The 57,671-nt window shown below is 58.6% G+C and carries 51 protein-coding genes, 1 tRNA gene and 1 pseudogene (2 of these 53 only partly in view); 25 read left to right on the top strand and 28 right to left on the bottom strand.

Annotation, left to right across the window (positions count from 1 at the left end):
- The 11 genes from atpA to rho all read right to left on the bottom strand — a co-directional run.
- Positions 1-446 carry the beginning of a F0F1 ATP synthase subunit alpha gene (gene atpA, locus KBP54_RS04950; protein ID WP_256006507.1) on the bottom strand. 1,225 nt of this gene lie to the left of the window's left edge, so 446 of the gene's 1,671 nt are visible here — the first part of the coding sequence; the start codon lies at positions 444-446; its stop codon lies off the left edge, out of view.
- Positions 447-455: 9 nt separating this feature from the next.
- Complete coding sequence (locus KBP54_RS04945) at positions 456-1,289, bottom strand: F0F1 ATP synthase subunit delta (protein ID WP_070362614.1); 834 nt, start codon at positions 1,287-1,289, stop codon at positions 456-458.
- A 5-nt stretch (positions 1,290-1,294) separates the two neighbouring features.
- Positions 1,295-1,864 carry a F0F1 ATP synthase subunit B gene (locus KBP54_RS04940; protein WP_256006505.1) on the bottom strand — a complete coding sequence of 190 codons (570 nt, stop codon included), beginning with the start codon at positions 1,862-1,864 and terminating at the stop codon, positions 1,295-1,297.
- A gap of 47 nt (positions 1,865-1,911) precedes the next feature.
- Positions 1,912-2,154 carry an ATP synthase F0 subunit C gene (locus KBP54_RS04935; RefSeq protein ID WP_070362616.1) on the bottom strand — a complete coding sequence of 81 codons (243 nt, stop codon included), beginning with the start codon at positions 2,152-2,154 and terminating at the stop codon, positions 1,912-1,914.
- 106 nt (positions 2,155-2,260) lie between these two features.
- A complete protein-coding gene (gene atpB, locus KBP54_RS04930; protein ID WP_070362617.1) occupies positions 2,261-3,055 on the bottom strand; it encodes a F0F1 ATP synthase subunit A in 795 nt (264 codons plus the stop codon).
- Between the two features lie 442 nt (positions 3,056-3,497).
- On the bottom strand, positions 3,498-3,959 hold the full coding sequence (locus KBP54_RS04925) for a Cg1360 family ATP-synthase-associated protein (protein WP_256006503.1): 462 nt from the start codon (positions 3,957-3,959) through the stop codon (positions 3,498-3,500).
- An 11-nt stretch (positions 3,960-3,970) separates the two neighbouring features.
- Entirely contained in the window at positions 3,971-5,113 is a 1,143-nt protein-coding gene (locus KBP54_RS04920) for an MraY family glycosyltransferase (protein ID WP_256006501.1), read from the bottom strand.
- On the bottom strand, positions 5,114-5,773 hold the full coding sequence (locus KBP54_RS04915; protein ID WP_256006499.1) for an L-threonylcarbamoyladenylate synthase: 660 nt from the start codon (positions 5,771-5,773) through the stop codon (positions 5,114-5,116).
- Between the two features lie 37 nt (positions 5,774-5,810).
- Positions 5,811-6,677 (bottom strand): peptide chain release factor N(5)-glutamine methyltransferase, encoded by an 867-nt coding sequence (prmC, locus tag KBP54_RS04910; RefSeq protein WP_418904462.1) that lies wholly within the window; start codon positions 6,675-6,677, stop codon positions 5,811-5,813.
- Entirely contained in the window at positions 6,664-7,737 is a 1,074-nt protein-coding gene (prfA, locus tag KBP54_RS04905) for a peptide chain release factor 1 (protein WP_256006497.1), read from the bottom strand. The genes prmC and prfA overlap by 14 nt, the downstream gene beginning before the upstream one ends.
- The gene (rho, locus tag KBP54_RS04900) at positions 7,737-9,563 is read right to left on the bottom strand and encodes a transcription termination factor Rho (RefSeq protein ID WP_256006495.1); all 1,827 of its coding nucleotides are present in this window, start codon (positions 9,561-9,563) and stop codon (positions 7,737-7,739) included. The genes prfA and rho overlap by 1 nt, the downstream gene beginning before the upstream one ends.
- A 304-nt stretch (positions 9,564-9,867) precedes the next feature.
- On the opposite strand from rho, the gene KBP54_RS04895 reads away from it, so the two are divergent.
- The 5 genes from KBP54_RS04895 (at position 9,868) to mobA (ending at position 15,101) form a co-directional block, all read left to right on the top strand.
- Entirely contained in the window at positions 9,868-11,610 is a 1,743-nt protein-coding gene (locus tag KBP54_RS04895) for a long-chain fatty-acid--CoA ligase (RefSeq protein WP_256006493.1), read from the top strand.
- Positions 11,611-11,672: 62 nt separating this feature from the next.
- On the top strand, positions 11,673-12,791 hold the full coding sequence (gene moaA / locus KBP54_RS04890) for a GTP 3',8-cyclase MoaA (RefSeq protein ID WP_256006491.1): 1,119 nt from the start codon (positions 11,673-11,675) through the stop codon (positions 12,789-12,791).
- Positions 12,792-12,797: 6 nt separating this feature from the next.
- The gene (locus KBP54_RS04885; protein WP_256006489.1) at positions 12,798-14,030 is read left to right on the top strand and encodes a molybdopterin molybdotransferase MoeA; all 1,233 of its coding nucleotides are present in this window, start codon (positions 12,798-12,800) and stop codon (positions 14,028-14,030) included.
- 17 nt (positions 14,031-14,047) lie between these two features.
- Positions 14,048-14,527: a cyclic pyranopterin monophosphate synthase MoaC gene (moaC, locus tag KBP54_RS04880; RefSeq protein ID WP_256006488.1), complete on the top strand. Its 480-nt coding sequence runs from the start codon at positions 14,048-14,050 to the stop codon at positions 14,525-14,527.
- 1 nt (position 14,528) lies between these two features.
- Positions 14,529-15,101 (top strand): molybdenum cofactor guanylyltransferase, encoded by a 573-nt coding sequence (gene mobA, locus KBP54_RS04875; protein ID WP_256006486.1) that lies wholly within the window; start codon positions 14,529-14,531, stop codon positions 15,099-15,101.
- A 7-nt stretch (positions 15,102-15,108) separates the two neighbouring features.
- Here mobA and KBP54_RS04870 read toward each other — a convergent pair whose 3' ends face one another.
- Positions 15,109-15,597, bottom strand: a complete 489-nt coding sequence (locus KBP54_RS04870; protein WP_256006485.1) for a molybdopterin-binding protein — start codon at positions 15,595-15,597, stop codon at positions 15,109-15,111.
- Positions 15,598-15,812: 215 nt separating this feature from the next.
- Here KBP54_RS04870 and KBP54_RS04865 point away from each other — a divergent pair, with 215 nt between their 5' ends.
- From KBP54_RS04865 to KBP54_RS04835, 7 genes and pseudogenes are all read left to right on the top strand, one after another.
- Complete coding sequence (locus KBP54_RS04865; RefSeq protein ID WP_256006483.1) at positions 15,813-17,102, top strand: MFS transporter; 1,290 nt, start codon at positions 15,813-15,815, stop codon at positions 17,100-17,102.
- A 56-nt stretch (positions 17,103-17,158) separates the two neighbouring features.
- On the top strand, positions 17,159-20,893 hold the full coding sequence (locus KBP54_RS04860) for a nitrate reductase subunit alpha (RefSeq protein ID WP_256006481.1): 3,735 nt from the start codon (positions 17,159-17,161) through the stop codon (positions 20,891-20,893).
- Positions 20,893-22,473 (top strand): annotated as a pseudogene (gene narH, locus KBP54_RS04855) (nitrate reductase subunit beta); the annotation flags it as partial. The gene KBP54_RS04860 and the pseudogene narH, both read left to right, overlap by 1 nt.
- A gap of 143 nt (positions 22,474-22,616) precedes the next feature.
- On the top strand, positions 22,617-23,312 hold the full coding sequence (gene narJ / locus KBP54_RS04850) for a nitrate reductase molybdenum cofactor assembly chaperone (protein ID WP_252931778.1): 696 nt from the start codon (positions 22,617-22,619) through the stop codon (positions 23,310-23,312).
- A 15-nt stretch (positions 23,313-23,327) separates the two neighbouring features.
- The gene (gene narI, locus KBP54_RS04845; RefSeq protein WP_071568634.1) at positions 23,328-24,086 is read left to right on the top strand and encodes a respiratory nitrate reductase subunit gamma; all 759 of its coding nucleotides are present in this window, start codon (positions 23,328-23,330) and stop codon (positions 24,084-24,086) included.
- Between the two features lie 120 nt (positions 24,087-24,206).
- Positions 24,207-24,989: a molybdate ABC transporter substrate-binding protein gene (gene modA / locus KBP54_RS04840; protein ID WP_256006478.1), complete on the top strand. Its 783-nt coding sequence runs from the start codon at positions 24,207-24,209 to the stop codon at positions 24,987-24,989.
- Positions 24,990-25,014: 25 nt separating this feature from the next.
- On the top strand, positions 25,015-26,952 hold the full coding sequence (locus tag KBP54_RS04835) for an ATP-binding cassette domain-containing protein (protein ID WP_256006477.1): 1,938 nt from the start codon (positions 25,015-25,017) through the stop codon (positions 26,950-26,952).
- Here KBP54_RS04835 and KBP54_RS04830 read toward each other — a convergent pair.
- A complete protein-coding gene (locus KBP54_RS04830) occupies positions 26,949-27,203 on the bottom strand; it encodes a MoaD/ThiS family protein (protein ID WP_256006475.1) in 255 nt (84 codons plus the stop codon). The two genes, KBP54_RS04835 and KBP54_RS04830, sit on opposite strands and share 4 nt — an antisense overlap.
- Positions 27,204-27,248: 45 nt before the next feature.
- Between KBP54_RS04830 and KBP54_RS04825 the strand changes: the two genes are divergently transcribed.
- Genes KBP54_RS04825 through KBP54_RS04810 form a run of 4 tightly spaced genes read left to right on the top strand, consistent with a single transcriptional unit; the run spans position 27,249 to position 30,406 of the window.
- A complete protein-coding gene (locus tag KBP54_RS04825; RefSeq protein WP_256000458.1) occupies positions 27,249-28,418 on the top strand; it encodes a molybdopterin molybdotransferase MoeA in 1,170 nt (389 codons plus the stop codon).
- A 9-nt stretch (positions 28,419-28,427) separates the two neighbouring features.
- Positions 28,428-28,910, top strand: coding sequence for a MogA/MoaB family molybdenum cofactor biosynthesis protein (locus tag KBP54_RS04820; protein ID WP_256006473.1), 483 nt, complete (start codon positions 28,428-28,430; stop codon positions 28,908-28,910).
- Positions 28,900-29,391 carry a molybdenum cofactor biosynthesis protein MoaE gene (locus KBP54_RS04815; protein WP_256000456.1) on the top strand — a complete coding sequence of 164 codons (492 nt, stop codon included), beginning with the start codon at positions 28,900-28,902 and terminating at the stop codon, positions 29,389-29,391. The genes KBP54_RS04820 and KBP54_RS04815 overlap by 11 nt, the downstream gene beginning before the upstream one ends.
- Entirely contained in the window at positions 29,378-30,406 is a 1,029-nt protein-coding gene (locus KBP54_RS04810) for a ThiF family adenylyltransferase (RefSeq protein ID WP_256006472.1), read from the top strand. The genes KBP54_RS04815 and KBP54_RS04810 overlap by 14 nt, the downstream gene beginning before the upstream one ends.
- Before the next feature lie 13 nt (positions 30,407-30,419).
- Here KBP54_RS04810 and thrB read toward each other — a convergent pair whose 3' ends face one another.
- The 4 genes from thrB to argS all read right to left on the bottom strand — a co-directional run bounded on the left by thrB (position 30,420) and on the right by argS (position 35,814).
- Positions 30,420-31,349, bottom strand: a complete 930-nt coding sequence (thrB, locus tag KBP54_RS04805) for a homoserine kinase (RefSeq protein WP_256006470.1) — start codon at positions 31,347-31,349, stop codon at positions 30,420-30,422.
- Positions 31,350-31,379: 30 nt separating this feature from the next.
- Positions 31,380-32,732 carry a homoserine dehydrogenase gene (locus tag KBP54_RS04800; RefSeq protein WP_070362639.1) on the bottom strand — a complete coding sequence of 451 codons (1,353 nt, stop codon included), beginning with the start codon at positions 32,730-32,732 and terminating at the stop codon, positions 31,380-31,382.
- 84 nt (positions 32,733-32,816) lie between these two features.
- Positions 32,817-34,151 (bottom strand): diaminopimelate decarboxylase, encoded by a 1,335-nt coding sequence (gene lysA / locus KBP54_RS04795; RefSeq protein ID WP_256006469.1) that lies wholly within the window; start codon positions 34,149-34,151, stop codon positions 32,817-32,819.
- Positions 34,152-34,161: 10 nt separating this feature from the next.
- Positions 34,162-35,814, bottom strand: coding sequence for an arginine--tRNA ligase (argS, locus tag KBP54_RS04790; RefSeq protein ID WP_256006467.1), 1,653 nt, complete (start codon positions 35,812-35,814; stop codon positions 34,162-34,164).
- 233 nt (positions 35,815-36,047) lie between these two features.
- Here argS and KBP54_RS04785 point away from each other — a divergent pair, with 233 nt between their 5' ends.
- From KBP54_RS04785 to KBP54_RS04760, 6 genes are all read left to right on the top strand, one after another.
- Positions 36,048-37,724 carry an L-lactate permease gene (locus KBP54_RS04785; protein ID WP_256006465.1) on the top strand — a complete coding sequence of 559 codons (1,677 nt, stop codon included), beginning with the start codon at positions 36,048-36,050 and terminating at the stop codon, positions 37,722-37,724.
- 48 nt (positions 37,725-37,772) lie between these two features.
- Positions 37,773-38,558, top strand: coding sequence for a (Fe-S)-binding protein (locus KBP54_RS04780; RefSeq protein WP_071568621.1), 786 nt, complete (start codon positions 37,773-37,775; stop codon positions 38,556-38,558).
- A complete protein-coding gene (locus tag KBP54_RS04775) occupies positions 38,555-40,084 on the top strand; it encodes a LutB/LldF family L-lactate oxidation iron-sulfur protein (RefSeq protein ID WP_256006463.1) in 1,530 nt (509 codons plus the stop codon). Before KBP54_RS04780 ends, KBP54_RS04775 begins: the two co-directional genes overlap by 4 nt.
- Positions 40,085-40,086: 2 nt before the next feature.
- Positions 40,087-40,731 (top strand): LutC/YkgG family protein, encoded by a 645-nt coding sequence (locus KBP54_RS04770; RefSeq protein WP_070479493.1) that lies wholly within the window; start codon positions 40,087-40,089, stop codon positions 40,729-40,731.
- Between the two features lie 78 nt (positions 40,732-40,809).
- Positions 40,810-42,387 carry an alpha/beta fold hydrolase gene (locus KBP54_RS04765; RefSeq protein ID WP_070479492.1) on the top strand — a complete coding sequence of 526 codons (1,578 nt, stop codon included), beginning with the start codon at positions 40,810-40,812 and terminating at the stop codon, positions 42,385-42,387.
- Positions 42,388-42,472: 85 nt separating this feature from the next.
- Positions 42,473-42,546 (top strand) — tRNA-Arg (locus KBP54_RS04760).
- A gap of 223 nt (positions 42,547-42,769) precedes the next feature.
- Here the strand turns inward: KBP54_RS04760 and KBP54_RS04755 are convergent.
- From KBP54_RS04755 to KBP54_RS04745, 3 genes are all read right to left on the bottom strand, one after another.
- Positions 42,770-43,228 (bottom strand): hypothetical protein, encoded by a 459-nt coding sequence (locus KBP54_RS04755; protein WP_256006461.1) that lies wholly within the window; start codon positions 43,226-43,228, stop codon positions 42,770-42,772.
- Complete coding sequence (locus KBP54_RS04750) at positions 43,218-43,901, bottom strand: hypothetical protein (RefSeq protein ID WP_256006458.1); 684 nt, start codon at positions 43,899-43,901, stop codon at positions 43,218-43,220. The genes KBP54_RS04755 and KBP54_RS04750 overlap by 11 nt, the downstream gene beginning before the upstream one ends.
- A 296-nt stretch (positions 43,902-44,197) precedes the next feature.
- Positions 44,198-44,377: a hypothetical protein gene (locus KBP54_RS04745; RefSeq protein WP_256006456.1), complete on the bottom strand. Its 180-nt coding sequence runs from the start codon at positions 44,375-44,377 to the stop codon at positions 44,198-44,200.
- 176 nt (positions 44,378-44,553) lie between these two features.
- Between KBP54_RS04745 and KBP54_RS04740 the strand changes: the two genes are divergently transcribed.
- From KBP54_RS04740 to KBP54_RS04730, 3 genes are read left to right on the top strand one after another with little or no spacing between them, the layout of a single operon-like run.
- Entirely contained in the window at positions 44,554-46,530 is a 1,977-nt protein-coding gene (locus KBP54_RS04740) for a site-specific DNA-methyltransferase (protein ID WP_256006455.1), read from the top strand.
- 4 nt (positions 46,531-46,534) lie between these two features.
- Positions 46,535-49,600, top strand: a complete 3,066-nt coding sequence (locus tag KBP54_RS04735; protein WP_256006453.1) for a type III restriction-modification system endonuclease — start codon at positions 46,535-46,537, stop codon at positions 49,598-49,600.
- Entirely contained in the window at positions 49,601-50,659 is a 1,059-nt protein-coding gene (locus KBP54_RS04730; protein WP_256006451.1) for a hypothetical protein, read from the top strand. It abuts the gene before it with no gap.
- Positions 50,660-50,794: 135 nt separating this feature from the next.
- Here the strand turns inward: KBP54_RS04730 and KBP54_RS04725 are convergent, their stop codons facing one another.
- From KBP54_RS04725 to KBP54_RS04690, 8 genes are all read right to left on the bottom strand, one after another.
- A complete protein-coding gene (locus tag KBP54_RS04725; RefSeq protein WP_256006449.1) occupies positions 50,795-51,436 on the bottom strand; it encodes a CAP domain-containing protein in 642 nt (213 codons plus the stop codon).
- A gap of 494 nt (positions 51,437-51,930) precedes the next feature.
- Positions 51,931-52,068: a hypothetical protein gene (locus KBP54_RS04720; RefSeq protein ID WP_256006447.1), complete on the bottom strand. Its 138-nt coding sequence runs from the start codon at positions 52,066-52,068 to the stop codon at positions 51,931-51,933.
- A 109-nt stretch (positions 52,069-52,177) separates the two neighbouring features.
- Positions 52,178-52,399 carry a PspC domain-containing protein gene (locus KBP54_RS04715; protein ID WP_256006445.1) on the bottom strand — a complete coding sequence of 74 codons (222 nt, stop codon included), beginning with the start codon at positions 52,397-52,399 and terminating at the stop codon, positions 52,178-52,180.
- Between the two features lie 33 nt (positions 52,400-52,432).
- Entirely contained in the window at positions 52,433-52,906 is a 474-nt protein-coding gene (locus KBP54_RS04710) for a MarR family winged helix-turn-helix transcriptional regulator (RefSeq protein WP_071569079.1), read from the bottom strand.
- Positions 52,907-52,949: 43 nt separating this feature from the next.
- Entirely contained in the window at positions 52,950-55,586 is a 2,637-nt protein-coding gene (locus tag KBP54_RS04705) for an AAA family ATPase (RefSeq protein WP_256006443.1), read from the bottom strand.
- Positions 55,587-56,792, bottom strand: a complete 1,206-nt coding sequence (locus KBP54_RS04700) for a metallophosphoesterase family protein (RefSeq protein ID WP_070362649.1) — start codon at positions 56,790-56,792, stop codon at positions 55,587-55,589.
- Entirely contained in the window at positions 56,792-57,655 is an 864-nt protein-coding gene (locus KBP54_RS04695) for a hypothetical protein (protein WP_256006441.1), read from the bottom strand. The genes KBP54_RS04700 and KBP54_RS04695 overlap by 1 nt, the downstream gene beginning before the upstream one ends.
- Positions 57,652-57,671, bottom strand: the 3' portion of a protein-coding gene (locus KBP54_RS04690; protein ID WP_256006439.1) for a DEAD/DEAH box helicase. It continues 3,106 nt past the right edge of the window; only the last 20 of its 3,126 coding nucleotides appear in the window; its start codon lies off the right edge, out of view; its stop codon occupies positions 57,652-57,654. Before KBP54_RS04690 ends, KBP54_RS04695 begins: the two co-directional genes overlap by 4 nt.

Raw genomic sequence — 57,671 nt, 5'->3', positions numbered from 1 at the left:
CCTGCAGCCTGCAGCTCAAGCGCGCGCTCTTCGTTGGATTCAATTGGACCAAGGCCGTCAATTGGCTGGCCCAGTGGGTTAATAACGCGGCCGAGGAATTCCTCCCCAACCGGGATGGACAGAACTTCGCCTGTCCGCTTTACTTGGTCGCCCTCGGTGAGGATCTCGAAATTACCCAGAACCACGACACCGATCGAATCGGTCTCAAGGTTCTGTGCGACGCCAATGACGCCGTTCGGAAACTCGAGCAGCTCATTCGTCATGCATCCTGGCAGCCCGGAAACCTGGGCAATACCATCTGCAGCCGAAGTCACCACGCCGACCTCCTCACGGGAGGCCTCCGCGGAGTAGCTCGAGGTGTAGTTCGCTATCGCGCTACGGATCTCATCGGAGGAGATCGTCAGCTCCGCCATGTTCTTCCTGCTCTCGGTAGTTTGTTCCAGCATTATCTCTTACTAAAGGGTCGCGTTGGCGAGAAGGTCGGTGCGCATGCGGTTCAACTTACCGCGCGTCGACCCGTCAATCAGTTCATCGCCGACTCGGATGGTCAGTCCACCGAGGAGGCTGGGGTCAACCTCAGAATGGATCGCCATCTCACGACCGTAAATGTTCTCAAGTTTCTGTGCCAGTGCATCGCGCTGCGCATCAGAGAGCGCCTGTGCGGTGACCACACGTGCCACGGCCTTCCCACGCAACGCGGCGACGTCAGCTGCCAGAGCTGCGAGATCGTCTACCGGGTGGTGTTCTGGACGGCCAATGACCTGCAAAGCTAGCGCTTCAGTAACCGTGGTGACCTTGCCGTAAATGACATTCGCAAGCAGACCGCGCTTCTGTGCGGCTGTAGCGGTTCGGTCGGAGAGAAGCTGAGTAAGCTTCCGCTCCTTCTCAAGCAAGGTGGAGAGTTGGTACAGCTCGTTTTCGACCTGCTCCAACTGCCCTTGAGCCTCCGCGCCCTTCATCAGCGCGCGTCGACCTAGGTTGATCAGGCCTGCGCGGAACTCGCGCGGGTTTGACCACTCCTCGGAAGCTGCTGCAGCAAGGATCTGTGCCGTAGGCTCTGCCACCTTGGCACCGAAAACATCGTTGATGATCCCGCGACGCTGCGCGGCATCAAGCGAGTTATCAGCGACAGCGATGCGCAGTGCACGCTCGGCGTCCAGCTGATCCACGGTCAGGAACAGTTCCGTACCAAGCTGCAATGCAACAGCAACGGTGTCCCCTGCCCCTTGAATCAGCTGATCAAGCTGCTCAGAAACTTTTGTTTGTGCTTCGCGACTAGCTGCCTTCATTTCGCCTACTTCCTCGTAGAAACGTTGTCGAGTTCGGCGAGGAAAGCATCAATCGTGTTCGAGCGGCGGGTATCATCCGAAAGCTCGGTACCCAGCAGACGCTCTGCCAGACTGATGGAGTTCTGACCCATCTCGTTGCGCAGTTCAGCGACGACCTGCTCGCGGGAAGCCAGAAGCTGCTTTTCGCCTGCTTCAACAATTCGACGAGACTCTTCCTCAGCGCGCTCACGAAGTTCTGCCTGAATCTCCTTGCCCTTTGCCCGGGCAGCTTCACGGATCTCAGCAGCTTCGGCGCGTGCCTCAGCGAGTTCAGCGTTGTTCTTTTCTAGAGCAGCCTTAGCCTCGGCCTGGGCAACCTGAGCACGCTCAATGCCGCCCTTGATTCGGTCTTCGCGCTCCGCCAGCACTTCCTGGTACTTCGGAAGGACATACTTCCTGAAGAGCAAGAACACGATGACGAAGACAACGGTCGACCAAACCACGTCGTACATGGCAGGCAGGAGAATGGACGGCTCCGTCTCGAGCGGAAGCTTCTCTCCCTCTGCCAACACGAAAATATCGTTGACGTTAGTCATTGGTTGCTCCTGATCTAAAAAGTGTACGTGGAATTCGTGAGTTCTTTTTAGAACAGGAAGCCTGCAACGAGGCCAATCAGGGCAAGTGCCTCAACGAAGGCGATACCCAGGAACATGGTGGTACGCAGCTGGCCAGCCATCTCTGGCTGACGTGCCATACCCTCAACGGTCTTACCGACCAGCATGCCGATGCCGATGCCAGGGCCGATGGTTGCGAGGCCGTAGCCGATGGTGCCGAGACCGGTGTATTCGGTAGCGGCTGCTGCCTGAGCAAGAATGATGTCGTTCATGTGAAAGTCGTTCCCTTTCTTGGTGTCTGCTTGCAACGGTTCCCGCAAGCAAACGAGTGACAATTTGTATGGGGTTTATTCAGTTTGACCAGTAGGTTGCGCTTTGTTAGTGCGCGTCTGCATGCAGCGACAGTTCGATGTACACCGCAGTCAACAGAGCGAAGATGTACGCCTGCAGGAAGATAATGATTAACTCATACAGGGTGAACAGCAACGCCGCGATCAGGGTCAGCCCTGACACACTCGTCCAGGCCGAGATCTGCCAGAAGAAGAAGTTCGTAGCAGAGTACAGCAGAACGAGAATGATGTGGCCAGCCAGGAAGTTCGCCATAAGACGAAGTGCCAGCGTGACCGGACGCAGAATGAACGTCGAGAAGAACTCGATCGGCACAACAAGGAAGTGCAGAGCGAACGGCAACCCAGGAATCACGGTCGAGTGCTTGAAGAAGGCAACGCCGTAGCGCTGCACGCCCGCGTAGATCATCGCAATGTAGGCAACAACAGCCAGCACAATCGGCATACCGATACGTGCGTTTGGCGAGATGTTGAGGCCAGGGATGATCGTGGCGACATTCATGAACAGGATCGTGAAGAAGATTGTCGCGATTACCGGCAAGAAACGCCGGCCCTCTTTCTTCCCCAGCGTGTCTTCGGCGATGTGGATGCGGACGAAATCCACGCCCAACTCACCGATATTCTGCAGACCCTTAGGAACCAGTTTTGGCTTCCTAAAAGCAATAACAAAGAGGACCACCAGTACTGCCGCCATGAACAGGCGAACCAGCATGATACGGTCCAGCGCGAACCAGCCATTGGCGAAATCTTCACCAATAAACTGGTCGAACGTGTGCCCCGGGAAAAATTCTGGACCCAATTGGGGTGCGTGGAATGTACCCTTCATGGCCAAAGTTGTAACGCTCAGCGTTCTCTCCCGTTCTCGGGCCGCACTTAACGTGCGGTGCGATGGACGTCTCCAACAAGCTGTCTCCGTGGCGGACTCCGTCGCACATCTTCTACCACGGGACAGGGGATGTATTTTCGTGCTTCTTCCAGCGAAAAATAAGGAAGCAGCAGACCTTAACTAACCCGCCCGATACTTTAACAGGTCACAGCGTATTTTCACGCTTTAGGGGGTCTTCCAAAGCTTCTTCTGAGCATTTTTCGGTTACACGCCACTAAAATATGGCTGGTACTGGCGTTTTCACCTAAAATGTTACTTCCCCCACACCCGTTCCAAAAAGGGGTAGACACCCACAAATTCGGTAGGAATTCCCCTACATTCCGACATAGAAAAGCGTTGCCACCCCAAGGCGAGGGGGTAGCAACGCAAATGTCTGTATGTCTTAAGGCTTCTGAATATATGCCGTTCGTACGCTCAGTACCCCCATAGCTTCGGCGCCTAACGCAACAACAAGTGCCGCGATCGTAGTTACACCGAATGCTGTCGAGTCGTAAAACGTTGCGTTCCGAAGCCCGAGCAAGATAAGCACGATGACGACCATCTTGATGAGCCAACCGCCGAGGACGACAGCCATCGTGGTTGTAGGGGTGGAATTAGACGTCGCAAGAACACTGATAGCGGTCAACAGCACAAAGCCACCACCAATACCGACCCCCATCAATACAGCCCAAAGACCTGGCGCGCCGCTCACGGCTCCCCATGCCATCAGCGAGATGATAAGCAGCGCCAGCAATGCCAACGTTCCAAAGCGCAGTGCACGCAGCAGCGGCCGCCGTTGGTTCTCATACTGCTCAGTGTCTGACACTTCCAGGTTCGGCGTCACAGGGTTCTTTGGAGTATCCACGATTGGACATCCTACACAGATACAGGGCCAATCTTGCCTTTCAGCCATGGAATGAGCGTCGCAACAAAGGCCACCACCAACGAAAGGACGGTAAAAGCTACAGCAAATCGGGTGGGGACGATCGAAAAGCTCACCGCACCGAGGGCTACTGCAGAAATCCACATGTAGAGCACCAATACCGTGCGTCGGTGCGTATGCCCGAGGCGAAGCAGTCGGTGGTGAATATGTCCGGCGTCTGCCTCCCACGGTCGCTGGCCACGGATCACACGTCGGATGACCGCCCAAATCAGGTCAAGCAACGGCAAGGCAATTGCAGCAAACACAACGATGATTGGGCTCACTAATGCCACCATGTCTGCAGCCCCATAGAGTGACATGTTGATCTTGCCCGACGCTGACGTCGACGCGGCTGCCAGCAGCAATCCAATAAGCATCGCGCCTGAGTCCCCCATGAAAATTCGGGCGGGCTCGAAATTATGCGGCAAGAACCCGGCACAAATTCCGACGAGAATCGAGCAAATGATCGCTGGCGGGTAGGCCGAAACAGCACCCCCCTGGTCGTGGAGCACGGTGAGGGAGAAGAGGAGAATCGCTCCCCCAGCGATCATCCCTAACCCGGCTGCTAGGCCGTCGATGCCATCGACAAAATTCACCGCATTAATGATGAGCACCGTGAAGAACGCGGACAGCAACATACCCTGCACTTGATCGAGGATTAGCGTGGTCCCCTCCCCAAACGGGACGTAAAAGACGGTAAAGACCAGTCCAAGAAAGCTCATGAGGCCAGCTACCAAGAGTTGTCCGCACAGCTTTACGACGGCCCCAAGCTCGTAGAGGTCGTCGATAATTCCAAGAATCACGATGCCGCTCGCACCAGCGAAGACTGCCGTCATTTCGGGCGTCACCGGTGCGAACCCACGTGTGAGCGCTGGGAGCTGCTGCGCAAGAAAAAGGGCGCATACGAGCCCTGTAAACATGGCAAGGCCACCGACAGAAGGCGTCGGCTGGGTATGCACATCGCGTTTGCGGATCTCTGCCACCCTGCCCGTCCGAACGAGCGCTGTGCGCACCACGCCTGTAAGCAGGTAGGTGATCGCTGCGGCAACAAGCAGAACCAAGCCCAATTCACGCAGCGGGACTCCGGCGCCGCCCATCTACTTCCTCCGCAACTGGTCTGGGTCAAGTTTTAGGACTTGAGAAATGCGTTCCGTGCTGATAGCTCCCTCTCGCAGGATGACTGGGCTAGGGCCAGAAATATCGATAATCGTTGACGGGGTGCCAACTTCGGCGGGCCCACCCTCGAGATACACGCCGACTGCCTCCCCGAACTGCTGGCGTGCAGCAGCCGCGTTGAGCGCTGGTGGATTGCCCGTCAGGTTCGCCGACGAGACCGCCATCGGGCCAGTTCGCTGCAGAAGTTCAAGCGCCAGGGGTTGATTCGGCATCCGCAACAACACGGTGCCACGAGTGTCGCCGAGATTCCAGGGAAGGCTCGGGGCTTCCGGAACGACGATCGAAAGCCCTCCCGGCCAAAATGCTTCAACAAGAGTTTTAGCGGTGTCCGTGAACTCCCGCACGAGCCCCTGGATAGTAGTCCAAGACCCTACCAACACTGGTACTGGCATATCGGGGCCCCGCCGCTTCGTTTCCAGCAGTGTCGCCACCGCCTGGTTATTAAATGCGTCGGCGCCGATGCCGTAGACGGTGTCAGTAGGAAGGACGATGCAACGCCCCTCTTTCACTGCGGCTTCTGCTGCCTGCAGTCCTTGTTCGCGTTCTTCTGGTTCGAGGCACTGGAAAACCCTACTCGCCATAATGCTCCTCGTTTTCTTTGTTCAGTACCGGACTAGCTTACTCGCTCTGTTTCCGGGCACAGACAAAGCGGTGTTTTCCGGTGAGGTCCGCTAACCGCTCCACTCTATCGAACATGTCGGATGCCGTAACGGCGTCAACAGTCAGGTCAGAAGTTGCGTCATCATGTTCAACCGCAAATACTCCGCCCGGTTTCAATAGCGTCGCAGCCACCGGCACCAGGCCACGTATCGCGTCCATACCGTCGTCTCCGGAAAAGACTGCTTCCGGTGGGTCTACGTAGACCTCTGGGTCCAGACCGTCGGTATTGGGAACGTACGGCGGGTTGCTTACCACCATGTCTACGGTGCCGTGCAGCGTAGACAACAAGTTGTGATCAGTCATGTCCCCTTCGACGATCCGGACGTTCAAGCCGAGTTCATCGCGATTTCGTTGGGCATACTCGCGAGCAGCTTCGGACCGCTCCACCGCGATCACTTCGGCGCACGGTACCGCATTCGCGATGTAGAGCGCGAGCGCGCCCGAACCAGTGCCCAGATCCACGACAGTGGGCGCCTGCGAAGTGGCGGACTGCTGCAATGTTTTCACTGCCCAATCGGCTAGTACCTCGGTCTCCGGCCGCGGGATAAACACACCCGGTCCGACACGCAGCGTCAGAGGCCCAAACGGCGCGGCCCCAACGATGTGCTGGAGTGGTTCGCGCGATGCCCGGCGTTGAATCGCTGCTTCAAACGCTGTTTCAAACTCCTGGTCAACGTCGAGGAACAGTACGTTCATCGGGGTGTCGTCGAGAAGCCAGGCAGCGATCAACCTCGCGTCGACTGCTGGCGTGGCAACGCCCGCGGCCGCAAGCTGCTGCGCGCCACGGGCGATGACCTGTTGAGCGGGGAGTTTACTCGGCTTCAAGTCGTTCCTGCCGCTCGTGCGCCTGAAGCGCTGTAATCAGATCGTCCATGTTGCCATCGAGCACAGTGTCAAGGTTGTTCGCCTTGTAGTTGATGCGGTGATCCGAGATACGATTCTCGGGCCAGTTATAGGTCCGAATGCGCTCGGAGCGGTCCATGGTCCGCACCTGCGACGCGCGTCCCTCGGCGGCTTCTGCTTCGGCCTTCTCGCGCTCGAGCTGGTCAAGGCGAGCTTGCAACACCTGCATTGCGCGGGCGCGGTTCTGAATCTGCGAGCGCTCGTTCTGACAGGTCACCACAATGTTCGTCGGCAGGTGTGTAATGCGCACTGCTGAGTCAGTAGTGTTCACGCCCTGGCCGCCTTTACCGGAGGATCGGTAGACATCAACGCGGATGTCCTTCTCATCAATATTTACCGACGCCACTTCGTCCGGCTCCGGGAACACATATACACCCGCGGCCGACGTCTGAATGCGGCCCTGCGACTCGGTGACTGGCACGCGCTGCACACGGTGTACGCCACCCTCAAATTTCAGCTTGGACCATGCACCGTCACGTGACGGCGTCTTCGCCTTCACCGCGACGGTCATATCCTTTACGCCGCCAAGGTCCGACTCAGACAAGTCGAGTACTTCCCAGGTCAAGCCATGCTTCTCGCAGTACTTTTGATACATGCGGGCGAGATCACCAGCGAAGAGGGCCGCCTCTTCACCGCCAGCACCGGCCTTGAGCTCCATGATGATGTCATCACCATCGTGCTCGTCGCGAGGTGCGAGCAGGTCTGCGAGCTCCTCCTCAAGCGCGACGATCTCTTTCGCAAGACGTTCAGCTTCTTCGGCGAACTCTTTGTCTTCGTACGCCATCTCAGCCGCAGCTTCGTGGTCTTCCCTCGCCTGGTTCAGCGCGTCGTTGACCTTGATGATCGGCTGCAGTTCGGCGTAGCGCTTTGAAAGCTTCCGGAATTTATCCTGGTCGCCCGCAATTTCTGGGTCGCCCATTTGGGCCTGAATGCCCTCGTATTCGGCGACGTAGTCGTCGACAAGCGAAACTTCGCCAGCCATTAGATGTACTCCTCTGCGTCTTGGTCAGCCACCATTGGTGCTGAGTTGGCGACGCCCATCAGGAACTCGCCGTTACTCTTCGTCTTCTTCAGCTGCTTGATCAGCATGTCAATGGATTGCTGCGGGTCAAGCGCCGACAGGATGCGGCGAAGCTTGTGCATGACACGTGCCTCATCCGGCCCCATTAGCAGTTCATCCTTGCGGGTGCCGGATGGGTTGACGTCGACAGCTGGGAAGACCCTACGCTCCGCGATCTTGCGGTCAAGTTTCAGCTCGGCGTTACCAGTGCCCTTGAATTCCTCGAAGATCACGGTGTCACCAGCGGAACCGGTCTCCACCATCGCCGTGGCGATGATTGTGAGCGAGCCGCCCTCTTCGATATTGCGGGCGGCGCCTAGGAAGCGCTTCGGCGGGTACAGCGCGTTGGAGTCAACACCACCGGACAGGATGCGACCAGACGCTGGTGAGGAGTTGTTATACGCACGGCCCAGGCGTGTAATGGAGTCGAGAAGAACGACGACGTCCTGCCCCATCTCCACGAGACGCTTTGCCCGTTCAATGGCGAGCTCGGCAACAGCGGTGTGCTCTGATGGCGGGCGGTCGAAGGTGGAGGCGATAACCTCACCCTTGACGCTGCGCTGCATGTCCGTGACTTCCTCGGGACGCTCGTCAACGAGGACGACCATCAGGTAGCACTCTGGGTTGTTCTTCGCGATGGCGTTCGCAATGTTCTGCAAGATCGTCGTCTTACCAGCCTTTGGAGGCGAGACGATCAACGCGCGCTGTCCCTTACCGATCGGCATGACCAGGTCGATGACACGAGTGGTCAGGATATTTGGCTCCGTCTCCAGGCGCAGGCGCTTGTTCGGGTACAGCGGCGTCAACTTGTGGAACTGCTTGCGCTGCTTCGCGTCCTCTGGCGTCATACCGTTGACGGAATCAACGCGGACCAGCTGGTTGTAGCGCTGGCGGTTACGGCCAGAGCCGTGCTGGTGCCCCTGCCCATTCGCGCGAACCTGGCCGATCACCGCGTCACCAGAACGCAAGCCGTTCGCCCGAACGAGGCGATTGTTCACATACACGTCTGCGCTGCTCTGGCGATAACCAGTGGTGCGGATGAACGCAGCGTTGTTGTCGATGACATCGACAATACCTGCTACTTCCTGCAGCTCCTCTGGTGGAATGTTCTGGTTGTCCTGCTGGTCACGGTTGTTGTCCCTACCGCGGCGTCCACGACGGCCGCGGCGTCCACGACGCCCCCCTCCGTCTTCGTCGTGGTCACGGTTGTTGCGACCTCCACGGTCGTTGCGCTGGTTACGGCCACGGCCACCGTTGCCATTGCTGTCATTGTTGTTGTCAGACTTCTCAACGGACGAGTCGTTATCGTGCTTGTCGTTCTTCTCTTCATTCGAACGCTTCTGCTCCGCGTCAGACTCATGGGGCTCGTGGGCCTCGTGGTTGTGTTTTGCGCGGTTCCGACGAGCGCGGCGTGCTGCAGACCTGGACTCGTAGCGTCCCTCGTGCTGCCCGGACTGCTGCTCGTTCGCCTTTTCTTCGTCGCCCGACTTATCGCCCTTTGCCTCACTGTTTTCGGCGGGGTCAGCAGCCTTGCGAGTTGCGCGACGGCGGTTGTCGCTGTGCGTTTCCTCTTCTGCAGCCTTCGCAGGGGTCTTACCAGGGACCGTACCGGTCGTAATGGCCTGGATGAGCTCGCCCTTTCGTAGACCGGAGACACCTTTAAGTCCTTTTTCGGCGGCAAGTTTGCGCAGTTCAGGAATCTTCAGTGCCTGAAGGTCGGTTCCTGCTGCGTTTCCCGTATCTGTCACGGATGTCCTTTCGTCACTTCGCCAGCAAAGAGAGTGAACACTGATTCGAAGCTTTCGTGTGCATTGTGTCGTTACGTTCACTGTGCGCTGCAAGTTCATTAGCAGTAACTGAACTGCCTGCGCGCTCCCCCATGGTCAGTGAAAACCATGTAATAAAACTACGCCACTGCACGTAGATTGCAAAAAGGAGGAAGCGGATCGGTGAGACTGGGTGCGCGACCAACCTTGTGCGACGCGCGTGATCCGCCCAGTATTGTAACCCATGTTTGGGCTGTAGGTGTGCGATTCACGCTAAAGTGGTGCCATGCTTTCAACCATGCAGGAAGTGCCGTTTTCCGTCGGTCGCATTTTGGAGTATGGGCGTACCGCCCACGCTTCGACGAAGTGTACGACGTGGGGCCCCACGGGTGCTGAAGAATGCACGTTCGCGGACATTGGCGCGCGAGCCAGCGCTTTTGCCAACGCAGCCGAGATCCTGCTTGGTATTGACGCCGACCAGCGCGTGGCAACATTCATGTTCAACTGCTCCGAGCATATTGAGGTGATGTTCGGTACCGCCGCAAAAGGCGCCGTCTTTACCCCACTGAATATACAGCTGATGCCAGATCAAATCGCGTATGTGGTAAACCACTCGGAGGCGAAGGTGATCGTGGCGGATCCTCGTCTGGCAGAGAAGCTTTCTCGGGTCATGGAGCTCTGCCCGTTGGTAGAGCACGTAGTTTTTACGGGTGCGTTGCTCGGCGAGGACATACTAGGGCTGTCAATGGGCACAGCTCAAGTGCACAGCTACGAGCAACTTCTCGACGGCCAATCTACCCGCTACCTGTGGCCGGAGCAGCCTGAGAATACCGCCGCCGCGCTCGTGTATTCCACTGCGACAACAGGGGCCCCGAAGGGCGTGGCCTACTCGCATCGTTCCCTTTGGTTAGAGGCGATGACGCTTCGTTCTACCGACTCCCTGGCGATTACGCACGGCGAATCGTTTCTGTGTTGCATCCCCATTTATCACGTGTTGAGCTGGGGCGTGCCATTCGCAGCGTTTTTGACTGGTGCTCCGTTGGTGCTGCCCGGCGCTGATGTTTCCGCCCCGACGCTTGCAACAATCATTGCCTCAACGCATCCGCGCGTGGCGCATGGAGTGCCTACCCTGTGGATCCAGCTGATGGTGCATTACCTGCATACGCCGCCAGAGCGTATGAGTTTGCAGGAGATTTTTGTCGGCGGCTCCCCAGCTCCACCAGCGTTGATCAAGGTGTGGGAAGAGCGCTACGGCGTCGACGTCATCCACGTTTGGGGCATGACGGAAACGTCGACGGTGGGCACGGTGGCGCGCCCACCGTCCGGCGCATCGGGCGAAGCACGCCAGGCGTACCGGGTGTCGCAGGGACGTTTTGTGCCGTGGCTTGAGTACCGGGTGGTCAACGATGGCGAGGTGATGGCGTCGACAGATCTTTCACAAGGCGAGATTCAAGTGCGCGGCAACTTGGTTGCAAGCGGCTACTACCACTCGCCGACCCAGGAAAAGGGTGAGCTCGCCTCGACGTTCCGTGGCAAGGAGATTAACGATGCCCGCCACCACTTCACTACAGATGGTTGGCTGCGCACGGGAGATGTGGGCACCGTCACCGCCGATGGGTACATGACTTTGTACGACCGTGCCCGCGACGTCATCCGCTCTGGCGGCGAATGGATTTACTCCGCGCAGGTAGAAAACCTCATCATGGAAGCAGAGGATGTCATCGAGTGCGCGGTGATTGGATTCCCCGACCGGCAGTGGGGCGAGCGTCCGCTGGCGATTACCGTGCTGCTGGACGATATTCCCCGCACCGCTGAGACAGCTGCGCAGCTGCGCAAGAGTCTGGCCGATGTGTTGCCAACGTGGATGGCCCCTGAGTATTGGACGTTCGTCGATGTCATTGACAAAACATCGGTGGGCAAGTTCGACAAGAAGGACCTGCGGAAGCACCTGGCCAATGGCGACTACGAAATCATTGCCTTACCCGGCCCGGGCAACCGTGGAAGAAAGAGGCAAGAGCCCGAACAATAAATACGGGTTTTCCGCTACTAATTCTTGACCTTGCACGTTTCCTACTTATTATTGACAGCACTATGCCCATTCATCTTCCGCTTGCGTCGCCGTTAGCGCCCCGCGCTGACTCCGACGGACCTCTCGCGCCAAACGCCAGCCTGGACCCTGGCGAGCAGCCTGCGCCGCGCACGCTCGACGATCGTTTTGGGCGCACGGCGCGAGACCTCAGGGTCAGTCTCACCGACCGCTGCAACCTGCGCTGTACGTACTGCATGCCGGCGGAGGGCCTCGAGTGGATGCCGACGGAAGAGGCGCTGACGGATGAAGAGACGATCCGCCTGATCCGTCTCGCGGTAGAGCGGCTGGGCATTCGGCAGGTCCGTTTCACAGGGGGTGAGCCTCTCTTACGCCGCTCGCTTGAGCACATCATCAGCGAGACAAAGGCGATGCGGACCGATGAAGGAGTTGCTCCGTCAACGGCAGTAACCACGAATGCGCTAGGCCTTGCCCATCGCGCGCAATCGCTTGTCGACGCCGGCCTCGACCGCGTCAACGTTTCTCTTGATACGACGGATCGGGAGCTCTACGCGCAACTCACACGGCGTGATCGGATTGACGATGTCTTCGCTGGCATCGACGCCGCGGTGGAGGTTGGCCTCCACCCGGTAAAGGTAAACGCCGTGGTCATGCCTGGCGTGAACGAAGACGGTGTCACGGATCTTGTGCGCTTCGCGCTAGAGCGCGGACTGCAGTTGCGCTTCATTGAGCAGATGCCACTTGGCCCTCGCGAGCAGTGGAAGCGAGCCGACATGGTCACCGCCCATGATTTGGTTGAGCGGCTCCGCGAAGATTTCACCCTTTCGCCTGCTGTGGAGCCACGGGGTTCCGCCCCTGCTGCATTGTGGGATATCTCCGACGGCACCCACAAAGGCAAGCTTGGGATTATTGCATCGGTGACGCACCCCTTCTGCGGGGCGTGTGACCGAACCCGCCTGACAACCGACGGCTCCATCCGGTCGTGCCTGTTTTCAAAGGCGGCTGACGAGGTCTCACTTCGAGATGTCATGCGAGCTGGCGCTTCCGACGCGGAGTTGGCAGACCTCTGGTCCAAGGCCATGTGGCTGAAGAAACCCGGACACGGCATTGATGACGAGGGCTTCCTGCAACCGGAGCGCCTCATGAGCGAAATTGGTGGTTAGCAGCTAATGGGTACTCTTCCTTCTATCGATGATCATCTGACGCGCGTCTTAGCGATGGCGCGCCCCCGCATCCAACGCGACGTGCCATTAAGCGACTGCGCAGACCAGGTACTTGCAGCAGATGTAGTCGCGAGGTTTCCGGTTCCGCCTTTTTCAAACTCGGCGGTCGACGGCTTCGTAGCTCACGAGGAGGATCTTTCCAGCGAGGGGCCTTGGGTGCTGCCTGTAGCTGGTGAGATTCCCGCCGGACATGAGGCGATCAACTGCCCACCCGGCCACGCGGTCCGCATCATGACCGGCGCACCGGTGCCTCCGCAGGAAGGCCTCCATATCGTTCCGGTCGAGCAGACAAACATCCCCCGAGGTCCTCATCCGCTGCCCGACGAAGTGCAAATTCATACCGCAGACCTTGGACGATCCCACATTCGTCACGCGGGTGAGAATGTTGGTATCGGTGACGTGGTTGCTCGCAAAGGGACCCGGATTGATGCAGGTACGCTCGCCGCACTCGTCGCAACAGGAGTGCGCACAGTGGATGTGTTCGAGCGCCCGACTGTCGCTGTGGTCTCTACCGGCGACGAGCTCGTCGCTTGGCCGGGCGACATTCACGGCGCGCAGATTCCAGATTCAAACCTGCCAATGGTGGCAACACTGCTGCGCGAAAGCGGCTACGCCAATGTGATCACAATGCACGCTGACGACGACACGGACTCGACCGAAGCCCTGCTACAGCGGGCCGCGGAGCAAGCGGACATCGTGGTCACCACAGGCGGCGTCAGCGCGGGCGCGTACGACGTGGTCCGCGCCATCACGGAATCCGATCCAGACATGTGGTTCGGGCACGTGGCCCAGCGCCCCGGAAGCCCGCAAGGCGTGGGCCGTTGGTCTGGCGCTGCGTTCATCTGCCTACCAGGCAACCCTGTTGCCGCGTTTGTCTCGTGCGCGTTGTACGCGATCCCGCTGCTGCGCGCGAGCGCTGGAGACAACACACGCTGCACCGTGGACGAACGCGCTACGGTGATGGCGGACGTCGATACGCACTTCCCTGCCCCGCGTGCTGAGCGGTATGTCTTTGTGCCTGTGCGCCTTCGCGCCGAACGCGGAGCGGTCCGCGCTGAAGCGTTCGCCGGAGGGCATGGAGGCTCTGGATTCGTCGCTTCCTTGCCTGCAGTCGATGGAATCGCTGTCCTTGCTCCCGAAACCGACGCCCCTGCGCGTGTCCCAGTGATGCTGTTTTAGGAATAGAAAGACTCAACATGAAATTCACTCATCTCGACGCTGCTGGCCAGGCTTACATGGTCGACGTCACGGAAAAGAAGCCAACCGTCCGAAACGCGACTGCGCAAGGCGAGGTCGCTTGCTCGCCTGAGGTGATGCAGGCGTTGCGCGAAGGCACTGTGCCGAAGGGCGACGTGTTGGCGGTGGCCCGAGTCGCAGGTATTTCAGCTGCGAAGCGCGTGCCAGACCTCCTCCCACTTGCGCACACGATCGGGGTACACGGCTGCGTTGTCGACGTCGAGCTGCGCGATGACCACGTATTTATCGAGGCCACGGTGCGCACCGCGGACCGGACGGGCGTCGAAATGGAAGCACTCACTGCTGTCAGCGTCGCGGCGCTTGCCATCGTGGACATGGTCAAGGGTGTTGACCGTTCCGCATTTGTACGCCGGATGGGGATCGTCGCGAAGTCCGGTGGCCGCTCCGGAGACTGGTCGCGCGAACTCCCCGAGGCATAGCGTGCGAGACGAGTGGGAGGATGTCGGCGTCGTTGTGCTCGCTGGGGGGCGCTCGACACGAATGGGCGCCGATAAAGCCCAGGTGAAAGTGAACGGCACCCGCCTCGTTGATGCGGTGTGCTCGCTCATCCCCGATGAGGTACCGCGCATCGTGGTGAGTCCACAGTCGCTCGGAGTGGCCACCATAAGTGAGGATCCGCCGTTTGGGGGTCCCGTCGCGGGGATTGCTGCGGGGCTCTCGCGTATCGACGCCCCCTTCGTCGCCGTCGTCTCCGTCGACGCACCGCGCTCCCCTGAACTGGTCCCGGTCCTCGCGCAGCCCGTCCGTGACGGCGCGGACGTCGCGGTCATTGAAGCGGTTGACGGCTACCTGCAACCACTGTGCGCGGTGTGGAACCGAGCCGCTTTGGTAACGGCGCTCGATACCGTCGGTACGCGCGACATTCCTGCGAAGCGGCTCTTCGACGCGGTGGAATCCGTAGTGCGCGTCCAAGGCACAGGTGCGGAGCGCGATTACGATACGCGCGAGGAACTCGATGAGCTCGGGGACGTCGAACTCCCCACAGTTGAGTAAGTCGCTTTTAGCGAACCCACTCGGTCAGGCTCGGCCAGAGTGCGAGGATTACGCCGAGGGCGTCACTCACTCCACCCCGTGAACTCGGGGCGTTGACGATGAGGCTCGCGCCTGGTTCACGCGACGTAAGCCCTATCACGCCCCGGCACAGCCCGGCGCGTGGGGAGTGTTCCAGCCCCGCGATGAGTACTTGCATTTCGATGCCGTGGAGTCGTGTGCTGATGAACTCCTCGGTAACTTCGGGAGTGAGGTTGCGCGGTCCGAGCCCGGTGCCACCGCAGGTAAGGATGAGCGAGTTTCCATCCTTCACCGCCTGTGCCATTGCGTTCCGGAGCGCTTCGTCACCTTCCGGGACGATCACCGGCTGCGTGACCTGGAATCCGGCTTCAGTGAGCAGCCGGGTGGCTGCGGGGGATGCTTTGTCTTTTCGCTCGCCCCCGAAAACCCGGTCCGAAACGACGATAACTATCGCTGTGGGGTCCGTAGTTGTTTCCATGAAGTGTTCCTTCCCTGCGCAAATACCAGCATCTGTACAAATCGCCGAATTAAGACACATATATGTTGCGTAATTATACACGACTTTTTTCGTGGATAAGTTGATAGTAGCAGCTCACTGCTACTATTCTTAATATTAGTTGCGGGTTTTTCTGACATTTTTATTCACCCGGAGCATGTAGACCTTTATTGTATTTCTGAAGAGGATTTCACTCCATGTCCAAGCTTGACACTTCCCAACGGGTACTCACCGGTTGGGACGCTGAAGATCCAGAAAAGTGGGACGCTGGCATTGCATGGCGCACACTTTGGATCACGACGATTTCGATGTTCTTCGGGTTCGTCACCTGGTACATCGTGGCGGCGATTGCGCCGCGGCTCAATGAGATCGGGTTCGACCTCACTGCTGCACAGCTTTACTGGCTTACTGCAGTCCCAGGACTGGCAGCTGGTATCTTCCGCCTGATTTGGATGTTCTTGCCACCAGTTCTTGGTACCCGAAAGCTCATTACGCTTTCGACAGCACTCTTCCTCATCCCACTGGTCGGCTGGTATTTTGCGGTTCAAAGCCCCGAGACCTCATACGCAACCCTGCTGATCCTGTCCTTCATGACAGGTATCGGCGGCGGCATTTTCTCTGGCTTCATGCCGTCGACGGGGTACTTCTTCCCGAAGGCAAAGTCCGGTACAGCGCTCGGCCTCCAAGCCGGCCTGGGCAACCTCGGCATGTCGTTCGTGCTGTTGCTGGCACCTTGGCTCATCGGCATCACGATGATCGGCTCCATCGAGGCATCGGACGGCTCCGGAACTGCAATCAACGTGCACAATGTCCCAGCGTTCTTCGTCCCTTGGGTCATCATCATGGTGATCGTGTCCTGGCTGATGCTGAAGGACGTTCCGGTCAAAGCAAACTTCCGCCAGCAGATCGATATTTTCGGAAACAAGAACACCTGGATCCTCACCATCATTTACGTAATGACGTTCGGTGCGCTTGCCGGGTTCGGCGCTCAGTTGGCGCTGCTGATGAAGAACTCCTTCGGTGAGAATGCGACGAAGCTGCTCGGGTGGGCGTTCATGTACGCCCTGCTTGGTGCGCTGATCCGCGCGCTGTGGGGCCCACTGTGCGACAAGTACGGCGGTGCAATCTGGACGTTCGTCGCCGGTGTCGGCATGACGATCACCACCGCTATTGCAGCAGTATTCCTTGCCCGTGGTGGCGACGCCGCAGCACCGTTCTTCTACACGATGCTTGCCATGTCTGTCTTCGCTGGTATCGGCAACGCCGGCACGTTCAAGCAGATGCCGATGATCCTGCCGAAGCGACAGGCAGGCGGTGTCATCGGCTTCACCGGCGCAATCGCCGCGTTCGGCCCGTTCATCGTCGGCGTGCTGCTCACGCTGATGAGCGCACCAACGTTCTTCTGGGGCTGCGTTGTCTACTTTGTCTTCGCAACTGCTCTCGCATGGATTTACTACGCCCGCCCGAACGCTCCGTTCCCGGGCTAATGCCCATTTCATTCACGACCCCGTTTTCTCACTTTCATTCAAGGAGATTGTGAACCATGACTGATGCGACACAGTCCAACCCGCTGTTTAAACTTGGTGGGTTCGTTCGCAAAGGCGACGTCACGCCTTCCGGCCAGCAAATTTTCCTCGAAGGTGGCCGCCAAGCCGACGTGTTCTACCGCAACCGTTGGTCCTTCGACAAGATGGTGCGCTCCACGCACGGTGTGAACTGCACCGGTTCCTGTTCATGGAAAGTCTACGTCAAGGATGGCGTCATCACCTGGGAATCCCAGGCCGTTGACTACCCGACTACCGGCCCTGACTTCCCAGAGTACGAACCTCGAGGGTGCCCGCGTGGCGCATCCTTTTCCTGGTACACCTACTCGCCTACGCGCATCCGCTACCCGTACGTGCGTAGCGCGCTGCTGGAGATGTACCGCCACGAAAAGAAGCAACACGACGGCGACCCTGTCCTCGCCTGGCGTGCGATCCAGGAAGACCCAGTCAAGCGTCGCGCCTACGTGGGTGCCCGCGGCAAGGGCGGCCTGGTGCGCGTTGCCTACGAAGAGGCCGTCGAGATCGCTGCAGCAGCACACGTGTACACCATCAAGCAGTGGGGGCCGGACCGCATCGCTGGCTTCACAGTGCTTCCTGCGATGAGCCAGGTCTCCTACTCCGCCGGTACCCGTTTCTTGGGGCTGATCGGTGGCGCGATGCTGTCCTTCTACGACTGGTATGCAGACCTTCCCCCTGCCTCCCCGCAGACGTTCGGCGATCAGACGGATGTGCCTGAGTCGGGCGACTGGTTCAACTCTTCCTACCTGATGATGTGGGGCTCGAACATCCCGGTGACCCGTACGCCGGACTCCCACTTCATGACCGAGGTGCGTTACAAGGGCACCAAGATCGTCGTGGTTTCCCCGGACTACAACGATGCGGCGAAGTTCGCCGACGAGTGGATGCGCATGTCGCCGGGAACCGACGGCGCGCTCGCCTTCGCGATGGGCCACGTTATCTTGAGCAAGTTCCATGTAGCGCAGCAACCGCAGTACTTCATGGATTACATGCTCAAGTACACGGATGCGCCGTTCCTGGTAGAGCTTGATCAGCTCGAGGACGGCACCTTGACTCCAGGCAAGTTCCTCACCGCAGACAAGCTTGACGACGCCTCCCTGGCCAGCAGCGATAACGCACAGTACCGCCTGCTCAACATTGAAGCGGACGGCACCGTTGTCGACCCAGGTGGCACCATCGCGGACCACTACAAGACCGATCCGGGCAAATGGAATCTCCGCCACGATAACGCGAACCCGGTGATGTCCATGGCGGATACCAACTCCTACGGCACAGCCGAGGTGTGCTTCCCACGCTTCGACATGGATGCCTCGCGCGAGGCTTTGGACTCGGACGGTCCTATCGGCGCTGGCGTCTACCGCCGCGGTGTTCCGGTCCGCGAGGTCGCAGGCCGCACCGTCACCACCGTGTACGACCTCATGCTGGCGCACTACGGTGTGAACCGTCCGTCGCTGCAGCTGCCTGGCTCTTGGCCGGCTGACTTTAACGACGCCTCTGAGGTCGGCACGCCCGCATGGGCAGAAGAGCTGTCGAGTGTTCCGGTTGCGCAGATCGAGCGCATCGCTACAGAGTTCGCGCAGAACGCGCTGGACTCGAAGGGCCGCTCCCAGATCATCATGGGCGCGGGCGCGAACCACTACGTCCACGCGGACTCGATCTACCGCACTTTCCTTGCGCTGACTTCTATGTGTGGCACCCAAGGTGTCAACGGCGGCGGTTGGGCGCACTACGTGGGTCAGGAGAAGCTGCGCCCTCAGTCGGGCTGGAGCCAGTACGCGTTCGCGAATGACTGGAACCGTCCGCCGCGCCACATGATCACCACCGGTTTCTACTACCTGACCACGTCCCAGTGGCGGTACGATAACTCGAAGGCTTCCAGGATGGCCTCGCCGCTGGCTCGTAAGGGCGCGTCGGAAGATAAGTTCCTGTCGGAGACGCTGGTCGAGGCCATGAAGCGTGGCTGGATGCCGTCGTATCCGCAGTTCAACCGCAACCCACTGCTGCTTGCTGAGCAAGCGAAGGAAGCGGGCATGGATGTGAAGGACTACGTCGTCGACCAGTTGGAGTCTGGCCAGATGGAGTTCGCTGCTGAGGATCCGGATGCTCCGGAGAACTGGCCTCGCATCCTGCTGAACTGGCGCACGAACCTGATGGGTTCTTCGGCAAAGGGTACCGAGTACTTCCTGCGCCACATGTTGGGGGTTGATTCGGATGTCTCCGCGGAGGAGCTGGCCGAGGGTGAGCGCCCGAAGTCGATTCGCTGGCGCGAAGAGGCACCGATAGGCAAGCTCGACCTGATGATGACTACGGACTTCCGTAACACCTCGACCACCCTGGTGTCAGACATCGTTTTCCCTGCGGCCACCTGGTACGAGAAGAACGACTTGTCCACGACGGATATGCACCCGTTCATCCACACTTTTAACGCTGCGATCAACCCGCCGTGGGAGGCCCGCAGTGACTGGGAGATCTTCCGCGATATGTCCGACGCTGTTTCCCGCATGGCCGGCAAGTGGCTGGGAGTACAGACGGACATCGTCACCGCGCCTATCTCCCACGACGCACCGGACGAGATCAACCCGAACATGGCGAACGGCGTGGTGCCCGATGTCAAGGAAGTCGGCATGATTCCGGGCCAAACGATGGCAAAGCTGGTCCCGGTTGAACGCGACTACACCAAGGTGTTCGAGAAGTGGATGTCTTTCGGCCCACTGACCGAGAAGGCTGGCACGAACGTACACGGCACGCCGTTTAACGTTGAAAAGCAGGTTGGTGAGCTCTTCGGTATGAACGGCGTCGCTGAGACTGCTTCAGCAGGCGACCGCCCAGCATTGAACTCTGCGGTGAAGGCCGCACAAGCGATCCTGCACCTGTCCGGTGTGTCCAACGGCGAAGTCGCACGCAACGGTTTCGAAAACCTGGGCAAGATGCTCGGTTCGGACACTAGCGAGTTCTGGGAAGGCACCGAGGACGCCCAGATCGTGTGGGACAAGGTCAAGGAACGCCCGCAAGAGGTCATCACCTCGCCGGAGTGGTCTGGGGACAAGCGCGATGGGCGTCGCTACACCGCGTTCTCGCTGAACCTCGCGATGGACAAGCCCTGGAACACCCTTTCTGGCCGTATGCACTACTTCATCGATCACGACTGGTTCATTGACTACGGCGAGCAACTCCCCGTGTTTAAGCCACCGCTTGACCGCATGCGTCTTAATGGTGAGACCCGTCCGGGCGAGATTCTCAAGGGCGAGGACGGCAATCCAGAGATCACGGTGCGCTACCTCACCCCGCACAATAAGTGGTCGATTCACTCGCAATACTTCGACAACCTTCATGTTTTGTCCATCTCCCGCGGTGGCCAGGTCGTCTGGATGTCGGATGCGGATGCTCAGAAGATCGGTGTCAAGGACAACGAGTGGGTTGAGCTCTACAACCGCAACGGTGTTGTCTCAGCGCGTGCTGTGGTCACCCACCGCATTCCGGAAGGAACGGTCATCATGAACCACGCGCAGGAACGCACAGTGGGCACACCACTGAACGAGCGTTCCGGCCGACGTGGCGGCACGCACAACTCGCTGACCCGCATCACCATCAAGCCACTGCATGTGGCTGGTGGCTACGGCCACTTGACCTACGGATTCAACTACATCGGCCCAACCGGCAACAACCGCGACGAGGTTACCCGCATCCGTCGTCGCTCCCAGGAGGTGCAGTACTAATGCGAGTTATGGCGCAAATTGCCATGGTCATGAACCTGGACAAGTGCATCGGATGCCATACGTGTTCGGTGACGTGTAAGCAGGCATGGACCAACCGTGAAGGCACGGAGTACATCTGGTTCAACAACGTTGAAACCCGTCCCGGTGTGGGCTACCCACGCTCGTGGGAGGACCAGGAGAAGTGGAAGGGCGGCTGGAAGCTTGACGGCAGCGGCAAGCTCAAGCCACGCCAGGGTGGACGTATCAAGCGTCTGGCCACTATTTTCCACAACCCGAACATGCCGACGATCGAGGACTACTACGAGCCGTGGACCTATGAGTACGAGAAGCTCATCAGCGCCCCAGCTGGCCAGAAGACGCAGCCGACGGCTCGGCCGAAGTCGCAGATCACTGGCAAACCGATCGACACGATCTCCTGGTCTTCGAACTGGGATGACAATCTTGGTGGTTCGACGGCAACCATGGACGATGACCAAGTCCTGGAGAAGATGAACCTGGAGGTGAAGAAGGAAATTGAAGAGTCCTTCATGTTCTACCTCCCGCGCATCTGTGAACACTGCCTGAACCCAACGTGTGTGTCTTCCTGCCCGTCAGGCGCGATGTACAAGCGCACTGAGGACGGCATCGTCCTGGTTGACCAGGACAGCTGCCGCGGCTGGCGCATGTGCGTCTCTGGCTGCCCGTACAAGAAGGTGTACTTCAACCACAAGACGGGCAAGGCCGAAAAATGTACGCTGTGCTACCCGCGCATTGAGGTCGGCCAGCCGACCGTGTGCTCGGAGACATGTGTGGGGCGTCTGCGTTACCTTGGCGTACTGCTCTACGACGCGGACCGTGTTGCAGAGGCGGCGTCGACACCCGATGAGAAGGACCTGTTTGAGGCGCAGAAGTCGCTCTTCCTCGATCCCCGTGACCCTGAGGTCGTCCGCGCGGCAACCGAAGAGGGTATTCCTCACTCCTGGATCGAGGCTGCGCAGAACTCCCCAATCTATGACCTGATCTTCACCTATGGTGTGGCGCTGCCACTGCACCCAGAGTTCCGCACGCTGCCGATGGTGTGGTACATCCCGTCGCTGTCGCCGATCGTTGATCAGGTGACGAAGACTGGCGCCGACGGCGAAGACCACAAGGTGTTGCTCAGCGCAATTTCAAATATGCGCATCCCGCTGGAGTACCAGGCTGGTCTGTTCACCGCTGGCGATACCGTCCCGGTGGAGCTTTCCCTCCGCCGCCTCGCCGCGATGCGTTCCTACATGCGCGACATCAACCTGGGCCAGCCTACGAATGAGGCGATTGCAAGTGCCGTCGGCATGACGGGCAAGGACCTGGAGGCGATGTACCGCCTGCTGGCGATTGCCAAGTATGACGACCGCTACGTCATCCCGACCACCTCACCGGAGACCCCGCGTGGTGTGTCCTCGCTGGATCCGTTTGGTGGCGTCGATCCAGCCAGTGGCGATCTCATGGCCAACCTCGGTATGGGCGCGCCGAGTGCCTGCCACGAAGAGGCCGACAACGCTCAGCCTGGCAAGGTGTCCCTGATGTCGTGGACCGGCGACCGTCCTGACGCGATGTTCCCCACCGCGTTGAAGACTCGCGAGCCGAAGACCGCAAGCGAGAACTACCGCCCTGCTGCACCAGAGGCCTCCACTCCGGCGCCGAACCCGGTTGAGGAAGGCCCGAGTGCTGACGGCAACATCGCGCGACGCGAGGGTGAGCAGTAATGAGCACCCGGACCCAAATCGGGGTTGTGCCCGAGGAGCTCGTGACACCGGTAGCGTGCGATACGCAGCAGCGCCAGGTCGCAGCGATGGCGCTCAGCCTCATGTTGCGTTACCCGGAGGAGGAGTTCTTCTCCACGGCGGAGACAGTCGAAGAGCAGCTCGGGCTGCTTCCAGCCCCTGTTGCTGCGGAAATCACGGAGTTCATTGGCAGGGCACGGGGCCTCGGCTTGTTGCCGCTCCAGGAGCATTACGTTGAAACCTTTGATCAGCGTCGTCGCTGCGCGCTGCACCTCTCCTACTACTCAGTGGGCGATACCCGCCAGCGCGGTGCCGCCATCTTGGCATTTCGCCAACAGTTGGCTGGCCTGGGAATGGAGGAGATCTCCGAGGAACTCCCCGACCACCTTTGCGTGGTCCTGGAGGCGCTTGCGCTCGCTGACGCGGACTCTCAGCAGCACGCGTTGGAGATGATTGCCTCGCACCGTGACGGACTTGAGGTGCTGCGTCATGCTCTGGTCGGACTGGGTAGCCCGTACGCTCACTTGCTCACAGCAGTGTGCATGCTGCTCCCAACCATCAGCGAGGAAACAATTGCTCGCTACATCAACCTGATTCGCCAGGGCCCTCCTGCGGAGATGGTCGGTATTGAAACTACTCCCCTGCCGTTTCCAACGGCTTCTCCCAACCACAATTAAAGGACTGAACTCACTATGACTGGTATTGAAGAATTCCTGTGGGTGGCCTTTCCCTGGTTGGCCATCGCCGCGTTTGTCATCGGCATTATTTGGCGCTGGCGCTATGACCAAATGGGCTGGACTACCCACTCGTCACAAATCTACGAGTCGAAGTTATTGCGGCTCTCCTCGCCACTATTCCACTGGGGCATGGTCTTCGTGGTCATTGGCCACTTGATGGGCCTGGCGATTCCGAAGTCGTGGACCCGCGGCATGGGCATCAGCGATCACGCCTACCATCTCATCGCAACGATTCCAGGCACCATCGCTGGCATCGCCGTGGTGTTGGGGCTGCTTGGTTTGCTCTACCGTCGTGTGGTCAACCGTTCGGTGTTCTTATCGACGGCCACCTCCGACAAGTTCATGTATGTGTTCCTCACAATCGCAATCTGCTCTGGCTTTATCGCGACTGTCTCGACGCAGGTGTTCGGGGTGCCCGGCGGCTATGACTACCGTGAAACGATCTCGCCGTGGCTACGCCAACTGTTGATCTTTAACCCGATGCCCGACTTGATGGTCCAGGCACCGTGGCAGTTTAAGGTCCACGTACTGGCTGGCTTCACGTTGATCGCCTGCTGGCCTTTCACACGCCTTGTCCACGCGTTCTCGGCCCCGGTGGGATACTCCACCAGGCCATACGTGGTCTACCGCTCGCGTGGCCAAGAGGTCCAGGGCCGCCGCTCGGAAGCGCAGTGGGAACCGATCCGCTCGAACGGACGCCAGCTGAAGCACTAGCGCTTCCACCCGCTCACCAGTGCTGCCCCCGGAGCTCTTCTTCCGGGGGCATTCTTCGCTTCTACCCCTTTTTTAAGATAATTTATATTCATATTCAATCCCCCGTTGGAAGGATTTTTCATGCGTTCTTCTCGTCTTGCCGCATTGTTCGCCGTTGCTCTGGCAACGACCGGACTGACCGCCTGCACCGGTGGCACCGATTCCGAAAGCACCGCCTCGAAAGCACCGACCGCTGAGGCAACCAGCGACCTCATCGTTATGGGCGCAGCCTCCACACGCGTGTTGAACGACGACCTTTCGGAAATGTCGGAGAGCAACCTCGAGTTCGTCAACGCCGGATCCTCTGACCTGGTGCAGCAACTAAAGGAGGGCGCACCCGGTGATGTGCTGATCACGGCTGACCAGAAGAATATGGACAAAGCTGTCGAGGCGGGCGTCGCAAAGGACCCGAAAGTCGTAGCGACGAACTCGATGGTGCTCGTGGTGCCGAAAGGCAACCCAGCAGGCATCAAGAGCATCGAGGATATCCAAGAAGCGGGCGTGAACCTGGTTGTTTGTGATGCACAGGTCCCATGTGGCTCCGTGACCAACGAGCTTGTCGCAGCGAACAATCTCACCATCACTCCTGTATCTCTTGAGCACAGCGTCTCCGACACCCTGGGCAAGGTGGTCTCCGGAGAGGCCGACGCTGGCTTCGTTTACCGCACTGATGCTGCGGCAGCCGGCGACAGTGTCGAGGTCCTGAACGTCCCACACGCTGAAGAGAAACCGAACTCCCTCGTCGCTGCCGTTACTACCAACACCACCGACGAAGCTGCAGCGCAAAAGCTCTTTGAGCTGCTTGCAAGCCCAGAGATGGCCGTCGTGTGGGAGAAGTACGGTTTCACCCCTGCCTCCCAGTAGTAACCACCGGGTAGAGTCCGTACTCATGCAGCAGTCAACGCTTCGTCAGGCCCCACGCCAGACACCAATGTTGGTGTGGGTCCTGGCGCTTTTTGCACTCGCCGCCATTGTGTTGCCGATCCTGGCGCTTGGTGCACGTGTGCCATGGGACCAGCTCGGTGAGATCCTTGCCTCCGCATCGACACAGCAGTTGCTCCGCGTCACGCTGCGCTCCGCTGTCCTGGCGTGCGTCATCACACTCCTGCTGGGCACACCGCTTGCGCTATGGATGCAACACTTGCGACGAGGTGCAGGCCTTGCGCGAGTACTCGTGCTACTTCCGCTAGCGATGCCGCCGGTCGTCGGTGGTTTAGCGCTCAGCGCGTTTCTCGGACGCCGAGGCTTAGCTGCGCCGCTGTTGGACGCGCTGCATATTCAGTTCGCGTTCGCGTTTCCGGGTGTCGTCGCTGCACATGTGTTCATTGCGCTGCCGTTCGTTGTCATCACACTTGACGCGGCGCTGCGGCAACTCGATCCGGAGATTACATACTCGGCCGCAGGCGTGGGGCTGAGCCCCTCGACGATTACTCGCAAGATAATCCTGCCTGCAATCGCGCCCTCACTCGTCTCTGCGGCCGGGCTGGCGTTTGCGCGCTCGCTCGGCGAGTTCGGCACCACGTTGACCTTCGCCGGCTCTATGCCTGGCACAACGCGCACCATGCCGTTGGGTATCTATATTGCCCGCGAAGTGGATCAAGACGTCGCGTATGGGCTATCAGCCATCCTCATCGCACTGGCGGTGCTCACACTTGCCGCATCGACGCTGCCGACGGTATTTCTGTCGCGTACGCGCTCCCGTGAAGTCGCTCGCGCCACCCACGAGGTGGACACGGAACGGCTGCGCCTACTGACAAGCCCCGAGGACGGGGGCGTACCCGTCGTCATCGGTGAGACAACGTTCCCTGCGAACGCCACGACGGCGCTCATTGGCTTGAACGGCTCGGGGAAGACCACTCTGGTAGACAGAATTGCAGGGCGCCTCGGCGGTTTGCGCACCTTGATCGGCGACCGCGTGGTTGATGCGGGCACGTCGTCGAGCAAACTTGTCCCGGCGCACAAACGCGGAGTTGTGTTGCTTACCCAGAACCCCGGTCTGCCACCTACGTCGACCCCACTGAAGGCTGTCGCGATGGTCACTGGCAGCAAACAGCGCGCACTTGAGCTGCTGACCTCAGCGGGGCTGCGCGACCTTGTCGACGTCCCCGTCCGCGCCCTCTCTGGCGGTCAAGCATCACAGGTGTCGCTAGTACGAGCGCTCGCACCGCGCCCCCGCGTGCTAATTCTTGACGAGCCACTCGCTGCGATCGACGTGAACTCTGCGCATCACTGGCGCCAGGTACTGCGGGCTACGGCACACGACCGCACCACGATCGTGATTACGCACAACCCATTGGACGTGGCCAACCTTGCGGAATACGTCGCGGTAATGGACCGAGGCAACGTCATCAGCCTGCGGCCGACGGCCGAGGAGCTCAAAGTTCCGGCGACACAGTTTTCTGCACGGCTCGCTGGTGTGAACTGGTTGCCCGCTAGCGTGAACTGGATTCCAGCGCACATGGTGGGTGCCGCGCACCAAGGTTCCGTTGCGCGCGTGGCAACCACAGTCGGTGAGCTCACCGGTGTCGCCTCAGAGCAGTGCGAGCAGCATGATCATGCCGTCGCAGTCTTCGCGCCGCAGGACGTCTCGCTGCACGTCCCAGCCGGAGCAGCGCCGGGAGGTTACAACTCACTGGAGGCCACCGTGGCCACAGTCGATGTCAGTACCTCAGGTGGCCTCACTGTGGAGCTCGACGTCCACGGTGCGGTTGTGGCGCTCCCGGTCCAGCGTCAGGAGGCACTCGATGCGGGCATTGAGCCCGGCGCATCTGTAACGTGCTACGTCAAAACGGATGACATCGCCATCTACCCAAAGCCGACGGATTAGCCCCCGGCGAACGGTGGCATGACATCAACGCGCTCAGCGGACTCGAGCGAGTCAGTCTGCCGGGCGCGTTTTCCGTCGATCAGGAAGGTGCAGCGCGCCAGGATGTCTGCGAGCGTTTGGCCTGCGTCGGTGGTGCCGTTGTGGCGCGAAGCGGCGTCGGTAAGCAGTTCCTGCAGTGTGGCAAAGTTCCCAACTTCTTCCTGTGCGACGCCTGTGGCCGCGCGTGCGGCGGCAAAGTAGTGAATTTGCATGTCGTCCATGGTAGCGAACTGGTGGTGGCGCGTAGAGTAGGCGCCATGACACGAACTACTGAGGAGCACCTGAGTGCGGTGCGCGAGGCCGTCGGCCCTCGGCTTTCGGAGCGCATCAGCGTCGTTGAAGCTGGCAAGCAGCAGCGTGTGCTCGCGGCCGATGTTGTTGCCGTGCGCGAGCAACCGACCTTCGACAACTCGCAAATGGACGGGTACGCGTTGACACAGGTGGAAGCGCACACGGCGACGATCGGCCCGACGATTGCCGCAGGCGCTGACCCCGACGAACTGTATCCAGAAGGCCTGCAGGGCGTTGTGGCGCCGATCATGACCGGCGCGAAGCTTCCTCGTGGCACGGTAGCAGTCGTCCCAGTTGAGCGTTGCACCCCGCCGACGTTCGGGGCAACTGGTGAACCTGTCAAGATCCCTGAGGTCAAGCGTGGTCAGTTCATGCGCCTTGCGGGCAGCGATATCCAGCCCGGGGCTTGCATTGCGCATCGCGGTGATGGAGTGACACCGGCGCTTGTTGGCGCCGCGATCAGCCAGGGAATCGAGACCGTTGAGGTCGAGCGCACTGCGCGCATCTTAGTGATCACGGGTGGCGCTGAGGTCTCCCCGAGCGACCAGGCCACAGGCCCCGCGACAATTCCGGACTCGAACGGTCCGATGCTTGAGGCGCTAGCCGCGCGTCATGGCATCGAGGTTGTAGCGCGCCTGTTGACCAACGACGATCCTGAGGCGCTCGAGCGAGAGGTCGCAGCAGCGGTCGAGGAGTACCAACCGGATGCGATTGTGACCTCAGGCGGGATCAGCCACGGCAAGTTCGAGGTCATCCGTCAGGTGTTTACGGATGGCTGGTACGGACATGTCGCTCAGCAACCCGGCGGGCCGCAAGGCATCTCTGCGTTTCACGGTGTGCCTGTGCTGAGCCTGCCAGGCAACCCGATTTCCACCATCGTGTCATTCGTCCTGTACGTCGCACCAGTGTTGGGACGCGCGCCGGCTCCTGTACGCGTAGCTATAGATACAGAGGTCGTTGGAATCGCCGACAAGGATCAGTTCCTGCGCGGTGAAATTCGAGATGGCCTTGCGCATCCGTACCACGGTACAAGCTCGCACCTGCTTACCCAGGGTGCCACCGCGACCTGCCTGATCCGCATTCCCGCCGCGGCTACGGTTCCCGCGGGTACACCAGTCATGGTCTATCCGCTGTAGATTGTGCCTATGAATACCAATCAACGTACTGCACGGGTTATCGTGGCTTCTACGCGAGCAGCCGCTGGTGTCTACGAGGACAAGTCAGGTCCGATCGCGGTCAGGTTCCTGCGGGAAGCGGGGTTCGACACCCCAGACGCCACCATCGTGGCCGATGCCGACCTTTCGGATGCGGTCCAGGAGGCACTCGCCGCTTCCCCGTCAGTACTGCTGACCTCGGGCGGAACCGGCATTACACCGGATGACCAAACGGTTGATATTGTGGAGCCTCTGTTGGACCGGCAGCTGCCAGGTATCGTGCACGCGTTCTGGGCCTATGGCCAGCAGCAAGTCGCGACGGCAGTGCTGTCGCGTGCTGTCGCCGGAGTGGCGGGTCGCACGTTTGTCATGACACTGCCAGGTTCACGCGGCGGGGTGAAGGACGGGTGTGCCGTACTCGCTCCCCTGCTCGACCACATCACTGCACTCATAGAAGGATCACATGAGCACTAGTTCACAACCAAGCTCTACATCGGACCCACAGTTCGTCGCCGAGCAGGTCAATACCGTCATCGACGCACGTATTACCGATACGCCGCTTGAGCAGTTCGCTGCGGATGCGGCCACGGCTACAATGACGCGCTCCATGGGTGCGCTCGTCCGCTTTGAGGGCGTTGTCCGCGACCACGACGGCGGGCAGGCAGTGCGTTCGCTGACGTACGAATCGCACCCCAGCGCCCAAGACGAGCTCCGCGCGATTGTCGAAGACATCGCCCAACAACACCCGGTGCGAATCTGGGCCGCCCACCGAGTCGGCTCCGTGCCGATCGGCGAGATGGCGTTCCTGGTCCTCGTGGCCAGTGCGCACCGCGCCGAGGCATTCGCCGCCTGTGAAGAGGTCACCAACAGAGTGAAATCACAGGTCCCAATATGGAAAGAGCAGTCCATGGCGGACGGCGCAACGCAGTGGGTTGGTATCGATGACGCTCGATGAGCGCTACCTACGGCAAACCACACTCATCGGTGAGAGGAAGCAGCAACAACTTTTCGACGCCCACGTCGTTGTTCTTGGCGCCGGAGGCTTGGGGGCTCCGACCCTGCTGTACTTAGCCGGTGCTGGCGTCGGCACGATCACTGTCATCGACGACGACCGGGTGGATCTGTCCAATCTGCACCGGCAGGTCATCCATACCACCGCTGCCATCGGTACCGCAAAGACGGCGTCGGCAAAGGCACAGATGCTGGCGTTGAACCCGGATATCAACGTCCGCACTGTATCCGACCGCCTCACCTGGGATAACGCACTGCAGCTGCTCAGTGACGCTGACATCATCGTCGACGGCACTGACAACTTCCAGACTCGCCACATCGCATCGCACGCGGCCGCGCGCCTGGGTGTGCCGCACGTGTGGGGGTCAATCCTCGGGTTTGAAGCACAACTCACGGTGTTCTGGGCAGGCCACGGGCCAATCTACGAGGACCTCTTCCCCGCTCCACCAGCACCAGGCAGCGTGCCCTCTTGTTCCCAGGCAGGCGTGGTCGGGCCACTTGTGGGCGTTGTCGGGTCCGCGATGGCGATGGAAACCATCAAGCTCATCACCGGACTTGGTTCGCCACTGATTGGCCAGATTGGCTACTTCGACTCACTCACAGGTATGTGGGAGTACGTGCCGCTTGTCGCAGACCCAGAGGTCACTGAGCGCGTGCGTACGAGCGCACCTCCACAAGGACCGGCGGAGGTCACCACCATTCCGGAAGGCGCCACGATTCTCGACGTCCGCGAGCCCGAAGAGTTCGCTGACTTCCACCTTGACGGCGCCATCAACGTGCCGCTCGGCACCATTATCGATGGCTACACACCGCCAGAAGCGCAGCCCGGCACCATTGTGGTGTGCGCCCGAGGGGCGCGCTCAGCGCAAGCTGTTGCAGCGCTCGATGCGCGCGGCGTGACCGGCACAGCGAGCCTGCGCGGGGGCGTCGAACAGTTCCGCCCCCTTTCAGGCCTGTAACAGCCAGGACGGATTAAGCGCGGGTCAGCTCGCCGCGTACCGGACCCGCTACCTCGAGCTCGATGACGCGTAGTCCGGCCTCGCGGGCGTCGTCAAGCAACTCCTCGTCAACGTCCGTCGTGGTCAGAACCAGGGCGGTCGGGCCCGCACCAGAGACGAAGGCTGCGTAGCCGCGGTTGCGCAAGCGGTTGACCCACTCAGCGGTGACCGGCAGCACGTCAGCACGGTACGGCTGGTGCAGGCGGTCGCGGGTGCCCTCCCAGAGCAGCTCGGGGTGGGACTGGATGGCAACCGTCATCACCGCGGTACGCGACACGTTGAAACGCGCATCCGTGTGCGTGACGTGGCTCGGCAACACCTGCCGCACCGCGTTGGTCGAGGCGTGGAAGTTCGGCACCAGCGCCACCGCACGAATCGAGGGATCCACAGGGACCCCGACAGCCCGGTAGACCGGATGCGATACACCATCGACAGGAATCTCGGTCCAGGAGACAACCGCCCCACCGAGCACGGATGCGGCAGCATTATCAGGATGCCCCTCGAACGCCGAGGAAAGCTGCACAACTTCCTCTGTGGAAAGCGGGTTACCAGCCAGTGTGTTTGCCGCTACAACGCCTGCGACAGCCGCAGAGGCCGACGAACCAAGCCCACGAGACTGCGGGATGTTGTTCGTGCACACTACGCGAAGGCCTGGTACAGAAACATCAGCGGCTTTGAGGCCAGAACGAATCGCTTTGACTACGAGGTGGGAACCGTCGCGCGGCAGGTTCTCGGCGCCTTCGCCGAAGATCTCCACCTCAAGCCCGGACTCGATGACCTCAACCTCGACAGTGTCGTAAATGGAGAGAGCGAGCCCCAACGTATCGAAGCCCGGTCCTAAGTTCGCCGACGAACCCGGCACCGTCACAGTCGCCTTTAGGCCTACTTCAATGTCTGTCGCCATGATGTGCTCCTTGTCTGTAGGTATCTCAGCTTAGGCGTCTAGGCGGATCACCGAGTTGATTTGCTGCACATCCGGGTGCTGCGAGAGGCGCTCCACGATGTCACGCAGGTCCTTCTCCAGCGCCTTGTGCGTCACCACGATCAGGTGCGCCTCATCGCCGGACTCCTCCTGGCGCACTGCGGAGAGCGACACGTTTGCCTCCGCAAACTTTCGGGTCAGCTCCGCCAGCACACCAACGCGGTCGTTGACGGTCATGTTCACGTGGTAGCGAGTCGCCACCTCGTCGAAGCCGACCACTGGGTAGTTCGCGTACGGGTTCTCCGCTGGTGCACGGCCGCCGTGCACCTTGTTGCGGGCTGCACCGACCAGGTCACCCAGCACTGCAGACGCGGTAGGAGCGCCACCAGCACCGTTACCGTAGAACATCAGGCGGCCAGCGGCCTCAGCCTCGACGAAGATGGCGTTGTACGACTTATCAACGCTCGCCAGCGGGTGCTCATTCGGGATGAGCGTCGGGTGAACGCGAGCATTAACGGCAGTGGTCTTGCCGTTTTCGTCGTAGAGGCGCTCACAGATCGCCAGCAGCTTAATCGTCTGGTTCGACTGCTTCGCCGCAGCAATATCCTCAGCAGTAATCTTCGTGATGCCCTCGCAGGACACATCGTCGAACGTGACTCGTGTGTGGAAGCCCATCGAGGCAAGGATCGCTGCCTTGGAAGCCGCGTCGTGCCCCTCAACGTCGGCAGTCGGATCAGCCTCTGCGTACCCCAAACGGGTCGCCTCAGCGAGTGCTTCCTCGTAGGTCGCTCCAGTCGAAGCCATCGCGTCCAAGATGAAGTTAGTCGTACCGTTCACAATGCCGGAAATGCGCTGAACCTGGTCACCGGCCAACGAACGACGCAACATACCAACAACTGGAATCGCCGCAGCAACCGCTGCCTCATAATAGAGATCGACGCCTACTTCATTCGCGGCGTCGGCAAGCTCAGAACCGTGCGCTGCAACCAGCGCCTTGTTTGCCGTAACAACGGACTTACCTGCCTTCAGAGCAGACAACACCAGTTCACGCGGGTAGTCGATGCCGCCGATGACCTCGACTACAACATCAACGTCATCGCGAGTGATCAGCGAGCGAGCGTCATCAGTCAGCTCAATGCCTTGCACCTCAGGCGCATCCTTGTGCTTTTCCACGTTGGAGACCGCAACACCGCGCACCTCAAGTGGGCCGCCGATACGCTGCTCGAGATTGTCAGAAAACTCCCGAATGAGGCGAAGCACCTCACTGCCCACAGTGCCTTTCCCCAAAATAGCGACACCGACCGGCTGACCAATTCCCTTACCTGGGTAATTACCGTTACGGCTCTCTGCAGATTCGACCGACATCTCTAGATTCTCTCCTACTTCGATACTGGTACGTTCAGCTACGCCGCAGTGTACCGCTTTGTCTATTTCGCACAGAATACATTCTTATTTATATTCACGCGAGAGAATGTCTTCAACAGTTTCTCGCCGCACCATCGGCTTGATCTTTCCAGCCCGGACCGCAACCACGGCAGGGCGCCCAAATGAGTTGTAATTCGAGCTCATCGGGTAGCAATACGCTCCTGTCGCAGGCATCGCGATCAGGTCGCCGCTGACAATGTCGTCCGGCCACTGAGCATCCTCGATGAGAATATCGCCGGACTCACAGTGGGAACCCACCACACGAGTTGCCACCGGCTGGCCGCCTGTAAACCTGTTGACCACCCGGCCCTCGTAGACGGCGGCGTAAAGCGCTGGACGAATGTTGTCGCTCATGCCACCGTCAACGGAAATGTAGCGACGCGTCTTGGTGTACGAAATCTCGACGTCTTTGACCACGCCCGCGCTGTATAGCGTAATGGCGGATGGCCCGGCGATCGCACGGCCAGGCTCGACAACCACGGTCGGCGACGAGATGCCGAGTTCACCGGCAGCCTCGTCGACGGCAGCCAACAGATCTTTCGCAACCGCAGCAACGTCCAATGGCGCTTCTTCCTCAAGCTGCGCGATGCCATATCCGCCGCCAAGGTCCAAGTACTCAAGCGCAACGCCGCGCTCGGTCCAAATCTGCGCATACAGCGCAAGCACACGTTCCGCGGCGAGCTTGAACCCCTCTGCATCAAAGACCTGGGAGCCTACGTGGCAGTGCAGGCCGGTCAGGCGCAGATGCTCCGCATCGATCGCGGCACACGCCGCCTGATAGGCAGAGCCAGACGCCAAGGAAATACCAAACTTTTGGTCCTCGTGGCTCGTCGCGATGAATTCGTGTGTGTGCGCGTCTACGCCTGGCTTCACGCGGATAAAGACCTCTTGGGTGGTCCCCATTTCCCCGGCAAGCTCATTGAGCTCTCGAAGCTCCTGGTGAGAATCAAGGACGACGTGCGCTACCCCGGAATCGATGCACAGCTGCAGAAAGCTGCGCGACTTATTATTCCCGTGCACCGTAATCCGCTCTGGCGGAAAGTTTGCAGCAAGCGCAATGCGAAGCTCATTTTCGCTCGCAACATCAAGCGCGAGGCCTTCCTCGTCAACCCAGTGGGCAATGTGCGTGGTCAAGAACGCCTTCGACGCGTAGTGCACATGTGCTGGGTCACCGAACGCCTTTGCCATATCGCGACACCGCGAGCGGAAGTCGTCCTCATCCACCACCATGACGGGCGTACCGTACTCTTCGGCAATCTCTGGAAGGGGCACGCCAGCGATAGTCACGACCCCGTCTTCTTCTCGTTTGGTGTTGCGTGGCCATACGTGCGCGGGAAGCGCATCAAACGCTGCGGTCATGTACTTCCTCCTACATCCGTTCCGGCGCGCTCACGCCGATCATGCCGAGTGCGTTTGCAAGTACCTGGCGCGCCGCCATCGCCAGTGCGAAGCGCGCGGTATGCAACGGCTCAACTTCTTCGCCAGGCTTCGGCAGGATCTGGCAGGCGTCGTAAAACTTGTGGAAGGAGCTAGCTAGTTCCTCCGCGTAGCGCGCGATTCGGTGCGGTTCGCGCAGCTGCGCGGCGGTGCTCACCACCTCCGGGAACTCACCCAGGGTACGAATGAGGTCGCCCTCCTTTTCGTGCTCAAGCAACGCAACGTCCGCGCCGTCGATGGTGACGCCAGCTTCCTTCGCCTTGCGTGCGATGGAGCACAGACGCGCGTGACCGTACTGCACGTAGTACACGGGATTGTCGGAGGACTGCTTAGTCCACAGGTCAAGGTCAATGTCCAACGTGGAATCCACAGAGGAGCGCACGAGCGAGTAGCGAGCCCCGTCAACGCCGATAGCGTCCACGAGATCGTTGAGAGTAATGATCGTCCCGGCGCGCTTCGACATCTTGACTGGCTGGCCATCACGCACAAGGTTGACCATCTGACCAATGAGCACCTCGACAGCCTCAGGGTCATAGCCAAGAGCCTGCGCTGCGGCGCGGAGGCGCGCAATGTAGCCGTGGTGGTCCGCGCCAAGCATGTAGATCGCCAGTGTGTGACCGCGGTCAAACTTGTCTGCCACGTACGCGATGTCGCCCGCGATGTAGGCGGCGTCGCCATCGGACTTCAGCACGACACGGTCCTTGTCGTCGCCAAACTGGGAAGAGCGCAACCACCAGGCGCCCTCGTTTTCGTACAGGTTGCCGTTGTCTTTGAGCGTTGCAATCGCCTTATCGACGGCCCCGCTCTCAAACAGCGAATTTTCGTGGAAGAACACGTCGAAGTCCACGCCGAACTCGTGTAGGGACTCCTTGATCTGAGCAAACATCATTTCCACGCCTGCGGCACGGAACGTTTCCTGCACGTCTTCGGGGCTGCCATCAAGCGCATTCGGCTGCTTCGCCACAATGTCGGCGGCAATGTCATTGATGTAGGAGCCGCCGTAGCCGTCCTCTGGAGTCGGCTCCCCCTTTGCCGCTGCTACTAGTGAACGTGCGAAGCGGTCAATTTGGCCACCGTGATCGTTGAAGTAGTACTCGCGGGTCACCTCGGCACCGCTCGCCTCTAGCACGCGGCCAAGCGAGTCGCCCACAGCTGCCCAGCGGGTCCCGCCAAGGTGGATCGGGCCGGTTGGGTTCGCCGAGACGAATTCGAGGTTGATGCGCTGGCCGTCAAGAAGAGATGAATTGCCGAAGGTCTCGCCTGCCGCCAAGATGTCCGCAACCAGCTGTCCCTGCGCGTCGGTGGCAAGGCGCAGGTTCAAGAACCCTGGGCCTGCGACGTCAGCTTCTGCGATTGCGGGGTTTTCCAGGAGGGCGTCGGCAAGCCACTGTGCAAGCTCGCGCGGGTTCGTACCGGCTTTCTTCGCCACCTGCAGTGCGATATTCGTCGCGTAATCGCCGTGCTCAGGGTTGCGCGGACGCTCGACGGTCACTGCATCGGGCACGACGGATGCGTCGAGATTGTGGTCGGAAAGCACCTTGACGGTCGCTTCATGAACTGTTGTAGCGAGATCAGCTGGAGTCATGGGCAAACAGTCTAATTCACGTGCCGGACATTCTCCCTATTCCCCCATAAATGCCGCGCGACCCCCATTTGACTACCCCCACCATAGGTACTGAAAACGCTACTAGCTTGAACTTCTACAGACCTCATCCATTTGTGTGACCTAGCATACTTTTTGGTTTTCTCATTGCAGATGTCACCACAGTATTTTGGGGAGGTATTTTGTGTAGCCCTCTGACTCCAAGGAGTGTCTCAGTGGACAAGTTTCAAATTATTACCGACGCAGTAGGGGGAAGCCTCGGGCTTTCTGCGCTCGTTTCCACGATTCCCCTTCTGACGTTTTTCTTCATGCTGCTCGCGGTCAAGGCTCGTGCGCACACGTCCGGTGCGGTGGCCCTGATCGCCGCTATTGCAGTCGCCGTTTTCGGCTTCAACATGCCAACCGAGATGGCACTTGCGACTGCACTACGCGGCGGATTGTTCGGACTCTTCCCAATCGTGTGGGTGATCTTGACCGCGATCTGGTTTTACCAAATTACGGTTGCATCGCGTCGCTTTGAAGATCTTCGCCTGGTCTTTGACAAGATGGGCAGCGGCGACGTCCGCATCCAAGCAATGCTCATTGCATTCTGCTTCGGTGGCCTACTCGAGGCCCTCGCTGGATTCGGCGCACCCGTCGCGATTACCGCGACGATGATCCTGGCGCTCGGCATCCCACCTTTGAAAGCCGCAACGGTAGTCTTGATTGCAAATACAGCGCCTGTGGCATTCGGCGCCGTCGCCATCCCCATTACCACCGCGGGCGAGGTCGGTGGCCGCACCCTCGAGCAAACGCAGAACATCGCCGCGATCGTTGGCCACCAGACCCCTCTGCTCGCATTCTTTGTTCCTTTCATCATCGCAGCAATTATCGACGGCTGGCGAGGCATCAAAGAAACCGCACCTATCGCAGTGACGATCGGACTGAGCTTCGGCATTGCCCAGTGGTGGACGTCGAACCACTTCGCCTACCAACTCACGGATGTCGTAGCCTGCATCGTTGCCCTTGGGGCTGCCTTCGTGGCGCTTCGCTTCTGGAAGCCTTCGACTACTGCCGCTCTCCGCGAACGCCTCGGCTTGCCTGAGTACGAGGACAATACTGAACTGCCTGGCACCCGCGTGTGGATGGCGCTGATGCCGTACGCAGTCGTGGTTGTAGTCTTCGGTCTAGCGAACCTAGGCACAACCATCCCGCAGTGGCTGAGCTCGTTCAAGATCAGCCTGACATGGCCTGTTATCGAGCGCGGACTGCTCTTCAACCAGCTGGGTGAGCCAATCAACACCGACTACACCTTCGCCTACATCAACAACCCCGGCACGCTCCTGGTCATTTCTGGCCTCATCGTCGCTATCGCCTACATGATCTTTGACGGCAACGGCCTCTACCAGCTCAACTGGGCACAGGTGGGGCGTGAATTCGTCGATACTTTCTGGCGCATGCGCTGGTCATCGACCACTATCATGTTGGTGCTCGCGTTGGCCTACGTCATGAACTACTCGGGCCAGACCGTTTCGATCGGCGAGTTTTTCGCCAACATGGGCGGCGTATTCGCATTCGCTGCCCCAGTGCTTGGTTGGGTCGGCGTGGCAGTAACCGGCTCCGACACCTCCGCCAACGCGCTCTTCGCCAATCTGCAAGTGACTGCGGCGAATAAGTTGGGGCTGAACCCAGACCTGATGCTGGCGGCGAATACGACCGGTGGTGTCGTCGGCAAGATGATTTCGCCGCAGTCGCTCGCTATTGCCGCAACCGCTGTGAATATGGAGGGTAAAGAGTCCGAACTCTTTAAGAAGGTCGCTGGCTTCTCGGCAGCATTCTTGGTAGCAGTGTGCGTAATTGTGTTCCTGCAAACCAACATACTGAGTTTTCTAGCCCCAACTGTTGTACCGTAGACGTATTACCATTATCTGTATCGTTCACGACCAACAAAGGAGTCCACATTGCGAGTAGCACTGTTTTCTACTTGTATCGGTGACGCCCTGTTCCCTGACGCGCACAAGGCTTCAGCGCTTGTTCTCTCTCGTCTGGGCTACGAAGTAGTCTTCCCTGAGGGCCAAACCTGCTGTGGCCAGATGCACGTCAACACGGGCTACCAGGAACAAGCTGTGCCGATCATCCAGACATACGCCGATGCGTTTGCCGACCCTTCCATCGACTATGTCGTGGCCCCCTCCGGCTCCTGCGCAGGCGCAGTTCGCGAACAGCACGTGCGCCTCGCCGAACGATACGGCAACAAAGCACTTGTCGACGGCGCTACGCAAGCAGCGAATAAAACCTACGAGCTCACCGAGTTCATCGTGGACGTCGCTGGCGTGACCAACCTCGGCGCGTTCTTCCCACACAGGGTGACTTACCACGAGTCTTGTCACTCTCGCCGCTTCCTGAAGGTCGGCGACCGCCCTTACAAGTTGCTTGAAGCCGTCGAAGGCATCGAGCTCGTGGACCTGCCGAACGTCGAAGAGTGCTGCGGATTCGGCGGCACCTTCTCGGTGAAACTGCCCGAGGTTTCCGCGGCGATGGTTTCCGACAAGGTGCGCCACATCAAGGAGTCAAAGGCGGAGTTTGTCACTGCCGGTGACTCCTCGTGCTTGATGAACATCGCTGGCGCGATGAGCCGCCAGCACAACGGCATCCGCGCGCTGCATATTGCAGAGATTCTCGCATCCACGAAGGAACACCCGTGGACGCCTACGACCGCTGCGTATTCGAAGGAGAAAATGCTGTGAAAGTTGCACTCGGCAAGCCAACGATGCCCCCAGTGGCGCAAGGACCGAACCACCTGCGTGGCTCGGAGCGCTTCGGACAGGCTGCGCACCACGAACTCGATAACGTTACGAAGCGTCGTAACCTCAACTACGCAACCACTGCTATTCGTGTAAAGCGTCAAAACGTTGTCGACGAGCTCGACGACTGGCAGGAGCTTCGCACCGCTGGCTCCACCATCAAGCAGGATGTTGCGGCTCGCATGCCTGAGCTGCTCGAGGAGTTCGAGCGCAACGTCACCGCGCGTGGCGGCCACGTCCACTGGGCGCGCGACGCCAAGGAAGCCAACGAGATCATCGCTTCGCTCATTGAGGAGACAGGCGAGACTGAGGTTGTCAAGATCAAGTCGATGGCAACGCAGGAGATCGCGCTCAACGAAGAGCTGGAGAAGCGCGGCATCCACGCACAGGAAACCGACCTTGCGGAGCTCATCGTGCAGCTTGGTGAGGACTTCCCGTCGCACATTCTCGTGCCCGCAATCCACCGCAACCGCGAAGAAATCCGAAACATCTTCGTGGATAAGATGCCAAACACCGACGACTCACTGACGAACAACCCGGCAGAGCTCGCCGAAGCCTCCCGAACCTTCCTACGCGAACAGTTCATGAAGGCGAAGGTCGCGATCTCGGGTGCCAACTTCGGCATCGCGGAAACCGGTACCGTATCCATCGTCGAGTCCGAGGGCAATGGCCGCATGTGCTTGACCTTGCCGGAAACACTGATCTCAGTGATGGGCATCGAAAAGCTCCTGCCATCGTTCGAGGACCTCGGTGTCTTCCTGCAGTTGCTGCCACGCTCCTCCACCGGTGAGCGCATGAACCCGTACACCTCGCTGTGGTCCGGTGTTACTGAGGGCGACGGCCCGCAGAACTTCCACATCGTGCTCCTGGACAACGGTCGTACCCACGCGATGTCGAATGAGATCGGCCGCGAGGCGCTGAAGTGCATTCGCTGCTCCGCATGTCTCAACGTGTGCCCGGTCTACGAGCGCGCTGGTGGCCACTCCTACGGCTCGACGTACCCTGGCCCAATCGGCGCGATTATCACGCCGCAGCTGACCGGCATGGAGTCCGCCGAGGACCCGAACGCGTCGCTACCGTTCGCATCTTCCCTGTGTGGGCGCTGCAACGAAGTGTGCCCAGTGAAGATCCCGATCACAGACATCCTGCTTGAGCTTCGCCACCAAAAGGTAAAGGAGCACAAGCCTTTCCTGGAATCCACGGCCTTCGGCGCTATTTCCCTGCTGTGGGGCAAGCCTGCACTGTGGAACGCCGCAATGCACGTTGTAGCGCTGGGTCGCGTACTTGGCGGTTTCAAGGGCGAGATTTCCTCGATGCCCGGTTTCGTTGCTGGCTGGACCGACTACCGCGACGTAGCAGTTCCGCCGAAGAAGTCGTTCCGCCAGTGGTGGAATACGGACGAGGCGAAGGACCTCCTCGCTGAGGCCCGTCGCGAAGGCATCCCAGCTAATGTCAGGAAGGATGGCTAACAATGTCAAGCACCCGAAATGAAAGCGCGAAGCGCGAGATTCTTGACCGCATCCGCACTGCACAGAAGCTCTCCCATACCCCAGAGCACGTCGAACCTGTGCGCGAGTACCGCACCACCAGCGACCACACTCCCGAGCAGCTGCGCGAGATTCTCATCGATCGTCTCCTGGACTACAAGGCCACAGTTGTAGAGACAACGGAGGAGACCCTTGCCGCAGACATCGCCGATATTCTGGCGAAGCGCGAGGCAACCGAGATTGTTTACGCCCCGGGTCTCGACACCGCGCTGTTCGAAGAGTTTGCTGGCAGCGCCCGCCCAGACGACCCATCGAGCGATCCGCGTGAGCTCGGCACTATCGGTGCCGCAGTAACGGATTCCCACGTCACTTCAGCACAGACCGGTTCGATCGTGCTCGAAGCTGGCGAGCTGTGCGGCCGCCGTGCACTGTCACTGGTCCCCGATCGCCATGTGGTCATCGTCCGTCCAGAGTCAGTGGTCTACGGCGTGCCGGAAATGATCGCTCGCATCGATCCGGAAAAACCCGCTACCATGATTTCTGGTGGTTCAGCGACCTCAGATATCGAGCTTGTTCGTGTCGAGGGCGTCCACGGGCCCCGCGACCTGATCGTGATGGTTGTGAAGTAGAAACACACCGTCGACATTCCCTACCGATCAGCGCATCGGTAGGGATTTGTCTTTTCGCACCCCAACGGAAGGAATGCAATGCGCACCACAGCTTCAGTAATTGCGGCGCTCGGACTGCTTGGCATGGCCGTCGTAACGCCTGCTACTGCGCAGCCAGCACCGGCTGTGCAGTGGACCAAATGCCCGAAAGAAGTCAAAGATTCAACAGCGCAGTGCGGACACATCGACGTCCCCATGCGCTACAACCAGCCGAACGGCAAAAAGATTCAAATTGGATTCGTACGAGTCCCAGCGAAAACCCAAGCGCGCCGAGGCGCACTGTTTACCAACCCCGGTGGCCCAGGTGGCGACGCCTACGCTTACGCAGCCGGCAACATTCTTGATTTCCCGAAAGAACTCAACAACGAGTGGGACATCATCGGTGTGCAACCCCGTGGCCTGCCCGGCTCGACTGCACTTGAGTGCGCAATTCCCGATGTGAACGATCCTGGCCAGATAGCCAAGCTCACTGCTGACAGTCTCTTCAACGCAGGAGGTTTCAACCGTTCGGCCTGCCAAGGCGACAAGCCTGGCTACCCCGAAACCATCACCACGGAGAACACCGCGCGCGATTGGGAGGAAGTTCGACGCGCGCTGGGCTACCAGCAGATTTCCATCCTCGGTGTCTCCTACGGCACGTACCTTGGTTCCGTATACGCGACGCTATTCCCCCAGCACACCGACAAGGTTGTGCTTGACTCCGCAATGGATCCAACCCGTTCCTGGAACGGCATTGCCGCCGACCAACAAGCAGCGTACGAGAAGGCGCTCAACGAATACTTCGCGTGGGTAGCACTCAACGACGCCAAGTATCACATGGGCAACACTCCCCTGAAGGCGTACCAGTACTGGTCGCGCAAGGTAAGCGCGCAAGCGGGAACTAATCCCACCGTCACTCCCCCGCCTGCACGCGTTGGCGATCTGCCAGCGGGCCTGGAGTTCGCCGGACAGGCTGGCGCGGACGCCATGACAGCAGTCGGGAAAACCCGTGTCGAAGGTGAAGGCGTCATCAGCCGCATGCTGAACCCTGGTGCTGTACAAGCTAAGTCGCCGCTCCTGCAGGAGACCCGCGCTATGCTTCCAACCCCAAAGATGTGGGACTACCTGGCACGGTCCACAAACGGCACCCTGACCGCTGAAGAATCGAAGCAGCCGTCCAAGGAAGAGATTCAGCAGGCGGTGGATCAGATGATGGCGGTCGAGCAGCTGCAGGCTGCCCAGTGGTGCAATGAGAACGTTGTCCCCGGCGACCCAACGCTGCTCCCCTCATTTGCATGGTCACAGCTCACGGGAGACCCGTTTACGTTCTTCAACGCTTCACGCGGCTCAGGGTGGTACTGCAACGGCGCCGGCGCAGTCACCGGAATCGCGCCACTCAACGGGGCGGCATTAAAGACTCGCCCATTGCAGCTGTCCGCGACCCGTGACCCCCAGACGCCGTACTCAGGCCACGGACAACTCGCCCGCAGAATGGGAACCCAGGTAGTCACGATTCACGGCCCGGGCCACGCGCACTTCGGCACCGGCAATAAAGTTGTCGACGCCACCGTCATCAACTACCTGCGCACCGGCAAGGCCGATCGCACTGATGCACCAGGCTACTGGGAGGCCCAATAGCAGCTACTTTCCGCAGTCTTAGGCCAGTTATGTGCCCAGCATATCTGGTGCTAAGATTGCGTCATTGCTTGTGAATAAGCAGTGAGTCTCCGTAGCTCAGCGGATGAGAGCATCGGTTTCCGGTACCGAAGGTCGCAGGTTCGAATCCTGTCGGGGACACAATTTTCCGTGAGGGTTTTGCATATCTCACCACCCACGATTTGCAAAACTCTCTAGGCACCAAAATGGCACTCCAAAAGGGGTGCCATTTTGGTTATTAACCCAAAACGCGCCATTCCAAAATGGGAAACTCGCTCCAAAATGACGAAAACGCCGAGAACCCACATACCTTCTATGTGTTCTCGGCACCTGTGAGCGCACCCCAAACACTCACTTCCCCCGACTACATCAGTTCTTCCCACTCAGCATCTACCAGCACAGTCCCGTCATCGGACACGCCTACAGCGGGAAGTACCTCTAACGGTGGAATCCCAAACGACATGAGCATGCGCCCAAACGCTCGCTGACTCGGATAGTGCTCATCTTCTAGCCCCTCAGCATCCAGAATGACTTGCTCGGTCAGCACGGAAAGTCCGTACCAGAAATCCTCACGACTCCCGCGATACGTAAACGCCATGTAGCGAGTAGAAGCATCGTCTACGTCCCCGAACGTGAGGTCGCATCCTGGCTCCCAAGCATTTGCAGCATGCAGTTTGGCGATTTGCAGAAGCGTCAGAAGTGGGTTCTCGCGCGGGTCGATTAGGACCAGAAACTCGTCCGGGATCTCATCGACTTCGCGCCATTGCGCAACCTCTGCGCGGAGATGTCCAGCACTTACGTTTGGTTTGAAATTAGCAATCATCAGTCACCTTCCACTGCTCCGGGATTGCAAAACCGCCATCATCGAGGTAATGGTCCTTCCAATCCAAAATGGCGCGTTTCCAACGGGTGGGATCAGTCTCTTGCCACCCGTGGTCACGCTCGACAGAAAGATGCCCGTCTAGAAGGCGGGCGGTCGCGTCCGTTACGTCACCTGCCAGTGTGTAAGCGAAATCGCCAGGAAATAGAGCATCGGCCCATCGGATAAACGGCAAGAAAAGCGGGTCGTTAAAGTCCTCGCATGGCGGTTCCACCACAGTGCCATCCGGCAAGTGCTCGTAGTCGATGACGTGCTGGTTTTGCGCCATTTCCGTCTCGGCAATGTCCATCAGGCGGATCAAACGAGACGTGTTGAGAATCATCGCCCCATCAAGTGCTTCACCGTTTACACGCTTGACCCACCCGGCATGCACCAAACGCTCAATGCACTCTTTGAGTGGATACTCCGGTTCGCGCCACCAGGGACGCTCGTAGGCTTCCTCCGGGATGTAGTGAATCATCCCGACACAACCATGGCGGAAGTTCCCGTGACGGTCGATGATTTCTCCGGCGTAGTCATCGGCGTATTTGCTCACATGTGCGAGCGCGGTCTTGTCGTAGTACTCCAGTGATGGAGTCATCACTTGCATCACTGCGTCGTTGAGAATTTCTCCCAAATTGTCTCCTTTTGCTTGGGTTGCTAGCACGGAGTTGCGCCAACGATTTTAGAACCTTATTCCAGGGTGTTTGCGCATGTCAAGGGGTGTTTTTATCACTTAGTAGGCGTGGGATACACGTAGTAAGTAGAGGTGTTTTATGGCGCTGTATTGGGGCGTGAAAGTGTCGCGCGATCAGCAGCTGGGGACGTGCGTTTCCACGGAAGAAGCCGGCATTCAATGAAGGTGAACCTACATAGAAAGTAAGGGCGAATCAGGACGCAAGCAGGCAGTTGTTCCCGCTCGTGCTGACTGGACTACTCCTCGCCCGGATCAGCGTTGAGTTCCTCGCGTGAAAGTGGTTCCACCCCTGCATTACCACGCAGTTCGTTGATCAGATCACAGATCCAGCCGTAATCAATTTCGTCATCGGTATCGATCATCGCTATTGGGATCAGATCGTCTATCGAGGGGCGCTTCTTTCCTGGTTTGTCCAATATGCCCTCCTTGCACAACTAGACCGCTTGGTACGGTAGCGCCGTTTCGCGCGAAATGTCAAGAACATTTGTTCGACATAGTAGGTGTGCGATCACTTCCCAAGTCGCTCGCGTTTCTTCGCGCGGGTTATGAGACAATGCGAAACAGTACTTACCCCAATGGAAGCAGGTAGTTCATGATCCGCGACGCGCAAGCAGCAAACGAGGAAATCTCCCCGAACTCCTTCGAAGTGCAGCGCCTACAAGAAGCGCTCCCGAATTACTTCGATGCGGACGGCAACTTCCAACTAGAGAAGTTCCAAACCATGTTGAAAGAGCAGGAAGTCGAACTCTCCCGCGAGTCCTACGAACTCGGTTTTCTCGGCAAGTCCTACGCGCAACTACTCACGTCCGCACAGACAGAAACCGTCATCGTGCCAAACACCGCGCACAACCAGGACAAGCGCAACGCTGATAGTCACAACGTCTACATCACTGGCGACAACCTGGACGCGCTCAAGCACCTCTCGAAGTCGTACCGGGGGAAGATCAAGTGCATTTACATCGATCCTCCCTACAACACCGGCAAGGACGATTTCGCCTACGTAGATTCGTTCGATTTCACGCCTAAAGACTTGGAAGAACTCATCGGGGTTTCCCACGAAGAAGCGCTGCACATTCTTGACCTGCACGGCAAGGCTTCTCACTCGGCGTGGCTGACGTTCATGCTTCCCCGTCTCGTGCTCGCTCGAAACCTCTTAAGCAATGACGGGGTTATTTTCATCTCCATCGATGGAAACGAACTCAGCAACCTGCAACTGCTGCTCGATAGTGACGTGTTCGGAGAACAGAACCGGCTGGGAACGATTGTTTGGAAAAATGCCACAGACAACAACCCCTCACGAGTCGCTGAAGAGCATGAGTACATTGTCGTGTTCGCCAAGGATGAGCGCGTGGTCGAAGAGGTTTGGCGCTCACCCGAAAGTGCAATTAAAGACATGCTCGTTGCCAAGGGTGAGGAACTCATCGAGAAGTACGGGGAAACTGACCGTCTTCAGGCTGAGTATTCAGCATGGTTGCGAGCGCACCGACAGGAAATGGGTGAACTCGATAATTACAAATACATCGACCAGGAAGGCATCTACCAGGGCAGTCGTTCCGTTCACAACCCCGGTAAAGAGGGATACCGCTACGACGTGATTCACCCTGAAACGGGCAAGCCCACAACGCAGCCCATGATGGGTTACCGCTTCCCCGAATCGACCATGCGCGAACTCCTAGACCAGGGGAAGATCATCTTCGGGGCAGATGAGAACAAGATCGTGGAATTAAAGGTCTACGCGCACGAGTACGCGGTGAAACTCCCGAGCGTGATTAATCTGGATAGTCGCACGGGGGCGAACGAGGTTCGAGAATTGTTCGGGGGCGTGAAGGTTTTTACTAACCCCAAGCCGGTGAGTCTTCTTACCCAGTTGCTTTCGTTTGTTGCTAAGGACGGAGACACCGTTCTCGATTTCTTCTCCGGCTCATCGTCTACCGCACACGCGGTCATGGCGCTTAACGCCCGAGACGGGGCGAACCGGCGCATGATCACTGTCCAGATTGCGGAGCCGATCACGGATAAAAATGACACTGGGCGCAATGCTCTCGCCCAAGGATTCTCCACCATCGATGAGATCGGGCGCAAGCGCATCGAACTCGCAGCGGACAAGATCGCCCAAGACACCGGCGCGAGCATCGACTACGGCTTCAAGCACTACACGCTAGTCACTCCAGAGCAGGATGAAATCGACCGGCTGGAATCTTTCAATCCGGGCGAGGGGTTGTTCAATATTGATCCATTAGAGCGCTTGAATTTCGAGGACGCGCCCGCGAAAACGGTCATGCTCACAACCTGGGCGGTTCACGACGGTTACGGACTCACCCCAGAGGTCAAACAAGTTGAGCTCGACGGCTACACGCTCGACGTGGTTGGCTCATCCGCCTACATCATCGATGGCGGGTTCACCCCCAAGGACGTAATTGCGCTCATCCGTTTAATTGAGTCCGACCAACTTCATATTAACCACCTCGCATACTTCAATACGGCACTGTCATTCGTAGTGCTCACGGAGTTGAAGCAGGCGCTCAACCAGGTCTCTACTGGCAAGATTCACGTGGAAGCGCGGTGGTAGGACAATGAAAGTCAGGCTCCAGGAATTAGAGCATCAGCGCCTAGCGGTGCAAGCGGTCACGACCGTGTTTGAGGGAGTGGACTTCGGTGCGAGATCAGCCGTCAACCCCGAGATCACCTCGGACATGCTCCCGACGATTCAGGAGAACATCGAGGACATACAAGGTGGGCGCGTTATCGACTTACCCATGATTCCTCCCGAGAAGCGCATGTCCAGCGCGAAGAACTACCTCGGGCTAGACGTGCGCATGGAAACTGGTACGGGCAAGACCTATGTGTTTACCCGCACCATGTACGAACTTCACGCTCGCTACGGGTTCAATAAGTTCATTTTGCTTACCCCATCAGCGCCGATTCGAGAGGGTACGAGTGATTTCATCCGCTCGGACTACGCGGACGAACACTTCCGTAAGTTCTACGATTCACAGATTGTGCTGCAAACGCTCGCGGGCAAGCCGAAGCACAAGCGGGGACGGCGACGGATGATCCCGCCCGAGATTCGGGAGTACGCCGAAGGTGCTGATTACGATGCTAAACGCATCGACGCGCTCATCATGACCGGCGCAATGCTGCAATCTCCCACGCTCTCGCGCGACGATTACGACCAAACGCTTACCGCTGATGGATATGACTCGTCTCGCCCGTTGGATATTCTCGCCCGCACTCGTCCAGTCGTGATTATCGATGAGCCACACCGTTTCGCCCGCAACCAAGCCACCTTCAAGAGAATTGTCGAAGAGCTTCAGCCAGGGGTCATCATCCGCTATGGCGCGACCTTCCCCAGAACTAAAGGGACGAAAACCAAGCCGTCCACGCCGGATTATGAAAACCTTGTCTACGAACTGAACTCAGCGCAAGCCTTCAACAACTTGCTCGTCAAGGGTGTGAAGGTGCAGTACCCGGATGCTATCGGGGAAGATGAGGTCAAACTGAAAGTGACCGCGCTTAACGCAAAGGAGAAGACGGTCACGATCCGCAATGAGTCCACCGGCAAGTCCTACCACCTGGATAAACAGAACAACCTGCTCGGGATGATTCACCCGTCACTATCCGGGATCTTGCTAGAGAACGTGGGTAAGTCGAAAGATTCCGGCGTAAACGTCGCCATGTTGTCTAACGGTGCGGAGTTGCCCAAGGACTACGCAATCATGACCGGCTCGTTCTCCCAGTCCTATCAGGAGACGATGCTGGAGCAAGCGCTCGCTAACCACTTCAAGATCGAGCGAGACTTATTTGAGCGTGAGCGCAAGATCAAGCCGTCCACGCTGTTTTTCATCGACTCCATTCACTCCTACCGTGGGGAAAACAACGACGGTTGGTTAAAGGTTGCATTCGAGCGCAAACTGAGAAAGTCCATCGAGGACACAATCACCGAGATTTACGAGGACGGGGCGCTCACCCCGGCTATGCAGGAGTACCTGCCGTATCTGGAAGCGACCTTGCAAAACATAGAAGGTGCTCATGGTGGCTATTTCGCGGAAGACTTGAACGCTACTGATGAGCAGGTGACCAAACAGGTTCAAGCGATTCTGCGCGATAAGAACAAACTCATGTCGTTTAGAGATGAGCGTGGGCACTACAACGTCATGCGGTTCATCTTCTCGAAGTGGACCCTTCGAGAAGGCTGGGATTTGCCCACGGTATTCCAGATCGTGAAGATGCGCTCGTCCGGTTCGGAGAACTCGAAACTGCAAGAGGTTGGGCGTGGGCTTCGCCTTCCGGTGGATGAGTACGGCAATCGGGTGACTGCTGATGCTCATCAGTTCTTCTTGACCTATCTCGTGGACTTCACCGAGCGCGAGTTTGCTGATCAGTTGGTCGATGAGATTAATGCGGACACCGTGCGCGTGATTAACGTGAATGACCGGCTGGCGGACGTGGCGAAGGCGCGTGGGGTGGAGCCGACGTTCCTCATGGCTGAAATGCTTATGGGTGGCTTCATCGAACCGTCCGGCGAGGTGAAAGAGGACAAACTAGGCGCGTTCCTCCAGACCTACCCCGAGTTCGCAACGGGCGTGAACAAGAATCGCATCAGGAAAGAGAAACCAGGACACAAGGAAGCCCTCAAGCGCAGCGCCAAGATTCGCCCGAGGGCTTACGAGCGTTTGCGCTCGCTGTGGGAAACGCTCACGCAGAAGTACATCCTGCTCATCCAAGAGTTGTCGCCGGAGCAGATCGACGCGGGGCTGGATGAGGTCTTGCAAAACAATGCCCGCATTTTCGTGCGCGATACGAGGAAGGTCTTAGAAAAAGAGGTTCGACGCGGGCGGGAACTGTCCCTGCCGAAGACTTATACGGTCGCGGGACACCACGAGTCGAACACGCATCTGCCTTACGGGGAGTTCTTGAAGCGGGCGCACACGTCCACGGCACTTCCCGTGGACACGATCCACCGGGCGCTCGCGCGGAATAATGATGTGCTCAACCTGCAAGACTCTCACTTCAACATAGAAAGTCTCAATAGGTTCCTGCGCCGGTTCCACGAATGGTTTGACCGGGAGTTCGCTACCCGGTTTGAATACGCCCTCGTCGGCGTGCGCGGTGGTGACAATCCGCTGACCAGGACTGACGGTTCCCCGAAAGACACCATCGAGCGCACCCGCTTGGGACGCTTCCAGGATAACGAAAAGGTTCCCCCGGAGACGTACCTGTATGACGTGTTCGACTGGGATAGTTCGATTGAGCGCGACACCATCATGGATTCACTCTCGAAGAAATTCGACGGGGTAGTTGAAGTATTCGGCAAGATCCCCACCCGTTCGATCAAGATCCCCACCTACTCGGGGCAAACGACTTCGCCTGACTTTATGTACGTGATCAAGCGCAAGAACGGGCGCAAATCAGTCAACTTCGTGGCTGAAACGAAGGGAATGGATGAGGATTCGCAACTGCGCGGGACTGAAGTAAAAGCAATTACGAGTGCATCTAAGTTCTTCGAGCAACTGCGGAACAACGACGTGGACGTGTATTTCACATCCGTGCTGAACTCAGATGGGGTCATCGAGATCATTGAGGACTTGCACGAGGGTAAGTCCGTGGGAGTGAAAGCGAGGACGAAAGCGGGCGAGTAAATGGTGAAGAAGAAGTCGAACCCGGCGTTTCCTCGGCGTGATCGCAAGATGTGCTGGATTTGTGAGGAACGTCCCGCTGATACCCAGGAACACGCTTTCAAGAGTTCCCGGATCAAGAAGATTTGGGAAGCAGGCGGTAGACAACCGTTAGGCACTATCGGCAGTGATGGACGCTTTTACAAGATGAGTGGTCCGAATCATGGAATCTTCATGTTTGGTAAAACCATCTGTGCTTACTGCAATAACCAGTTCTCGCAGCCGTTTGACATGGCGTATGACCATTTCATGGATTTCATCTTGGATGACCTGGAGTATTTCAAAAACCGGCGCAAATTCAACTGGGATGAGATTTTTGCGGATACCCCTTTTGATCAGCGTCACCTTGCTCGGTATTACGTGAAGCATTTCGGGTGCAAGATGTACGACGTAGGTTATGAGGTACCGGAAGATCTTCGGCGCTACTTGCACGATCTTGACATGGTTCAAACGTTCAATCTTCTACTTTACAAGGATTACGAGCACGTGCGAGGACTTGATCCAACCTGCCCAGAGGACTGGTTCGCGCCGTATTCAAACGCCTGTCAGATTCTCGATTTGCAGATGCACGACGAGATTGGTTTTGGAGCGTGTCTTCAAGATGGTTTTATCGGGGCGACGTTCCACTGGATTGACGATCCATCCCGACGAACAGAAACATTTTGTTTCGGTTTTCAGCCGGTGGCGTACATGCGAGATGTATCCGAATTGCCATATCAGAATCTTTGGGATGGTCTGCCACGGCGCAATGAAGTATTTGAGATAAAAGATGATGTTGAAAGAGTCATCGAGCAAGTTCAACAGTTCACCGAGGATTATCAGGAGTTCGAAGCGGATCAGGATTCAGGGAAGTTTTCTGCTGAAGAGATGTTTGCGCGCAGTGTCGCGTTAAGTGTCAGGCAGAAAGTGATCCAGGCAGATGCTCAACGGGTGCTAGGACACCAGCAGAAACTGTTTGATCAACTCGGGTTTGATCTTGAAGCGAATTCAACGCGCAAGAGGAAGAATCCTCCATCGCGTTGAGGAAGGTTCGCGCATGGGGGCACGCTGTGTCAATCTGGCACACGCCTGTTCCTACACCACCCAGCGCAAACAGAAAAACCTACTAGGTAGGTTTATTCCAACTACCTAGTAGGTGTGCTCTCCCCAGATACCCGATTACTTGTCTGCGAAGTGTTGTACGCAGAAGTAATGTCCTGTTACGGGGTCTTGAGCAATACCGATACCGACTTTAGGAGCACGCCCGTTCGTTGCCATGGTACTTGCATGCCCAACCGAACCAGCGAAAATGTTAAAGAAATTCTTGTAAGTGTATGTATCAAATGCCACGTTTTCTAGCCCACGAGTATTATAATTCGAGTGCCAGATCTCATCCCCAGGCGTTTGAGCAAGTTCATTAGCAAACCGCTGTGCTGTTGCTTCTAGAGAAAGATCATACGTAAGTGGGTTAGCGTGCTTATCATTAGACCGCCATTCGACAATCTGCATGAATTGAGCCCTACGCGCTTGCTGAATATCACTAGAGGTTAAAGGCGGGTTCTTCTTACCAAGCTTGCTGTTTTCCTGTTTGCACTTGAAATAATCAGGAGTGTTTTTCACGCACCCGTCAGCATCCGGTTTGCGCCCACCGTTCGAGGGCGCAGGACTATTCGACGGTTTCGCACTGTTCGATGGGGGCGTTTGTGCCCCATTATCGGAAGACGAGGATAAATCCCCTGTCCCGAAAATAAGTCCCAGGATCAGGACGATGACGGTAACAGCAGCACCGGCGTACTGCATGAGTTGTTGCGGGTTAGGCACTGTAAACACTTTCTTGGAAAAGTTGATACGAAAACTATGAAGTCTTCATTATCATAACCTCCCACCCCACTTAGGCTGCGCGGTAGTCCGGCATCGTTCCCGTAGGATCTACTCTCATCTCCTGATACGCATCATCAACTACACCAGTGATCACAATCTTTTCGGCGTGGTCAAAACTGGCGCTGTCATTTACGCAGTAGACAAGCATGAAAGATGACTCATTCCACACCATCACCATGCACAATGGCTTGCTCTCAGTCGAGGGAAGGGGGTATCCGAGAGCGATTTTAGATCCGATGGTAGGAGTGCATTTGTGCTGGTGATAACGTTTTTCGAGGAGTGGGCGGGAAATGTGCGTGGGTTTTGGCGGGAAACGTTTTGTAAGGGGTTGCGTTTGGGGAGGTTAGGGAGTTTCGCAAATGGCTCCATTACCCCCGCTGCCTGGCGTTTTGCTTGGTGGCGGGGTTCTCGCTTCGTTTACAACAAAGCGGCAACTACTGCCCGCTTTCCTTCTCGGCGCTCCTTTTGACCAGATCCACGATCCACTGAAAGTTATCACTCGAATTAATCTCATCGGGGTCAACTTTTACGAACGCCAGTGGGCGCGCCGAGCCCGGTCGGCGATTACGCATCTCATCCTTGGTTTCCGGCACCGCGAACATCTCCCTTACGCAAAATAGACAGCTCGGTACAGAACGGGTTGAGTGTAGCACTCCAGCACCGTCAGAGAGCCTTCATGCGTTAAAACTCCGGCGGAATCACAATCCAGGCCACAACATAAAGAATGAACAAAGGTACAAACGCCGTAACGAGTCCGATAAGCACGATACCGATTCGAACAAGTGCAGGATCGAGGCCAGCATACTCCGCGATTCCCCCGCAAACCCCGGCAATATATTTGTCCACCATGGAGCGCTGCAGGCGCTTTGGGCTAGGGTTTGGCTGGTACTGGGGTTGGTTCATTGGGAAGGACATAGCGCCTCGCTTTCCTTTTGGCTATCTACGGAGCTGGGAGTTGGCTTGAGCCCCAAGTACTCCTTGGAAGAACTTGGTCAGCGTCGGGATATCGTTGGGGTCAAGGTGGTCAAAGACGAGCCGCCGAACGCTTTCAACATGGCCTGGTGCCGCTGCCTCCAGACGACGCAAGCCGTCGTCAGTCAAGGTGACGAGAACACCTCTAGCATCACCAGGGCATTTCTGTTTCAACACCAGCCCGCGCTTCTCCATGCGGGTGACCTGGTGCGAAGTGCGAGAACGGTCCCACTCCAGAACCCAGCACAGATCGCGCAACCGCATGGTGTGTTCTTCAGCTTCAGACAGACTGACAAGCACCGAGAACTCTGGCGAAGAGAGATTGGAATCTGCCTGGAGGGTGTCGTCGAGAGCGCGGGAAATCTTCCGCGAAGTGGCAAGCATGAGCCGCCAGAGGTCCTGTTCGGCGTCGCTGAGCCAGTGTGGTGCGTCAGACATACCTCTCACTGTAGTAGATCCCCAATCATGTTCATAGCATCCATCAATTAGTCTTCAGTTGCTCAATTTCGTAACGGTTGTCGCTGGACACGCCGTCGTAACGGTTGGGATAGCAGGTCAGCACAATGACTTGAGCGTGCTTGCCCACCCTATTAAACAGTGCGTTCATCAGTTGCAGGCGGTGCGGGTCTGTTGCTCCAAGAGCGTCGTCAATGACCACAGGAACTGGGGAGGTGCCGTCGCGGGCGACAAGCTCTGCTATCGCGAAGCGGGTCAGCAGTGCCAATTGTTCTTGCGCACCACCGGATAGTTCTTCGATCGGTAGTGACACACCCGCGACGTTTCGCCGAGTGATTTGTAGTTGGTCGTCCAGTTCGAATTCCACATCTCGGCCGAACAACGCCCCCGCATACCCTTCGAGCGCCGCAGCGAACGGTGCCGCATAGCGCGCATTCGCTTCTTCGCGGTAGCGCTGCAGTGTGTCGTATAAGAGTTTGGTTGCCTCGGCGCGACGCTTCGTGCGGTGGTATTCAGATTCGGCAGCATCGAGGGTTGCTTCAGCGCGGTCAACCTTTTCCGCAATGCCGGAGGCCATCTCGAAGTAGCTTTTCAGCTCTGCGATGCGCTTGTCGGCCGCTGTGTAGCGATCCTGCAGGTTCACTAAACGGGTCTGCGCGCTCTCGAGCAGTGCCTGTGCCATATCAACATTCGCGTCCTGTGCCGCCGCCGTCACTTCATCCAGCGTGGCACGGGCGGCGCTAAGGCTTTCTGCTGCGGCTTGCTGGGCCGCATCCAATTCTTCAAATGTGGCGTGTTCCTGGTCTGCGCGCAGCTCTTCTTTTGCGTTTTGCACAACTTCCTCGTGGGTCGAAAGTTTCGTCTCCAGAACCAGTAGCGCTTGTTGCGCTTTGCGTTCTCGGTGGGGCTCCAATGCGGCGGCAGCTACTTCTGCATCATGCTGTGCCGTCTGTAAGGCTGCTTCGGCGGATTCGAATTCCTGCTCCGCGACTTCTCGTTCCAACTCCGCGGGATCCTCGCCCAGGGTTGCTGCGTGTTCCGAGTGCAGTTTCTGCAGTCGCACGTGGCGTTCCTGTAGCGCAGACAGGTCTCTGCCTGCGAGAATATCTTCTCGACGCCGCTTCGCCTCCTCCACGCCCTGGGCAAAGGCTCGGTGCTCATCACGCTTCGCACGCACTTCCGCAACGTCTTCACAACCGAGCTCCGCGAGCATTTCTTCAAGCGCACGCTCTGCTGCCTCCACCGCACCGTGTTCACCCACACTGTTGGCACCCGCGCTGTACGCGAGATGGAATTCACCGAATTGGAAGGTGGTGGCGTCGAAAAGCTCGATGGTCCGCTCCCCATCAACGTGAGTGGGGGCGTCATCGTGGATGAACGTGGCGTCTTCGGCACGCACGGTCAGCTTTGCGGTCGCCGCGGCGCGGATGGTGCGTTGGATTTTCACCTCGCTTGCAGCTTCCTCAGCGCGAGCCGCATCCGCGTCGGTGACAGGCCGGACGGGTGATTCGGAAACGAGCTTTTGATATTCAGTCTGTGCGGCCTCGATCTGGTCAAGCACTGCCTGCAATTCCGTCAGCTCTTGCTGGCACAGCGCATACTCCCGCATGGCACGGGTACGACGTGCGGTCTCACGCGCTTTCGCCAGCTCGGTTTGGTGCCGCTTTAAGGCATCGGTGAGTGAGGCAATGGTTGCTGCTTCCTCATCGTTGGCTTGCTGCGCGAGAGCCCTCTCCTTCTCGAGCGCGACGTGTTGCTCACGTAACTGCGCAAGGCGCTGCTCAAGCTTTTTCCTGTTCTCCACGTCTTGTGCGGCGCGCTGTGCTGTAAGCTCCGCGTACTTCACAGCCTCCTGAGCTGCCTGGCGCTTGGAAACGACCTCTTCGGCGTATTTCGCGTCGACTTGTCGGGCTTCGAGATCCTGCTGCGCCTGGGGCAGCTCATCCTGAATCTGCTGCATTTGCTGCTGCAGCCGCTCTACTTCTACGACTTCATCGTCGAATTTCCGCTTCTGATTCACCAGTTCTTCATGCTGTTGGCGTGCGTCTTCGACCACTTTCTGAAGCTTGTCGTATTCACCACGCGGCCGACCAGTCGATGTGAAGTACGCTGCGTATTCGTCGCTGATGCGCTGCATGAGCGCAGTGTCATCGTAAGCAGCCTCCTCTGCGCTACGTCCAGCGTCCCCGTCAAGGGTCCTCACAACACTTGGGATGCCAGCTGCGCTGATCCCTGCTGCGAACTGCCCCTGGCGCAGGAAGAGCGTCGAGGCGAGCTCCTGGTCAAGGTTTTCCGCGAGGATCCGCGCAAGCTCGTCGTCAGCCTCGCGGCCGGTGTATTGGCGCAGCTGCGGTCTGGTGATGTTGAGCTCCGAGTACTTCCCCTTCCCCCACTGTTTGGCAATGGTGAAGCTGTAATCGCCAACCGTCGCCTCAAGCCGTACCGCAGGCGAAACGTCCCTCCCGATCGGGGTGAGCACGCCAATCTTCTTCCCGCCGGCAGTATGGCGCTCGTTCAGCACTGTCGTCAACGCGTCAAGGATGGTGGATTTGCCCGCCTCGTTGTTGCCATGGATCACGATCACACCGGTATCTGGCAGGTCTCGGAGTTCTAATCGCTGAATACCACGGAAGTTTTCAATGGTGATCGAATGGATGCGCATCTAGTTCACTTCCTTGGAGAATCGGAACAGAAGGTTCACTGCGTCACGGGCTGTCGCAGAGCCTGTGACATCATCTTGCACGGAAGCCTGGCAGATCAGGTCCCGCATCGCCTCGGCCGCGTAACCGCTCAGCGGAAGGTTTTCGAGCTCTTCATCGCTGGGCGCCAAGTGCAAGCTCATGAGGCGCTCACGCTCATACAACGCGGCAAACACCGGCTCAAGCCGCCCTATCGCCTGCTCAAAGGTAGCCATCGCCGCAAGGCCAAGCGTGCCACGCACCGAATACTTCACCACCGTGCGGTCTTTGTGCTCGTAGCGTTCAAGCTGATCCACAATCTTTGCGACGTCCCCTTCGTCACTAACCTCCCAGTCCAGTGCCTCAAACGTCCATGCTCCTGTCTCAACTGGCTCGACGTTCACAGTGCAATCGTCTGCGGAGGACTTCGCAATCTCGACGACGAGGGCGTTACCGGAGTTGACCTCGCCGCCACCACCAGGACCACCGATAGCAAAGTCGTGGAAATCGGTTGTTTCCGGGCTGCCCGAGAACCACACGCGCCCACTCGTGCCGAGTGACTGCGTGGAGTGCGTATCCCCCAACGCGACGTAATCGATCACCCCCGAGGCCAGCTTCTCCTCCAGCAAATCCAGATCGATGAGCGCTTCGGCCTGTTCTTTGCCGTAGCCGTCTACTTGGCCGTGGCCAACGAGGACTCGAATCGTATCCGTCGGCTCCAAGTCACGTACGGCACGGGCACAGAGGTCCTCAGAGGCGTATCGGGCTTTGAGAGGCGCGCCGACAAGCTCAACGCCAGGGACGACCTCTACGGGATCGAAGGAATCGAGCACGTGCACATTCTCAAGGTCATCGGTGGCGTGGAAAATGGAGTCCGCCACCAGCGGGTCGTGGTTGCCCGGGAGCAAGTACACCGGCACTGGCAGGCGCTTCAGCACCTCGAGTGCTCGACCAAGCGTCTCCCGTTCGAGCGCGTTGTGCTCAAACACATCACCGGCGATCACAATACAGTCTGCATCATGCTCCGTGGCTACTTGGCCGAGGCGTTCAACGGCGCGCAAGCGGGCGTCGTCAAACCTCGATTGGGCTTCGGAGCGCAGAAACTTCCGAGTCATGCCAAGCTGCAGGTCAGAGGAGTGGATAAATCGAAACGTGTTCACATACTCACTACTACCAAACGGCTCGGACATTAGTCTTCAGTTTCAGTCAGAGCATAGAACAGATCTTCGATATCGGAGACCGCTCGTAGCTGGTCGATGTTGGTAAAGGAAATCGTCTGCATCGCCTTGTGCAACATCGTGATGTCAGAATCTTCGATCATCGGAGCGACTTTCGGGGTAGGCAAATCAGGTAGCGCGCCGCCTTCCCAAAAGTCCGGCTGCGGGCGCGGTGCAGACACCGTGACTTCGCCCGGCGCGTCAGGCTGCGCTGCCTCGTGCTGCACAGTCGGTGGCGCCATGCCGGTCAGTCGCGCAATCGAACTATCCCGGAGTTGGAGAATGAATTCGTGGTGTTCGCTCATGCGCTGTGCTGCCTGATACCCCACTGCGACAATGTGTTTGCAGGCTACGACGGGATCGGGGCAGCTACAGTGCAGCCGAAACTCCTCAGGACCGTTGGCAATCAAGGTATCCAACGCCTCATCGGTATAGACGCCATTGCGCGCTTTCATCAATGCCGCGGAGTCGTGCGCAATGTCGGACAGCAGCCCGCCGATGTCAGCAGCGGTGCGCCGTGGTAGCTCAATGACAGTGTGAAATGGTTCGATTTGTGAGCCGGTCACAACCGCATCGATCCCACTAAGCCGCGGGTAGAGCTCGGCGACGTGGCCGCCGTTGGCGTACGCAATGCCCCGCTTGATGCGACCAGCATCGCTGTATCGCACGACTGCTTCCCAGATCCTGCGGCCTGCGGCATTCCACGTCGCAGGCACATCTTTGTACCGCGATCGAGTCTCAGAAGCTTGCTTCGCCTGCTCCTGCTCCGGGGAGCGCCGACGTGCGCCGAAGTTTGCATAAATAACGTTGTCTTCGCGTGGTCGCTGGGTGCTCATAGGTTGCGCTCGCCTC

Source organism: Corynebacterium pseudogenitalium (assembly GCF_024453815.1).
Taxonomy (GTDB): Bacteria; Actinomycetota; Actinomycetes; order Mycobacteriales; family Mycobacteriaceae; genus Corynebacterium; species Corynebacterium pseudogenitalium.
This window is presented reverse-complemented; position numbering and strand designations above follow the sequence as displayed.

Bases quoted from the DNA above. Each gene is read 5' to 3' on its own strand.
- moaA (WP_256006491.1), top strand. From the start codon at position 11,673: ATGCCCATTCATCTTCCGCTTGCGTCGCCGTTAGCGCCCCGCGCTGAC.
- KBP54_RS04865 (WP_256006483.1), top strand. From the start codon at position 15,813: ATGTCCAAGCTTGACACTTCCCAACGGGTACTCACCGGTTGGGACGCT.
- moaC (WP_256006488.1), top strand. From the start codon at position 14,048: ATGAAATTCACTCATCTCGACGCTGCTGGCCAGGCTTACATGGTCGAC.
- KBP54_RS04835 (WP_256006477.1), top strand. From the start codon at position 25,015: ATGCAGCAGTCAACGCTTCGTCAGGCCCCACGCCAGACACCAATGTTG.
- KBP54_RS04945 (WP_070362614.1), bottom strand. From the start codon at position 1,289: ATGAAGGCAGCTAGTCGCGAAGCACAAACAAAAGTTTCTGAGCAGCTT.
- KBP54_RS04700 (WP_070362649.1), bottom strand. From the start codon at position 56,792: ATGTCCGAGCCGTTTGGTAGTAGTGAGTATGTGAACACGTTTCGATTT.
- KBP54_RS04935 (WP_070362616.1), bottom strand. From the start codon at position 2,154: ATGAACGACATCATTCTTGCTCAGGCAGCAGCCGCTACCGAATACACC.
- KBP54_RS04710 (WP_071569079.1), bottom strand. From the start codon at position 52,906: ATGTCTGACGCACCACACTGGCTCAGCGACGCCGAACAGGACCTCTGG.
- KBP54_RS04940 (WP_256006505.1), bottom strand. From the start codon at position 1,864: ATGACTAACGTCAACGATATTTTCGTGTTGGCAGAGGGAGAGAAGCTT.
- argS (WP_256006467.1), bottom strand. From the start codon at position 35,814: ATGACTCCAGCTGATCTCGCTACAACAGTTCATGAAGCGACCGTCAAG.
- atpB (WP_070362617.1), bottom strand. From the start codon at position 3,055: ATGAAGGGTACATTCCACGCACCCCAATTGGGTCCAGAATTTTTCCCG.
- KBP54_RS04860 (WP_256006481.1), top strand. From the start codon at position 17,159: ATGACTGATGCGACACAGTCCAACCCGCTGTTTAAACTTGGTGGGTTC.
- KBP54_RS04730 (WP_256006451.1), top strand. From the start codon at position 49,601: ATGGTGAAGAAGAAGTCGAACCCGGCGTTTCCTCGGCGTGATCGCAAG.
- KBP54_RS04715 (WP_256006445.1), bottom strand. From the start codon at position 52,399: ATGAACCAACCCCAGTACCAGCCAAACCCTAGCCCAAAGCGCCTGCAG.
- KBP54_RS04885 (WP_256006489.1), top strand. From the start codon at position 12,798: ATGGGTACTCTTCCTTCTATCGATGATCATCTGACGCGCGTCTTAGCG.
- KBP54_RS04800 (WP_070362639.1), bottom strand. From the start codon at position 32,732: ATGTCGGTCGAATCTGCAGAGAGCCGTAACGGTAATTACCCAGGTAAG.
- narI (WP_071568634.1), top strand. From the start codon at position 23,328: ATGACTGGTATTGAAGAATTCCTGTGGGTGGCCTTTCCCTGGTTGGCC.
- KBP54_RS04830 (WP_256006475.1), bottom strand. From the start codon at position 27,203: ATGCAAATTCACTACTTTGCCGCCGCACGCGCGGCCACAGGCGTCGCA.
- KBP54_RS04740 (WP_256006455.1), top strand. From the start codon at position 44,554: ATGATCCGCGACGCGCAAGCAGCAAACGAGGAAATCTCCCCGAACTCC.
- KBP54_RS04720 (WP_256006447.1), bottom strand. From the start codon at position 52,068: ATGCGTAATCGCCGACCGGGCTCGGCGCGCCCACTGGCGTTCGTAAAA.
- KBP54_RS04765 (WP_070479492.1), top strand. From the start codon at position 40,810: ATGCGCACCACAGCTTCAGTAATTGCGGCGCTCGGACTGCTTGGCATG.
- narJ (WP_252931778.1), top strand. From the start codon at position 22,617: ATGAGCACCCGGACCCAAATCGGGGTTGTGCCCGAGGAGCTCGTGACA.
- thrB (WP_256006470.1), bottom strand. From the start codon at position 31,349: ATGGCGACAGACATTGAAGTAGGCCTAAAGGCGACTGTGACGGTGCCG.
- KBP54_RS04695 (WP_256006441.1), bottom strand. From the start codon at position 57,655: ATGAGCACCCAGCGACCACGCGAAGACAACGTTATTTATGCAAACTTC.
- lysA (WP_256006469.1), bottom strand. From the start codon at position 34,151: ATGACCGCAGCGTTTGATGCGCTTCCCGCGCACGTATGGCCACGCAAC.
- KBP54_RS04770 (WP_070479493.1), top strand. From the start codon at position 40,087: ATGTCAAGCACCCGAAATGAAAGCGCGAAGCGCGAGATTCTTGACCGC.
- KBP54_RS04755 (WP_256006461.1), bottom strand. From the start codon at position 43,228: ATGATTGCTAATTTCAAACCAAACGTAAGTGCTGGACATCTCCGCGCA.
- KBP54_RS04815 (WP_256000456.1), top strand. From the start codon at position 28,900: ATGAGCACTAGTTCACAACCAAGCTCTACATCGGACCCACAGTTCGTC.
- KBP54_RS04735 (WP_256006453.1), top strand. From the start codon at position 46,535: ATGAAAGTCAGGCTCCAGGAATTAGAGCATCAGCGCCTAGCGGTGCAA.
- KBP54_RS04820 (WP_256006473.1), top strand. From the start codon at position 28,428: ATGAATACCAATCAACGTACTGCACGGGTTATCGTGGCTTCTACGCGA.
- KBP54_RS04920 (WP_256006501.1), bottom strand. From the start codon at position 5,113: ATGGGCGGCGCCGGAGTCCCGCTGCGTGAATTGGGCTTGGTTCTGCTT.
- modA (WP_256006478.1), top strand. From the start codon at position 24,207: ATGCGTTCTTCTCGTCTTGCCGCATTGTTCGCCGTTGCTCTGGCAACG.
- KBP54_RS04915 (WP_256006499.1), bottom strand. From the start codon at position 5,773: ATGGCGAGTAGGGTTTTCCAGTGCCTCGAACCAGAAGAACGCGAACAA.
- prfA (WP_256006497.1), bottom strand. From the start codon at position 7,737: ATGGCTGGCGAAGTTTCGCTTGTCGACGACTACGTCGCCGAATACGAG.
- KBP54_RS04870 (WP_256006485.1), bottom strand. From the start codon at position 15,597: ATGGAAACAACTACGGACCCCACAGCGATAGTTATCGTCGTTTCGGAC.
- KBP54_RS04705 (WP_256006443.1), bottom strand. From the start codon at position 55,586: ATGCGCATCCATTCGATCACCATTGAAAACTTCCGTGGTATTCAGCGA.
- KBP54_RS04825 (WP_256000458.1), top strand. From the start codon at position 27,249: ATGACACGAACTACTGAGGAGCACCTGAGTGCGGTGCGCGAGGCCGTC.
- KBP54_RS04895 (WP_256006493.1), top strand. From the start codon at position 9,868: ATGCTTTCAACCATGCAGGAAGTGCCGTTTTCCGTCGGTCGCATTTTG.
- KBP54_RS04810 (WP_256006472.1), top strand. From the start codon at position 29,378: ATGACGCTCGATGAGCGCTACCTACGGCAAACCACACTCATCGGTGAG.